This is a genomic window from Streptomyces sp. JLBT605 (assembly GCF_058215555.1).
On the sequence record NZ_CM177087.1, the window covers coordinates 1,868,258 to 1,924,926 of the forward strand.

Consider the following 56,669-nt stretch of genomic DNA (forward strand, 5'->3'; position numbering starts at 1 on the left):
CCGTCCAGGTCCAGCAGCTCCGGATGGGCGGCGCCGACCTCCAGCTGGGTGCGCAGCGAGGCGATGGGGCTGCGCAGTTCGTGCGAGGCGTCGGCGACGAACCGCCGCTGCCGTTCCACGGACGTCTCCAGCGCCGCCAGCGTCTCGTTGGTGGTACGCGCCAGCCGGGCGATCTCGTCCCGCGAGGCGGGCTCCGGCACCCGCCGCGACAGGTCCGTGCTCGCGGTGATGGCCCCCATCTCGCGCCGGATCCCCTCCACCGGCCGCAGCGCGCGCCGGGTCACCAGCCAGGTCACCACCGCCACGACGGCCAGCAGCGCCGGCAGCCCGACCAGCATGGCCTGCCGCACGGTCCGTACCGCGCCGCGCTCGGCGGCCAGCGGGGCACCGGCGTAGACGGTGACCTCCTCGCCGCGCGGGGTGGCGGCAGCGACCGCCGCGAAGGCGTAGTGGTCGGTCTCGTCGTCGATCCGGGCGGTGCCAGTGGTGAAGCGGACCTCGCCGGAGATCCGGCCGGGCCCCGGCTTCTCCTCGTCGTCGCCGTCATCGTCGCCGTCATCGCCCCGGTCGCCCTCGTCGGCGTCATCGGGGTCGTCGTCGGCGGCGTCGTCAGGGTCGTCGGGTTCGTCGGGGCGGCCGTCGGGGTCGTCGGGGTCGTCGGGGTCGTCGGCGGCGGGCCGGTCTTCGCCGTGGCCGTCGTCGCCGACCGGCTTCGGCACGGCGACCCTGGTGACGTGGACCGAGCCGCTCGGGGTGCCGCTCAGCGCTTGGAGATCCTCGCTGACCGCCCGCACCCGCCCGGCCGCGTCCACCACCTGCACCGGAGGGTCGTCGTCCAGGTCGAGCCGGTCGAAGCCGGTGCCGGTGGCCAGCCGGGAGGCGACCTCGCGCGCGGCGACCTCGGCCTGGAGCTCGGCCTGGTCACGCAGATGGTGCTGGAGCACCTGGAGCACCCCGATACCGGCGGCCACCAGCGCGACGGCGACCACCAGGGTCGCGCCCAGCGCCGCCCGGGAACGCACCGAGCCGAACGCCCGGCGGCCGAGAGTTCTGAGACCGGACGTCCTAGCCACGCGCCACCAGCCGGTATCCGGCGCCGCGCAGGGTCTCGATGAGCCCGGGGCCCAACTTCCTGCGCAGCGTGCTGACATACACCTCGACGATGTTGGGGTCGCCCTCGTAGGCGAAGTCCCAGACGTGCTCCAGGATCTCGGTCTTGGAGACGACGTCCCCGGGGCGCAGCGCCAGCTGCTCCAGCACAGCGAACTCCTTGGCGGTCAGCGCGACCGCCTCGCCGTCCCGCTCCACCCGCCGCGCGCCCCGGTCGACGGTGAGCGCGCCGACCCGCAGCACCGGTGAGGCCCCTTGGCCGCGCCGCCGCAGCAGGGCGCGCACCCGGGCCAGCAGCACCACGTACGAGAACGGCTTGGTCAGGTAGTCGTCGGCGCCGGTGTCCAGCCCCTCGGCCTCGTCGTACTCGCCGTCCTTGGCGGTGAGCATCAGGATCGGGACGTCGTTCCCGGCGGCCCGGAGGGTCGAGCAGACCCGGTAGCCGTTCATCCCCGGCAGCATGATGTCGAGGACGATCAGGTCGTACGGGCCCTCGCCGGCCCGGTGCAGCCCCTCCAGCCCGTCGTGCGCCACATCGACGGCGAAGCCCTCGGCCGTCAGCCCCTTGGCCAGCGACAGGGCGAGCCGCTTCTCGTCCTCCACGATCAGCACACGCATACGGCACACGATCTCAGAGCGAGCCTGAAGAGCCCTTCAGGTGACTTCAGGCTGGCTTCAGCATCGACTGGCCATGGTGGATTCCGTCAAGCCGACAAGGACCGACAACGACTCGGAGGAACCCCCATGAAGCGCAACCTCGTCATCGCCACCATCGCCGCTGTGGCCCTGATCGGCGGCGGCACCGCCACGGCCTTCGCGGTCGCGGACGACGACGCCCCCAAGGCGGCGGCCAAGACGGTGAACGTCACGGACCGCGACGACGACGGTCGGGACGACGACGCGGACGATGCCGACGACGCGCGGGAGGACGCCGCCGATGCCCGCGCGGTCCGCGAAGCGCTGAAGGGTGCGACCGTGGACGCCGCCGAGGCCGCGCGGGCCGCCGCCTCGCACGGGACGGTCACCTCCGTCGACCTGGACGACGACGGCACGGTGAAGGGCTGGGAGGTCGAGGTGCTGGGCAAGGACGGCAAGGAGCGGGAGCTCGTGGTCGACCTGAAGACCGGCAAGGTGACCCCGGCTCCGGCGGACCACGACGAGGACTGACCGGCCTGCGGGCTGGGGCGTGCGCCTGGCAAGTGGCCGGGGTCGGGTGCGCACCGGGACATCTCCTCGTGCGGCGCAGCCCCCAGCTCGTACGCGAAGTGGACGGACGATTGCTGCGCCTTCTGCGGGGAGTGCCCCGGTACGCCCCCTCCGGCCGTCGAGCGGCTGTCCCCCGTGGCCTGCCGAGGCCACGGACGCCCGGCCGGGAGGACGCCTTCCGGAGAGCCGGAGGACGCGAGGGCGGCCGCCCCCTCAGCTGCCAGCTGGGGAACGGCAAGCCCCGGACCGCAGCCGCGAGGGCAGCGGCCCGGAGAGCCACATCCGGGAGGACAGCAGGCGCCACGGCGCCGCGCCGCGAGGACGACGGAAGGGGACACCGGGGCGCTCCCCGCAGGGCGGTGAAGCGATCGAAGCCGCACCCAGCGATCGAGCAGGTGGCTTCACCGTCCGTGGGGGCACCGCCCAGCGGTAGCTGGGGGAGAGACGCCCCGGTGGCACCGATCAACGACGGACCCCGCACGCCGCCACCGAAGAGGCTCAGGCCCCGTTCGTGAGGCCCGCCACCAGCTCGTCCGCCGCCGCGTACGGGTCCAGCTCGCCGCCGACGATGCGCTCGGCCAGCGCGTCCAGCCGCCGGTCGCCGTGCAGGTCGCCGATCCGCTCACGCAGCGCGGTGACCGCGATCGTCTCGACCTCGCCGGCCGCCCGGCGGCGGCGGCGCTCCGCGAGGACGCCCCGCTCCTCCATCCAGGCCCGGTGCTTCTCCAGCGCCTCGACGACCTGCTCGACGCCCTCGGCCCGCGCCGCCACCGTCTTCACGATCGGGGGGCGCCAGTCGCCCGGCGCGCGTGACTCGCCGAGGCCCAGCATGTGGTTGAGCTCGCGGGCGGTCGCGTCGGCGCCGTCCCGGTCCGCCTTGTTCACCACGTACACGTCACCGATCTCCAGGATCCCGGCCTTGGCGGCCTGGATCCCATCGCCCATGCCGGGGGCGAGCAGCACCACGGAGGTGTCGGCCTGGGCGGCGATCTCCACCTCGGACTGGCCCACGCCCACGGTCTCCACCAGCACCACATCGCAGCCGGCGGCGTCCAGCACCCGGATGGCCTGCGGCGCGGCCCAGGCCAGGCCGCCGAGGTGGCCGCGGGTGGCCATGGAGCGGATGTAGACGCCGGGGTCGGAGGCGTGCTCCGACATCCGGACGCGGTCGCCGAGCAGCGCGCCGCCGGAGAAGGGGGACGACGGGTCGACGGCGAGCACCCCGACCCGCTTGCCCGCCTTCCGGTAGGCCGTGACCAGAGCCGAGGTGGAGGTCGACTTGCCCACGCCCGGCGAGCCGGTGAGCCCGACGACGTAGGCGTTGCCGGTGAGCGGGGCGAGGGCGGCCATCACCTCGCGCAGGTGCGGCGACGCCCCCTCGACCAGGGAGATGAGCCGGGCCACGGCCCTGGGCCGCCCCTGCCGTGCCTGCTCCACCAGCTGGGGGACGTCAACCATCTTCTGAACTCCGCTCCCTCGTTCCGTATGGCCTGCCCGGTGCGCGCGGGGCTACTTGTTGTTCGCCGGGACGCGGATGATCAGCGCGTCGCCCTGACCGCCGCCGCCACACAGCGCCGCCGCGCCCACGCCGCCGCCGCGCCGCTTCAGCTCCAGCGCCAGGTGCAGCACGATGCGCGCGCCGGACATCCCGATGGGGTGGCCCAGCGCGATGGCGCCACCGTTGACGTTCACCTTTTCGGAGGACACGCCGAGGTCCTTCATGGACTGGACGGCAACCGCGGCGAACGCCTCGTTGATCTCGATCAGGTCCAGGTCCTCGACGCCCAGGCCCTCCTTGGCCAGCGCGTGGGTGATCGCGTTCGACGGCTGGGACTGGAGGGAGTTGTCGGGGCCGGCGACATTGCCGTGCGCGCCGATCTCGGCGATCCACTCAAGGCCCAGCTCCTCGGCCTTCGCCTTGCTCATCACGACGACGGCCGCGGCGCCGTCGGAGATCTGCGAGGAGGTGCCGGCGGTGATGGTGCCGTCCTTGGCGAACGCCGGGCGGAGCTTGCCGAGCGACTCGACCGTGGTCTCCGGGCGGATGCCCTCGTCCTTGGCGAAGATCACCGGCTCGCCCTTGCGCTGCGGGATCTCCACCGGGGTGATCTCCGCCTCGAACAGGCCGTTCTTCTGGGCGGCGGCGGCGCGCTGGTGGGACAGGGCCGCGATCTCGTCCTGCTCCGGGCGCGCGATGCCCAGGCGGGTGTTGTGCTTCTCGGTGGACTCGCCCATGGCGATGCCCTCGAAGGAGTCGGTCAGGCCGTCGTGGGCCATCGCGTCCAGCATCTCGATCGCGCCGTACTTGAAGCCCTCGCGGGACTTCGGCAGCAGGTGCGGGGCGTTGGTCATGGACTCCTGGCCGCCGGCGACGATCACGTCGAACTCGCCGGCGCGGATCAGCTGGTCGGCGAGCGCGATGGCGTCGAGCCCGGACAGGCACACCTTGTTGATGGTGAGCGCGGGGACGCTCATCGGGATGCCGGCCTTGACGGCTGCCTGGCGGGCCGGGATCTGCCCGGCGCCGGCCTGGAGCACCTGGCCCATGATCACGTACTGCACCTGGTCGCCGCCGATGCCGGCCCGGTCCAGCGCGGCCTTGATGGCCGCACCGCCGAGGTCGGCACCGGAGAAGGTGCGGAGGCTGCCGAGCAGCCGTCCCATGGGCGTACGCGCGCCCGCGACGATCACTGAGGTGGAGCCGGCGGTACGGGTCATGGTGCTACCCCTTCGGGAGAAGGAAGGAAGTTAACGAGGGTTACCTGCAATGTACTGACGCGTACCCGGCCCGGTCACCGGCCGGTAGGTGTGATCGCGCGCACGTTGCGTAACCGCGGACGCGGGCGGTGCACTGAAGACATGCTGACAAGAATCGACCACATCGGGATCGCCTGTTTCGACCTCGACAAGACCGTCGAGTTCTACCGTGCCACCTACGGCTTCGAGGTGTTCCACAGCGAGGTGAACGAGGAACAGGGTGTCCGCGAGGCGATGCTGAAGATCAACGCCACGGACGACGGCGGAGCCTCGTACATCCAGCTCCTGGAGCCGACCCGGGAGGACTCCGCGGTCGGCAAGTGGCTGGCCAAGAACGGCGAGGGCGTGCACCACATCGCCTTCGGAACCGCCGACGTGGACGGCGACTCCGAGGCCATCCGGGAGAAGGGTGTGCGGGTGCTCTACGACGCCCCGCGGCGCGGCTCGATGGACTCCCGGATCACCTTCCTCCATCCCAAGGACTGCCACGGAGTGCTCACCGAACTCGTGACCGCGGCGGCATCCGGCACCACGCACCACTGACCTTCACCTTCCCCGGCCGGTAGAGTGCAGGCTCGGCCGGGGTACGGGAACGCAGGATCGGGGCCCGGCCCAAGCTTTCGCCGATGATCTGACACCATTTCTTCGGAAGGGCCAGCCCCGGTACGACCACGCAGGACGGGGCCGGCTGCCAACGCGATCAGGGGACGGATGGGACCGCGCAGTGCGGGGCTACGACCGCTACGAGCCTGACGACCACCTCGCGAAGTTCGAGGCCGAGATGGAGCGGCTGAAGACCGAGCGGGAGAAGGCCGTCCAGCACGCCGACGATCTCGGCTACCAGGTTGAGGTGCTGCGCGCCAAGCTGCACGAGGCGCGGCGCACGATCGCCAGCCGTCCCGCCTACGACAGCGCCGACATCGGCTACCAGGCCGAACAGCTGTTGCGCAATGCCCAGATCCAGGCCGACCAGCTGCGCGCCGACGCCGAGCGGGAGCTGCGTGAGGCGCGGGCCCAGACCCAGCGGCTGCTCCAGGAGCAGGCCGAGCGGCAGGCGCGGCTGGAGTCCGAGCTGCACGCCGAGGCGGTGGCCCGCCGCCAGCGCCTGGACGAGGAGCTGGCCGAGCGCCGCGCCACCGTCGAGTCGCACGTCAACGAGAACGTCGCCTGGGCCGAGCAGCTGCGGGCCCGCACCGAGTCCCAGGCCCGGCGGCTCATGGACGAGTCGCGGGCCGAGGCCGAGCAGGCGCTGGGCGCCGCCCGCGCCGAGGCGCAGCGGCTGGCCGAGCAGACCCGGCAGCGCGTCAGCGCCGAGGTGCAGGCCGCGCGGGCCGAGGCGGAGGCACTGCTGCGCCGGGCCCGTACCGACGCCGAGCGGCTGCTGAACGCGGCGTCCACCCAGGCCCAGGAGGCCACCGACCACGCCGAGGCGCTGCGCACCTCCACGGTCACCGAGACCGATCAGGCGCGCCGCCAGGCCACCGAGCTGACCCGCACCGCCGAGACGCGGATCCAGGAGGCCGAGGAGGCGCTGCGGCAGGCGCGTGCCGAGGCCGAGAAGCTGATCGCGGAGGCCAAGGACGCGGCGGCCAAGCGGCTTTCGGCCGCGGAGGCGGACAACGAGCAGCGCGGCCGCACCGCGAAGGCGGAGGTCGCCCGGCTGGTGGCCGAGGCCACCAAGGAGGCCGAGGCGCTGCGGGCCGAGGCCGAGCAGTTGCGGGACGACGCGCGTGCCGAGGCCGAGCGGCACATCGCCGAGGCCCAGGAGACCGCGCGTGCCAAGGCGGTTGAGGACTCCGCGGCGCAGCTGGCCAAGGCGGCCCGCAGCGCCGAGGAGGTGCTCTCCAAGGCGTCCGAGGAGGCGCAGGCCACCACCAAGGCGGCCGCCGAGGAGGCCGAGCGGATCCGGCGGGAGGCGGAGGCCGAGGCCGACCGGCTGCGGGCCGAGGCGCACGACACCGCCGAGCAGCTCAAGGGCGCGGCGCAGGACGACACCAAGGAATACCGCGCCAAGACGGTCGAGTTGCAGGAGGAGGCGCGGCGGCTGCGCGGCGAGGCCGAGCAGTTGCGCGCCGAGGCGGTCTCCGAGGGCGAGCGGATCCGCGGCGAGGCCCGCAAGGAGGCCGTCCAGCAGATCGAGGAGGCGGCCAAGACCGCCGAGGAGCTGCTGACCAAGGCCAAGGCGGACGCGGAGGAGACGCGTTCGGGCGCCACCGCGGACAGCGAGCGGGTGCGCACCGAGGCCATCGAGCGGGCCGGCGGCTTGCGCAAGCAGGCCGAGGAGGCGCTGGAGCGGGCGCGCGGCGAGGCCGAGGAGCTGGTCTCCTCCGCCGAGGAGCAGGCCCAGGCGGTCAAGTCGGAGGCGGCCGAGGCCGCCGAGCGGCTGCGTGAGGAGACCGAGCAGGCGCTGGCCGCGCGCCGGGCCGAGGCCGAGGCGGAGCTGACCCGGCGGCACGAGGAGGCCGAGGCGCGGGTCACGGCCGCCGAGGAGGCGCTGGGCGAGGCGCGCGCGGAGGCCGAGCGGCTGCGCCGCGAGGCGGCCGAGGAGAGCGAGCGGCAGCGCGCCGAGGCCGCGGAGCGGCTGCGGTCGCTCCAGGAGCAGGCCGAGGCGGAGGCGGAGCGGCTGCGCACCGAGGCCGCCGCGGACGCGGCCGGTGCCCGTGCCGAGGGCGAGGCGACCGCGGCCCGGCTGCGCGCCGAGGCGGCCGCGGAGGCCGAGCGGCTGCGCACCGAGGCGCAGGAGACCGCCGACCGGATGCGCGCGGAGGCGAGCGCCGCGGCCGAGCGGCTGGGCACCGAGGCCGCCGAGGCGCTGAGCGCCGCCCAGGAGGAGGCGGCCCGGCGGCGCCGCGAGGCCGAGCAGCTGCTGGGCGACGCGCGGAGCGAGGCGCAGCAGGAGCGGGAGCGGGCGCACGAGCAGAGCGAGGAGCTGCTGGCGTCGGCCCGTAAGCGGGTCGGTGAGGCGCAGGCCGAGGCGCAGCGGCTGGTCGAGGAGGCCGAGCAGCGGACGACCGAGCTGGTCGCGGCGGCCGAGCAGACCGCCCAGCAGGTGCGGGACTCGGTGTCCGGTCTGCAGGAGCAGGCCGAGGCGGAGATCGCCGGGCTGCGGTCGGCCGCCGAGCACGCCGCGGAGCGCACCCTGACCTCGGCGCAGGAGGAGGCGGACCGGGTCCGCGCCGACGCGTACGCCGAGCGGGAGCGGGCTTCGGCCGACGCGACCCGGGTGCGCGGCGAGGCGCAGGAGGAGGCCGAGACCGCCAGGGCGCTGGCCGAGCACACGGTGGCGGAGGCCACCGCGGAGGCGGACCGGCTCACCTCCGAGGCGCGCAAGGAGGCCAACAAGCGCCGCACGGAGGCCGCCGAGCAGGCCGACCGGCTGGTCTCCGAGGCGAGCGCGGAGGCCGAGCGGCTGCACACCGAGACCGTGGCGGAGACGGACCGGCTGCGCACCGAGGCGCGCGAGGAGGCCAACAAGCGCCGCACGGACGCGGCCGAGCAGGCCGACCGGCTGGTCGCCGAGGCCACCGCGGAGGCCGAGCGGCTGCACGCGGAGAGCACCGCGGAGGCCGAGCGGCTGGTCTCGGAGGCGACCACGGAGGCCGAGCGGCTGCGTACCGAGGCCGCGGAGGAGTCCGGGCGGCTCACCGCCGAGGCGGAGCGGCTGGTCGCCGACGCGAGCGCGCGGGCCCAGGCGCTGCGTACCGAGGCGACCGACGCGCGGGCGGCGGCCGAGCAGGACGCGGCCCGGACCCGGGCCGAGGCGCGCGGGGACGCGAACAACATCCGCTCCGAGGCGGCGGCACAGGCCGACCGGCTGGTCACCGAGGCCACCGCGGAGGCCGAGCGGCTCACCGCCGAAGCGCGCGAGGAGGCCAGCAAGCGCCGCGCGGAGGCCGCCGAGCAGGCCGCCCGGCTGGTCTCGGAGGCGACCACGGAGGCCGAGCGGCTGCGCACCGAGGCCGCCGAGACGGTCAACTCCGCGCAGCAGCACGCCGCGCGTACCCGCACCGAGACCGAGCGGGCCGCGGCCGCCGCGGCCGCGGAGGCGGAGCGGGTCCGCGCCGAGGCGCGTGCCGAGGCGGAGGCGATCGTCGACAAGGCGCGCCAGGACGCCAACAAGCGCCGCGCGGAGGCGGCGGCGCAGGCCGACCGGCTGGTCAGCAAGGCCAGCAGCGAGGCGGACAAGGTCGCCAAGGAGGCTCAGGAGGCCGCGCTGCGGACCGCCACCGCCGCCGAGGAGCAGGCCGACGCGATGGTCGGTGCCGCCCGCAAGGAGGCCGAGCGGCTCGTCACCGAGGCGAGTGCGGAGGCCACCGGCCTGGTGGAGAAGGCCCGTACGGATTCGGACACCATGCTGGGCGAGGCGCGCGGCGACGCCACCGCCATCCGGGAGCGTGCCGAGGAGTTGCGCGCCCGGGTGGAGTCCGAGGTCGAGGAGTTGCACGAGCGGGCCCGCCGGGAGTCCACCGAGCAGATGAAGGCGGCCGGCGAGCGGGTCGACAAGCTGGTGGCGGCGGCCACCGCGCAGTCGCTGGAGGCCGAGGAGAAGGCCAAGAAGGTGCTCTCGGACGCCGACAGCGAGGCGGCCAAGGTGCGGATCGCGGCGGTGAAGAAGGCCGAGGGGCTGCTCAAGGAGGCGGAGCAGAAGAAGGCCGACGCCACCCGGGACGCGGAGCGGATGCGTTCCGAGGCCCGCGAGGAGGCCCGCCGCGTCGTCGAGGAGGGCAAGCGCGAACTGGAGCTGCTGGCCCGCCGCAAGGAGGACATCAACGCGGAGATCTCGCGGGTCCAGGACGTGCTTGAGGCGCTGGGTTCGCTGGGCGCCCCGGGCGGGGGCTCCGGCGGGGACGGCAAGGACGGCGGGGTCAAGGCAGCGGCCGGCGCGGGCGCTTCCCGCTCCGGCGGCAAGGGGTCGGGCTCCTAGGAGAGAGCGGGAAGAGCTGGGGGAACGTCCGGGCACGCGCCCGGACGGGCCTTCGGGGGCGGGACCGGGCGCGCTTCACCGAGCGTCGAACGTGCCCCGGTGAGGCCGGGAAAGGGCGGTCGATGTCCGTATCACCCGGTTCCCTCCAACGAGTGACAAGTGGTCCGTGCATTGTCCACTCAAAAGGCTGGACATTCTCCAGATCAAACGGGCATTGACTCGATGACACGCCGTCGCGCCCCCTAGGATTCCCTCTATCACCTCACCGGTCTCTTTCGACAGGAACCCCATGAGCGACACTTCCTCCCCCTTCGGCTTCGAGCTCGTGCGGCGTGGATACGACCGCGGTCAGGTGGACGACCGCATTACCAAACTCGTCGCCGACCGTGACAGTGCTCTGGCCCGCATCACCTCACTGGAAAAGCGCATCGAGGAGCTGCACCTCGAAACGCAGAACGCCCAGGCCCAGGTCAATGACGCCGAGCCCTCGTACGCGGGGCTCGGCGCGCGCGTCGAGAAGATCCTCCGGCTCGCGGAGGAGGAGGCCAAGGACCTGCGTGAGGAGGCCCGTCGAGCCGCCGAGCAGCACCGTGAGCTGGCCGAGTCCGCCGCCCAGCAGGTGCGCAACGACGCGGAGTCGTTCGCGGCCGAGCGCAAGGCGAAGGCCGAGGACGAGGGCGTCCGGATCGTCGAGAAGGCGAAGGGCGAGGCGTCCACGCTGCGGTCCGAGGCGCAGAAGGACGCGCAGTCCAAGCGTGAGGAAGCGGACGCGCTGTTCGAGGAGACCCGCGCCAAGGCCGCCCAGGCCGCCGCGGACTTCGAGACCAACCTGGCCAAGCGGCGGGAGCAGTCCGAGCGTGACCTGGCCTCGCGTCAGGCCAAGGCCGAGAAGCGGCTCGCGGAGATCGAGCACCGCGCCGAGCAGCTGCGCCTGGAGGCCGAGAAGCTGCGCACGGACGCGGAGCGCCGGGCCCGTCAGACGGTCGAGACCGCGCAGCGCCAGGCCGAGGACATCGTGGCCGACGCCAACGCCAAGGCGGACCGGGTGCGCAGCGAGTCCGAGCGTGAGCTGGCGGCGCTCACCAACCGCCGCGACAGCATCAACGCCCAGCTGACCAACGTCCGCGAGATGCTGGCGACGCTGACCGGCGCGGCCGTGGCCGCCGCCGGCGCGCCCGAGGACGACTCGGCCACCCGCGGCGTGCCGGCCCAGCAGACCCGCTGACACCGGCCCGGCACCCCGGGGCCGGTCGGACGCGGCCTTCGAGCGGCACGCGCGAGTACGCGGCTCAGCCCCCCGTCACCCTTGTGGCGGGGGGTTTCGCGTTGGCGGCGCGGGACGAGCGGGCCCCGCGCCGCCGCACTGCCCTGCGGCCTTGGGGGTGGCCGGTGGATCGCCACCGGCGCGACGCCGCGGAGACCCGCCGGCCGCCCCCTAACCTGGTGCGGTGACCGACCGCAGCCTGGAGGCCCTGGGCTTCACCGCCGTCCCGCTCGACCACCCGCTCAGCTACCCCGGCCGTCCGGTGACCGGGCCCGCGCTCCTGGTGGAGGGCGAGCTGTGGCCGCTGGCGGCGGAGCCCGGTTCGGCGCTCGGCGGCTGGCCGGTCGACTCGCCCGGCTGCGCCGCCCAGCCGCTGGACGACCTGCTCACCCGGCTCGGCCAAGCCCCCGTGGCGGACCGCCGCGCGGTGATCGCCGTCGGCTCCAACGCCTCCCCCGCGCAACTGCGCGCCAAGTTCGCCCGGCGCGGCCTCCCGGCGGCGGTGCCCATGGTGCCGGTGCGGGTACGCGGCATCGGGGTCGGGATCTCGGCCCACATCGGGCGGGCCGGCTATGTCGCGGGCGCGCCGTACGCGGATCCGCGCGCCGAGACCGAGCTGGTGGTCAGCTGGTTCGACGCGGACCAGCTGAGGGCCGTGGACGCCACCGAGCACAACTACCACCGGATCGCGCTGCCCGGCGAGGACTTCCCGATGACGCTGCCGTCCGGTGATCCACTCGGCCGCGCGTTCCTCTATGTCAGCGCCCACGGCGTGCTGGCGGGCCCGGACGGCGCGCCCCGGCCAGGTGGCGGCGACCAGGGCACCCTGCTGGCCGGGCTGCTGGCGGCCTCCGCGGCGCTGCGGCAGCTGCTCGGCCCGGATCCGGCCACCTGGGTGGCCCGGGCGCGGGCGGACGAGGCGGTGCGGACCGCGGGGACCCGGATTTTCCGCGAGGAGGGCTGGTCACTGCCGCAGGAGGCGTTCCGCCGGTACGCGGAGCCGGCGAGCTGGAATCACTGGAATCAAGCGGGGCGTATTCCGCCGCGGCCGTCCGCCGCGGAATGACCCTGATGCCCGATCCGCCCTTGAGGGTTTCCGTTTCACATCACGAACTGCTCACTTTCCGCCGTGACCGGAACCGCACTCTCATGGTTATCCTCCTTACCCTCACAGGGGCACGCGCCCTGGCCACCACGTGAAGGGCGGAGAATGATCGAGGCAGTCGGCCTGACGAAGCGCTACGGCGCCAAGACGGCCGTGTACAACCTGTCGTTCCAGGTGCGACCCGGCGCGGTCACCGGCTTCCTGGGCCCCAACGGCTCCGGCAAGTCGACGACCATGCGCATGATCCTCGGCCTCGACCAACCGACTTCCGGCCAGGTCACGGTGGGTGGCTATCCGTACCGGAAGCTGCCCAACGCCCCTCGGCAGGTCGGTGCGCTGCTCGACGCGAAGGCGGTGCACGGCGGCCGCAGCGCGCGCCAGCACCTGCTGTGCCTGGCGCAGCTGTCCGGCATCCCGGCCCGCCGCGTCGACGAGGTGCTGGGCGTCGTCGGCCTGCAGAACGTGGCCAAGAAGCGGTCCAAGGGCTTCTCGCTCGGTATGGGGCAGCGGCTCGGCATCGCCGCCGCGCTCCTGGGCGACCCGCAGGTGCTGCTCTTCGACGAGCCGGTCAACGGCCTGGACCCGGAGGGCATCCTGTGGGTCCGCAACCTCATGAAGCAGCTGGCGTCCGAGGGCCGCACGGTCTTCGTCTCCAGCCACCTGATGAGCGAGATGGCCCTCACCGCCGACCATCTGATCGTGATCGGCCGCGGCCAGCTGCTCGCCGACATGAGCGTGCGGGACTTCATCTCCTACAACTCCGCCGACTTCGCGCGGGTCCGGGTGCCGGACAGCGAGCCGGAGCAGCGGGAGAAGCTGACCACCGCGCTGAGCGCGGCGGGCGGCCAGGTGCTGCCGGAGTCGGACGGCGCGCTGCGCGTCACCGGCCTGGCGCTGCCGCGCATCAGCGACCTCGCGCACGAGGCGTCGGTCCGGCTGTGGGAGCTCTCGCCGCACCAGGCTTCGCTGGAAGAGGCGTACATGCGGATGACCTCGGGCGCGGTGGACTACCGCTCCACGGCCGACCAGCGGGCCGGTCTCCAGCAGATGGCGGCTCCCTACGGTGCGCAGGGCGTGCTGCCGGGCGGTCCGGGCGCGCCGGGCGGGATGCCGGGGCAGCCCGGGATGCTGCCGCCGGGCGCCCTGCCGGGCTTCACCCCGCCGCCCCCGCCGCAGGCCGGCAGCTACCCGCCGGTGCCGGGTGCTCCGGGGATGCCCATGCCGGGTGCGCCGACCGGTCCCGTGCCGGGGGCGCCGGCCGGTCCGGTGCCGGGGGCACCGGGGCAGGCGGCCAACCCGTACGCGGCGCCGGCCCAGGCCCCGCAGCCGCCGGCCGCCGCGCCGCAGCCCGCGCCCCCGGTGGCGCAGCCGCCCGCGCCCCCGGCCCCGCCCGCCGCCGCCCCCGCCGATCTGAACCAGCACGCCAGCGAGGACGCCCGATGACCTCCCCGTTCGACAAGCAGCAGGCCCCCGCGGCACCGCAGACGCCCCCGCCGGGACAGCCGGCCCCCGCCCCCCTCGGCGCGCCCGGCGCCGGACCGGTGGGCGGTCCCGCCCCGGCGCCGGTCGGGGCGCCCATGCCCGGCCCGGTCGGGGCGCCCATGCCCGGCCCGGTCGGGGCGCCCGCCCCGGTGTCCGGCGTCGCCCCGTACTCCTCGCCGATTCCGATCCGCCCGACCCACCTCGGGCACGCCCTCGCCTCCGAGTGGACCAAGATCAAGTCGGTCCGCTCGACGATGTGGACGCTCGGCGTGCTGATCCTGCTGGTGGTCGGCATCGGATTCGCCACCGCCGCCGGGCTCTCCGGGAGCAACACCGACCTGGAAGGCGAACCGCCGCTGACCTTCGGCTTCTTCGGCGTCCTGCTGGGCATCCTGTGCGTCATCACCCTCGGCGTGCTGGTCGTCTCCTCGGAGTACGGCACCGGCATGATCCGCACCACGCTGACCGCCTGCCCCAGCCGTGGCCGGGTGCTCACCGCCAAGGCGCTGGTCTTCTTCCTGGTGGCGTTCGGCGTCCTGCTGGCCACCACCACGCTGGTCGCGCTGATGGACGACAGCATGCTCAGCGGCAACCCGGGCGCCGGGGAGGTGGGCGGTGACGACTGGTTCAAGGTCACCGTCGGCGTCAGCTCCTATGTCGCGCTGCTCGGGCTGCTCTCGCTCGCCGTCGGCTCGCTGATCCGCCACTCCGCGGGCGCCATCACCATCATGGTCGGCGTGGTGCTGCTGCCGCTGGTGATGGCGATCTTCATGCAGGGCTCGGCCCTGGAGGACCTCCGGACGGCGCTGCTGGAGTACTCCATCCCCAACCAGCTCGGGGTGATGTACAGCAACACCGTCGCCGACTCCGGGCCTTCGGGCTGGGAGCCGCTGGGCATCCTCGCCGGGGTCGACGCGGTGGCGATGCTCGGCGCCTACTGGGCGCTGGACCAGCGCGACGTCTGAAGTCCGCGGCGCCCAAGGGCGCTGCCCCGGGTCAGTACCTCGGTGCGTTACGAGACCGCTGGAGCCGCGCGCTCCGGCGGTCTCTCGCGTTCCAGCAGGCCCGGTGCCAGTGCCGCCGGTCGTCCGCCCCGCCGTGCTGCTGCCAGGCGACGATGTGCGGCACGCCCGGCGGGATCTCCTGATCGCACCCCGGGCAGCGGTAGTGCTTGGCCGCCGCACCGCCGCCGATCTGCCGCACCACCCACTCCTCGCCCTGCCAACTCTCCGTGCGCTCCAGGCCGTAGCGGTCCTCGGGGCCGGTGTCGCGGCCGGCGGGCGTGCCACCGCCGCGCGGGCGGTTTCGGCGTGGGGACATGGGCACCTCGAAGAGCTGCGGAGCAGGGGTCACCCCCGGACGTGGTCTGGGGGATGCCACCAGCGTACGCGGCGACGTCCGGGCTCCGGCAGCCGCGCGGAAACCCCCACTCTGTGATCATCATGAAAACTTCATGCCAGGCCGTGCCTTTGGCACGTGTCAGGCGTTGTTGCCTTCGAGGGGGAGCGCTTGGGGGGCGCCGAGCCGACAGAGGAAGGCAGTAAGCGACATGCGCGTTGGGGCTTTTGTGCTGGCCGCCCAATTCCCAGGCCAGGGGCATGGAGAGGCGCTGCACCGGGCGGTGCGGACGGCCGAGGTGGCCGAGGAGTCAGGGCTGGATGCGGTCTGGCTCGCCGAGCACCACTTCGTCCCCTACGGAGTCTGCCCGTCGGCGATCACGCTCGCCGGGCTGTTGCTGGGGCGCACCCGGCGCATTGGAGTGGGGACGGCGGTGAGCGTGCTGCCGAGCGCCCACCCGGTCGCGCTGGGTGAGCAGACGGCGCTGCTGCACCTGACCTCCGGCGGCCGCTTCATCCTGGGTGTGGGGCGCGGCGGGCCCTGGGTCGACCTGGAGGTCTTCGGCAGCGGCCTCGCCGCCTACGAGCACGGCTTCCCCGAGTCGCTGGATCTGCTGCTGCGCTGGCTGCGTGAGCCGCGCGTGGGCGCGGACGGCGAGCGGTTCTCCTTCCGGGAGGTCCCGGTGGTGCCCCGCGCGGACGAGCTGCTCACCGGCTCCGCCACGGGCAGCATGGAATCGGGCGGTCCGGAGGCGGAGGGGCCGCCGGTGATCGTGGCCTGCACCTCGCCGGGGAGTGTGCGGCTGGCCGCCGAGCGCGGTCTGCCGATGCTGCTCGGGATGCACAGCGAGGACGCGGAGAAAGCCGAGATGGTGGCTCTGTGGCGCAGCTGCGCGCGGGAGGCGGGGCATCCGCCCGAGGTGGTCGACGCGGCGGAGCATGTCTCCGCCGGGGTCGCGCAGATCGCCGACAGCCTGCCCGATGCCGCCGAGACCTTGATCAAGGCCATGCCCGGCTGGCTGCGCGAGGGTCTCGCGGCGCATGTCACGGTCGACGGCAGGCACCGGCGGATGCGGGATCCCGAGGCGTACACCGAGATGCTGTGCGGGATCCACCCGGTGGGCCCGCCCCGGCTGTGCGCGGACCGGCTCGCGGCCACCGCCGAGCGCACCGGCATCCGGCGCTTCGCGCTGCTGACGGAGGGGTCTGGTGAGCTGGCCGCGACGGAGGAGAACGTCCGGCGGCTCGGTGAAGAGGTTCTGCCGCTGCTTCGCTGAACTCGCGTGCTGCCGCTCCGGTTGCGATGCACCTCCCCCCGTGGAGCGGCAGCCAAAACGGTTCAGCAGTCGCGCAGTTCGGGAGACTGGTTGAGCAGCTGGCCGCGGATGGACGTGAACCGGGCCAGGCGCTCGTCGACCGAGGCGTCCAGGGGGAACACCGCCACCCGGTGGCAGTTCTGGAACGCCAGCCGCACCCCGAAGTGCCGCTGCAATGCGCCGCGAATCGCGTCACTCGCCAGCGCCCGCAGCAGCTGACCACGCGCCTGCTCGTCCGGCGGCGGCGTCTGGTTGTCGGCGAACTCGCCACCCTCAACCTTGAGCTGCGCCACCAGCGAGCTGATCATCTCCCACGCATAGGGCAGGGAGGTCCGGACGCAGTCGACGAAGGCGGCTTCGTCGACCTCGCCTCGCTCGGCCTGTTCTAGGAGGGCCGGTGAGACGTCCAGCGACATGGGTTCTCCTCTCGCGACCCCAGGGACAGGGGTCTCAGGGATGGAAGGACGCTCGACGACGCAGCGTGCATGTACGACGACCGCCCGCTTCAACGGTAATTCGGTCACTGCGCCGACACCAGGAGAACGCACACACAACCAGCCACCGCCCGATTCGGTGGAGCGGCCCCGGTCGAGTAGCGTTGCCGACCATGCGTCTCGTCATCGCCCGATGCTCCGTGGACTACGCGGGCCGGCTCACCGCCCACCTGCCGTCGGCTCCCCGCCTGATCCTTGTCAAGGCCGACGGCAGTGTGTCGATCCACGCCGACGACCGGGCCTACAAACCCCTCAACTGGATGTCCCCGCCGTGCACCCTCAAGGAGGGCGAGGGCGATGTGTGGACGGTAGTGAACAAGGCAGGCGAGAAGCTCATCATCACCATGGAGGAAGTCCTCCATGACTCCTCGCACGAGCTGGGCGTCGACCCGGGCCTGATCAAGGACGGCGTGGAAGCGCACCTTCAGGAACTGCTGGCGGACCGCATCGAGACGCTGGGCGAGGGCTGGACCCTCATTCGACGCGAATACCCCACCGCCATCGGGCCGGTGGACATCCTCTGCCGGGATGCCGACGGGACGACGGTGGCCGTCGAGATCAAGCGGCGCGGTGAGATCGACGGCGTCGAGCAGCTCACCCGGTATCTGGAGCTGCTCAACCGCGACCCGCACCTCGCCCCGGTGAAGGGGATCTTCGCCGCGCAGGAGATCAAGCCGCAGGCGCGGGTGCTGGCCACCGACCGGGGAATCGGCTGCGTGGTGCTGGACTACGACGCGCTGCGCGGCATCGAGGACGACAAGCTGCGACTGTTCTGACCCAGGGGGTGTCGGACACCCCCTGGCCGCGCCCGGGCCGCCGGACTTTCGTCGGCTCGCGCGAAGACGCCCGTCGCCCCCGTTCCGGCTGATGCCGGAGCGGGGGCGACGGGCGTTCCGGGCCCGGGACAGGCCGGGTCAGGCAGGGGTGCCGCTGGGCTCGATGGGAGCGACCGACGTGGTGGCCGGGCCGCTGGCGGTGTTCGAACTGTCGTCGGTGGGGGTCGGCGTCGTCGGCGTCGGCGTCGGCTCGGTGGTCGGCGGCGTCGTCGGCGGCTTGGTGGTCGGCGGCTTCGTCGTCGGCGGCTTGGTGGTCGTCGGCGGCCTGCTCGTCGGGGACGACGGCCGGGAGGTGGTGGACGGCGACTCGCTCCCGCCCGGCGACGAGGGATCGTCTCCGGTGGACGGGGAACCGGTGTCCCCCGGGGTGCTGGGTTCGCGGCCGGTCTCCTCCGGAAGGGGGGACACCGGGGAGCCGGTCTCGCCCCGCCGCGGGTTGCCGGTGTGGCCGGGGGTCGGCTCGTCGGTCGTGGTGTTGTCGTCCCCGGCGTAGGGGTTGTCCGACTGCGAGTTCGACTCGCCGGGCCGCACCGTGGTCGCGGGCTCCTCGTCCTCCCCGGAGGTCAGGCCGAGGGTGACGACGGTGCCCAGGACGGCGAGCAGCAGGGCGCCCGCACCGGCCGCGGCGACGTTGCGGCGGGTGCCGGTGAGCGCGAGCCGGGGCAGCACGCGGCGGCGTCCGCCGGCGGCCGCACCGGCCGCTCCTGCCGTACCGGCCGCCGGAGGCGCCGCGGGCGGGGCGGGAGGCGTGGTGGGGAAGAGTTCGGCACCGGCGGGCAGGGCGGTGGTCGCGTCGGTGGCCACCGGTGTGCTCGCCGCGCCCGTGCCACCGCCGATCACGCCGATCCGCTCGGTGACGGCGGTGTCGCCCGGGACGCCAGGGACCGACGGTACGGGGGGTAGCGGGGCCGTCGGCGTGCCGGGCCCGGAGGCGGGCCGGTCGGCCCGCGCAGCCGCCCCGGGGACAGCCTCCTTGCCCATCGCCGGGCCGCCGGCCGGGGCCGACGCCGCGGCCCTGGCGCGGTCGGTGACCAGGGCCAGCGCCCGGCGGCCGGCGACCGCGCCGTGCCGGTCGGCGAGGACGCCACGCAGCCCGATCGACGCCTCCAGCGCCGCGCGGGCCCGGTCGAGGCTGCCGGTGCACAGCGCCAGCACACCGAGCTCGTGGTGGAAGTACGCGTCCTCGGCGACCTCCCCGGCGAGCCGGGCGGCCTCCTGGCCGTGCCGCAGGGTGCGCTCCCAGGCGTTCCAGGCGAGCGCGGCGGCGAACGCCGGCGCGGCGGTGCGGGCCAGCAGCACCGCGGCGCTGGAGTGCGCGGGCCGGCGGCCGGAGACCAGGGCGGCCAGGGCGGCGAGGATCGCGTCCGACTCCTGGGCGACGCGCTCGGGGGCGACGGAGGGGTGCCCGGTCCACCAGGCGTAGTGCCGGGCGGCGGTGTGGGCGTGCCCGGTGGCGTCGTCGGCGTATCCGGCGGCGGCGAGCTGGGCGGCCACCCCGGCCGCCAGCCGGTGGTGTGATCCGGCCTGGGTGACCAGGCCGGCCGCGTGCAGCTCGCCGAGGGCCGCCTCGCCGTGCGTGTCGCCGGTCAGCGCCGCCAGCTGGGAGGCGTGCGGGCACTCGCCGCCGAGGGCGACGGCGAAGCGCAGGGTCTTCTTCGCCGCCTCGCTGAGACCGCCGGCGATCAGCGCGGCCGGGGCGGCGCCCTCGGCGAGCGTGGGCAGCGCCCGGCCGGACTGCCGCAGCAGCGCGCCGGCCTGGACGAACCGCAGCGGCAGCCCCTCGGAGGCGAACCACAGGTCGGCCGCCCAGTCCGCCTCGGCCTCGGTCAGCGGCCGCTGCACGGCGCGCTCCAGCAGCTCCAGGGATCCGGTGCGGCCCAGTCCGCCGAGGAAGACCTCTTCCAGGTGGGAGCCGGCCGAGGGCGCGGCGACGTCGGGGGTGGCGGAGATCAGGAACGCGCACTCGGGGGTGGCGTCGAGGAACTCGTCGAGTGCCGTGCCGCCGAACTCTGCGTCGTCCAGCACCACCACGGCGCCGATGTCGTGGACCGCTGCCAGCAGCTCCGTCCGGTCCGGGCGGTAGCGCGCGTCACCCGAGCCGAACACCACCGCGTACAGCTCGTACAGCAGGTCGGTGGGGGTGCGGTGGCGGCCGTTGAGGCGGACCACGCCGTCCGGTGCCAGGTCTTCGCAGGCGTCCGCGACGGCGGCCAGCAGCGTGCTGCGGCCCGCGCCGGACGGCCCGGTGAGCCGCACCGAGCGGCCCCGGGACAGCAGCCGGGTCAGTCGCTCGCGCTCCTCGGCCCGCTCCAGCATCGGCGGCTCGTCCAGGGCGCCGGCGGCCCCGGCGGGCGGCGTGACGGCCATCGCCCGGTTCAGCTCGGCGCGCTCCTGCGGGCCGCGTCGGGTCGGTCTGGGCAGCTGCTCGCCGGGCGGACAAGGCTCTATTTCGCTGCCGTCGATGGGGTTGATGGTCAGCAGGTCGCCGCCGGCGTGGACCCGCACGGCGCGCGCCGGGGCGGGCGTGGACGGGTCGCCGAGCGACGGCGGCGCGGTGCCGTCGTCGCCCGCCGGGCGCGACGGATCTGCCCCGGAGTCTTCTCCGGGCTCCGGTCGGGGGGACCCCCAGAGCCCGTGCTCGTCCGGTCCCATGTTTGTCGGGTCCATGCTGAAAGCCCCCAGTGGCGTGGCGTGCTGTCCGCCTCTTTCGGCCCTTCGGCACCCGCCGGTCGCGGAGGGTGACCACCCTGCCGTCGCGTCCGGCCCGGTGCCCACCGAGGGCCGTGGAGTATGAGGCGCAGAGCCGAACCCTAGACGTTCCGGCACCGTCCAGCGACTCCGGGGGGTCGCGCCGCGCCGGGCACGTTCAGACCCGGGGCAGGGATTCCGCTTCCAGTCCGCCCTCGATCGCGAGGATGCGGTGCAGCCTGGTGGCCACCAGCAGGCGCTGCATCTGGGGCGGCACCCCGCGCAGCACGAGCCTGCGGCCGACGCGGCCGGCCCGGCGGTGCGCTTCCATGATGACGCCGAGCCCGGTGGCGTCCCAGGAGGCGAGATCGGTCAGGTCGAGCACCAGGTCGCCGCGGCCGGAGTCGACGGCGGTGTGCAGGACCGTGCGGGCGTCCGCCGCGCTGCGGACGTCGAGGCGGCCCCCGACGACCAGCTCGGCGTGGTCGCCCCTGATGTGCATATGCGCTCCCCTGGTGTGCTGCGGCGGATGTGCTGCGACGCTGTCGTGGTGCGCCTATGTCCGTGCGGTGTCTGTACGCCTATGCGCCTATGTCTACAGAACTGACTGTCTTTCACACGGCAAAGTTGCCGCCTGTAAGCGAACCGATACCGAAATCACCCGCGAGGGTGAGCCCGTCCGGGCCTGATGTCGGGTCAGGCCGGACGGGCTGGAGTGCCTACCCGGTCAGTAACGGTAGAAACCCTGGCCGCTCTTGCGGCCGATGTCGCCGGCGTCGACCATGCGGCGCATGACCTCCGGCGGGGCGAACTTCTCGTCCTGGGTCTCGGTGTAGATGTTGTTGGTGGCGTGCAGCAGGATGTCCACGCCGGTCAGGTCGGTGGTGGCCAGCGGGCCCATGGCGTGGCCGAAGCCCAGCTTGCAGGCGATGTCGATGTCCTCGGCCGAGGCGACGCCGGACTCGTAGAGCTTGGCGGCCTCGACGACGAGCGCGGTGATCAGCCGGGTGGTGACGAAGCCCGCCACGTCGCGGTTGACGACGATGCAGGTCTTGCCGATCTCCTCGGCGAAGGTGCGGGCAGCGGCGAGGGTTTCGTCGCTGGTCTTGTAGCCGCGCACCAGCTCACACAGCTGCATCATCGGCACCGGCGAGAAGAAGTGGGTGCCGACGACCCGCTCCGGGCGCTGGGTGGCCGCCGCGATCTTGGTGATCGGGATGGCGGAGGTGTTGGACGCCAGGATGGTGTCGTCCTTGACCAGGTCGTCGAGGGTGCGGAAGATCTCCTGCTTGACCTCGATCTTCTCGAAGACGGCCTCGACCACGATGTCCGCGTCGGCCGCGGCGTCGAGGTCGGTGGTGGTGGTGATCCGGGCCAGCGCCTGCTCGGCGGCGTCGGCCGTCAGCTTGCCCTTGGAGACGAACTTCTCGTAGGACGCCTGGATGCCGCTCTTCCCGCGGGCGAGAGCCTCGTCCGTGACGTCGCGCAGCACCACGTCGTACCCTGCCTGGGCCGATACCTGCGCGATGCCGGACCCCATGAGTCCGGCTCCGATGACGGCGAGCTTCTTCGCCACGACACACACCTCTCCATCGACGCTTTTGGCCGGACACTAACGTCCGTTCACCCCTTGGTGCACCAGTAAGTAAGGCGCGTCACGGTGTGTTCTTCACCGCATAGTTGAGGGTGCGCTCACCGAGCATCGACTCGACGATGTCCAGCCTGGCCAGGACCGCGCGCGCCACCTCGTCCGGGGCGTGCCCCTCGCCCATCAGCCGCAGCATGCCGTTGAGGGTGACGCTGGCGACCCAGGAGAGCTGGCTGGCGACGAGGATGGGCAGCGGGTCGTCCGGGTCGGCGCCGGTCTCCTCGCGCAGGGTGCGGCAGACCGAGTGGCAGATCTCCTCGTGCATCGCCATCAGGCGGGCGGTCAGCGCGGCCGACTCGTTGATGACCTTGGTGAAGCGCGCGAAGTCCGGGTCGAGCGCCTCGGCGGACCCGGTGGCCAGCCCGGCACGCAGGTCGCGCAGCACGGCGTGGGCGGCGGACTCGCCGGGCGCGCGCCCCTCGATGCTGCGGGAGAGCCGGCCCACCATCTCCGCCTGGCGGTCGAAGAAGAGGTCCTCCTTCGCCGGGAAGTAGTTGTAGACGGTGTTGGCGGACACCTGCGCCGCCTCGGCGATCTCGGCGATCGTCACCGCGTCGAAGCCCCGCTCCAGGAAGAGGCCGGTGGCCACGTCCGAGATGAGCTGCCTGGTCTGCCGCTTCTTCCGCTCTCGCAGTCCCTCTGCCCGCGCTGTCCCGTCCATTCCCCCATCCTAGCTTCGCTGCATCCACTGAAAACTTGGGGTCATTGCAAACTTTCAGTGGCTGTGCTTTTCTGGCTCCATGCCGAACCCCTCCAGCACCGCTGCCGCGCCCGAGCCCGCCACCGCCCCCGAACCGCCCATCGCCGACCCCGTCCTGACCGCCACCGGACTCACCCGCACCTTCACCACCAAGCGCGGCCCGGTCGACGCCGTCCGGGGCATCGATCTGACTGTCCGGCGCGGCGAGATCCTCGGCTTCCTCGGCCCCAACGGAGCCGGCAAGACGACCACCCTGCGGATGCTCACCACCCTGCTCACCCCGACCGGCGGCACCGCGACCGTCGCCGGCCACGACCTCGTCCAGGACCCGTCCGGGGTCCGGATGAAGATCGGTTACGTGGCCCAGTCCGGCGGGGTCGATCCGGCCGTTCCGGTCCGCGAGGAGCTGATCACCCAGGCGCGGATGTACCGGCTGCCGCGCGCCCAGGCCGCCGCCCGCGCCGAGGAACTCGCCGCCGACCTCGGCCTGACCGAGCTGCTGGACCGCAAGTGCGGTGCCCTCTCCGGCGGTCAGCGCCGCCGTCTGGACATCGCCATGGGCCTCACCCACCGGCCCGAGGTGCTGTTCCTGGACGAGCCGACGACCGGCCTGGACCCCGGCAGCCGCGCCGAGTTGTGGCAGCTGATCCGCCGGCTCCGCACCGAGCAGCGGATGACCGTCTTCCTGACCACCCACTACCTCGACGAGGCCGACGCGCTGGCCGACCGGCTGGTCATCGTCGACGGCGGGCGGGTCGTCGCCGAGGGCACCTCGCGGCAGCTCAAGACGCGCTTCGGCGGCTCACCCGAGGCCGGCCTCCAGGACACGTTCATCGCGATCACCGGGCGTGGCGCCGCGTCCCGGGACGCCGTACCCGTCGCGGTCTGACCGCGAGTCCCCAAGCCCCGCGAACCCCCAGCCCCGCAAGCCCCGCGCCCCGTAAGCCCCGGACCTCCCGGGTCCCATGCACCCCACACGCCCCATGAGCAGAGAGAAACCCATGCCGCACGTCATCTCCGACACCGGTCTGATCTTCGGCCGCTATCTCCGCCAGACCGTCAACTCCAAGCTCGGCCTGGTGTTCGGACTGCTCCAGCCGCTGCTCTTCCTGGTCTTCTTCGGGCCGCTGCTGCGCGACCTGCCGCTGGGCGAAAGCGGCAATTCCTGGCAGACGCTGGTACCCGGGCTGATGATCCAACTCGGCTTGTTCTCGGCGGCCTTCGCCGGGTTCGGCATCCTCATCGAGAAGCAGCACGGCATCATCGAACGGATGCGGGTGACTCCGGTCAGCCGGCTCGCCCTGCTGCTGGGCCGGGTCCTCAGGGACGTCGTCGTGCTCTTCACCCAGTCCCTGCTGCTGGTGCTGGTCGCCGTCGCGATGGGGCTGCGGGCCCCGCTGCCGGGGGTGCTGCTCGGCTTCGGTTTCGTGGGCGCGCTGACCATCGCGCTGGCCTCCCTGTCGTACGCGCTGGCCATGGTGGTCGCCTCGCCGCAGGGATTCGCGCCCGTCGTCAACGCCGTCAACCTGCCCGCGATGCTGCTCTCCGGGCTGCTGCTGCCGATGGCCCTCGCCCCGGACTGGCTGGACACCATCTCGCGCCTGGTGCCGTTCCGGTATCTGGTGGACGGGGTACGGGCCGCCTTCGTCGGCGACTACGCCGACTCCGACGTCGGGGTGGGCGCCCTGGTCGCGGTCAGCTTGGCCCTGGCGTCCGTGACGATCGGCACACGGCTCTTCCGGAAGACCGGGGCCTAGAAGAGCGGGTGGACGACCAGGGGCCGCGTACGCTCGGCCTCATGGTCAATCTCACCCGTATCTATACGCGTACCGGGGACAAGGGCACCACCGCCCTCGGTGACATGAGCCGCACCGCCAAGACCGACCTGCGGATCTCCGCGTACGCCGACGCGAACGAGGCGAACGCCGCGATCGGGGTGGCCATCGCGCTGGGGCAGCTGCCCGCGGAGGTCGTCAAGGTCCTGGTCCGTGTGCAGAACGACTTGTTCGACGTCGGTGCGGACCTGTCCACTCCGGTGGTGGAGGACCCCAAGTACCCGCCGCTGCGCGTCGAGCAGAGCTATATCGACAAGCTGGAGGCGGACTGCGACCGCTTCCTGGCGGATCTCGACAAGCTCCGCAGCTTCATCCTTCCGGGTGGCACCCCCGGCGCCGCGCTGCTGCACCAGGCATGCACCATCGTCCGCCGCGCCGAGCGCTCGACGTGGGCCGCGATGGAGCAGCACGGCGAGACCATGAACGCGCTGACCGCGACCTACCTCAACCGGCTCTCGGACCTGTTGTTCATCCTGGCGAGGACGGCCAACAAGGAACTGGGCGACATCCTCTGGGTCCCCGGCGAGAACCGCTGACTCGGCGCTTGCCTCGGCGCTTCCCTCAGCGCTTGCCTGAGTGCCTGGCTCAGCGCTTGGCCAGGTTCCGGGACCGCTCCCCCGGGTCGGTCCCGGAACCCGTCTCCGCCACGCCCCCGGGCCCCTTCTTCGGCCAGAGCGTGTAGCTCAGCGCGATGACCAGGTTGACGCCGATGACCCACACCATCTTCGTCTGCCACGCCCGCAGCGACCCGATGTCCCCGTCGTCGCCCACGTACCAGATCGCCGCCTGCAGCAGTCCCATGGCGATGGCCGCCGCCAGGATCCACCGGCCCGCTTCCTTCCACTCGTGCACCGTGCGTGCCACGCCGTACTTCGGCTTCTTCACCGGCGGCGGGCCACCGGCGAAACGGTGCGCCACACGCGCGTCGAACCAGCTGATCGTGCGGTGGCCCATCGCCACCGTGAAGCCGATGTAGACCGCGGCGAGCCCGTGCTTCCAGTCGGGCTCGGCGCCGTTCTTCAGGTCGACGGCGGTCACCACCAGCAGCACCAACTCCAGCAGCGGCTCGCACAGCAGCACGGCTCCGCTGGTCCTGGGCATCTTCGCCAGATACCGCAGCGCCAGCCCACCGGCCAGCAGCACCCAGAAGCCGACCTCGCAGATGACGATCAGCGTGACGATCACGGCTCTGCCCTCCTCCTTCACGCGGTTCCCGCAGGGCTCGTCGCGCGGCCCCTCGCACGGCCCTCCACACGGCCCTTCGTCCGTCCCGCTCTCACCGTCCCGCGCGATCGGTGCCATCTCGTCGTCTGCGCAGATGAATCCGGACTGCATCCTTCGATGTACCGCCGCGGCCCCGCGCTCGGCCCTGAGAGGACGCCCGCACCGGCTGCGACGTGCTGTGATGGAGCCATGCCCGCCCTCGCCGTCCGCGCCCTGCTCCCGCCGCGCCCGCACCGTGACGATGTGCTGATCGCCGCCGCCGGGCTGGCCGGCGGTCTGCTGCTGTGGGTCCTCGGGCTGGCCGGCGGCCCCACCGTCTTCGGACAGCCGAAGTGGCTGATGCTGGTCGCCCTTGCCGTGTTCGTCGGCTGCGAACTGCTGCGCCGCACCGCACCGCTCACGGCCCTCGCCATCGGGACCGCGGCAGGCCTCCTCGACCTGCTCAGCGGCACCCTGATCGCGAACGTCGTGATGTTCACCGATCTGGTGTACGCCGCCGTGCTGTACGGTCCCGCGGCCGCGGCCCGCCTGCTCCCGCGGCTGTGCGAGCTGCTCACCGTGCTCGCCATGATCATCCCGCTGGCGCTCATCCGCGAGCCCGACGCGCTGCTCATCGGGGTCGGCGCGGGGGTGATCACCGCCGGCCCCGCCTGGACCGGCGCGATCATCCGCAACCACCGCGACGCCGCCGAGACCGCCCGGCTGCGCGCCGAACAGACGGCGCTGCTGGCCGAGATGGACCGCGCCCAGGCGGTGACCGCCGAGCGCGCCCGGATGGCCCGCGAGCTGCACGACATGGTCGCCAATCACCTCTCCGCGATCGCCATCCACTCCACCGCCGCGCTGTCCATCAAGGACCCGGCCGCCGGCGAGCAGGCCCTCCGGGTGATCCGGGAGAACAGCGTCCAGGGGCTGGCGGAGATGCGCCGGCTGATCGGACTGCTGCGCGACGCGGGTGCCGCCACCGAACCGGCCGCCGCACCCACCCTGGACGGCCTCGACGCGCTGCTGCGCCAGGCCCGCACCACCGCGGCGGCCGCCCGCAGCGTCTCCGGGGAGGGCGGGCTGGAGTTCCGGCTGCGCGACGAGCGGCCGCGGGGCGATGGTCAGCTGCCCGCGCCGGTGGAGTTGGCCGCGTACCGCATCGTCCAGGAGTCGCTGACCAACGCGCTCAAGCACGCCGCGCCCGGCGAGGTGCTGGTGGAGCTGGCCCGGGCCCCGGACGGCGGGCGTGGCGACGGGGGCGTCCCGTTGCGGGTGCGGGTGGTGAGCCCGTACGACGGCCGTACCGGACCGCGCGCGCCCGGTTCGGGGGCCGGGCTGATCGGGATGGAGGAGCGGGTAGCGCTGCTGGGCGGCGAGTTCGCCTCCGGCCCGGTGGACGGGCCGGACGGCAGCACCTGGCAGGTGCGGGCAGTGCTGCCCGTCGAGGAGGCCGAAGCTGTGAAGGACTGAGAGAAGGACCAAGAGAAGGACAGGGACAGAGCCGGCGCCGGAGACAGCGCCGGCGCCGGGGGCAAGGACAGGGAGAAGGGGAGAGCAGCGCATGACGATCCGGGTACTGGTCGCCGAGGATCAGCAGGCGGTCCGCACCGGGCTGGTGCTCATCCTGGGGTCGGCGGACGGCATCGAGGTGGTGGGCGAGGCCGCCGACGGTGAGGAGGCGGTGCGGCTGGCCCGCGAGCTGCGCCCGGACGTCGTCCTGATGGATGTGCAGATGCCGCGGCTGGACGGCGTGGCCGCCACCCGTCAGGTGGTCGGGGAAGGGCTGGCGGATGTCCTGGTGCTGACCACCTTCGACCTGGACGAGTACGTCTTCGGCGCGCTGCGCGCCGGGGCCGCGGGCTTTCTGCTCAAGGACAGCGACGCGGCGCAGCTGGTGGCGGCGGTGCGGACGGTGGCGCGTGGCGAGGGTCTGATCGCCCCCGCGGTGACCCGCAGGCTGATCGCGGAGTTCGCGCGTCCGCAGGCCGGGCGCTCCGCAACCGCGCCCGATCCGGCGGTACTGGACCCGCTGACCCGCCGGGAGCGCGAGGTGCTCGGCTGCGTGGGTCAGGGGCTGTCCAACGCGGAGATCGGGCAGCGGCTGTCGATGGCGGAGGCGACGGTGAAGACCCACGTCAGCCGGGTGCTCGGCAAGCTGGGGCTGCGCAGCCGGGTGCAAGCGGCGGTGCTGGCACAGGAGTTGGGCCAGGAGTTGGGCCAGAGTTGAACCAAGGGTTGAGTCGGGAGGTGAGCCGGGAGCCGGGCACCTGACGGGCCCGGCGGGCATGAACACCTCCCATGGTCCAGACCTCTTGACGAATGGTCTGGACCTTTCTACGCTCCCCTCACTGCGGTGAGCGCCCCCACACCAACGCGCTCACCGGGCGGCGCAGGTTCCATCCCGTACTCCCCCCGTACTTCCCGACCCTGTTCGAGGAGCACCCGTGAGATCAGGAACCTCCAGACGCACCACCCCGGCACGACACAGAGCCTTCGCGGCTCTGACCGCGCTGGTCCTCCCGCTCGCCGCTCTCGTCGGCCTGGCATCGGCGAACACCGCCCACGCCGCCGAGTCCGCGACCGCGACCTACACCAAGACCTCCGACTGGGGCACCGGCTTCGAGGGCAAGTGGACGGTGAAGAACACCGGCACCACCACCCTCAGCAGCTGGACCGTGGAGTGGGACTTCCCCTCCGGCACCTCCGTCACCTCCTCCTGGGACGCCGACGTCACCGGCTCCGGCACCCACTGGACCGCCAAGAACAAGAGCTGGAACGGGACGCTCGCCCCCGGCGCCTCCGTCAGCTTCGGCTTCAACGGCACCGGCGGCGGCAGCCCCACCGGCTGCAAGCTCAACGGCGGCGGCTGCGACGGCGGTTCCCTGCCCGGCGACAACCCGCCCTCCGCGCCCGGCACCCCGACCGCCTCCGACATCACCGACACCTCGGTCAAGCTCAGCTGGAGCGCGGCCACCGATGACAAGGGCGTCAAGAACTACGACGTGCTCCGCGACGGCGCCAAGGTCGCCACGGTCACCGGCACCTCGTACACCGACAGCGGACTGACCGCCGGCACCGACTACTCCTACACCGTCAAGGCCCGCGACACCGCCGACCAGACCGGCCCGGCCAGCGGCGCCCGCGCGGTGCGGACCACCGGCGGCGGCACCGACCCCGGCCCGGGCCCGGGTGCGAAGGTCAAGCTCGGCTACTTCACCGAGTGGGGCGTCTACGACCGGAACTACCACGTCAAGAACCTGGTCACCTCCGGCACCGCCGCCAAGATCACGCACATCAACTACGCGTTCGGGAACGTGCAGGGCGGCAAGTGCACCATCGGCGACTCCTACGCGGCGTACGACAAGGCCTACACCGCGGACCAGAGCGTCGACGGGGTGGCCGACAACTGGGACCAGCCGCTGCGGGGCAACTTCAACCAGCTCAAGAAGTTGAAGGCGAAGTACCCCGGCATCAAGATCCTCTGGTCCTTCGGCGGCTGGACCTGGTCCGGTGGCTTCGGGCAGGCGGCGCAGAACCCGACCGCCTTCGCCCAGTCCTGCTACGACCTGGTCAATGACCCGCGCTGGGCCGGTCTCTTCGACGGGATCGACCTGGACTGGGAGTACCCCAACGCCTGCGGGCTGACCTGCGACACCAGCGGGGCGGCGGCCTTCCGGAACCTGACGCAGGCGATGCGGGCCAAGTTCGGCGGCAAGCTGGTGACCGCCGCGATCACCGCCGACGCCTCCTCCGGCGGCAAGATCGACGCCGCCGACTACGCCGGAGCGGCCCAGTACGTCGATTTCTACAACGTCATGACCTACGACTTCTTCGGCGCCTGGGAGGCGAAGGGCCCCACCGCCCCGCACTCCCCGCTCACCTCCTACGCAGGCATCCCGCAGCAGGGCTTCAACTCCGACGCCGCCATCAGCAAGCTCAAGGCCAAGGGCGTTCCCGCCGCCAAGCTCAACCTGGGCATCGGCTTCTACGGCCGCGGCTGGACCGGGGTGACGCAGAAGGAGCCGGGCGGCACGGCGACGGGACCGGCAGCAGGCAAGTACGAGCAGGGCATCGAGGACTACAAGATCCTCAAGACCAGCTGTCCGGCCAACGGCACGATCGCCGGCACGGCCTACGCGCACTGCGGCAACCAGTGGTGGAGCTATGACACGCCCGCCACGGTCGCCTCGAAGATGAGCTACGTGAAGAGCCAGGGCCTGGGCGGCGCGTTCTTCTGGGAGTTCAGCGGCGACACCGGAAATGGGGAACTGGCGTCCGCCATTGACAGCGGGCTGCGGTAGCCCGGCCACAAGCAAGGCCGGGTAAGCGGTGTCGCCCCCGCCTACCCGGCCTTCAACCTTGTCCTCAATCTCCCCCAGCTACCGCTGGGAGGTGCCCCAGGACGGGCTGGATTTTCCAGCCCGTCCGGCGATTGAGGACCGGGGGTCTGGGGGCGGAGCCCCCAGCATCAAGCCACATTGACCCGTTGCCCAGGCGGCGCCGCCTCCAGCCACGCGAGAAAGCCCGTCAGCGCATCCTCACTCATCGCCAGCTCCAGCCGCGTCCCACTGTGCAGACACGCCAGCACCACCGCGTCGGAGAGCAGGGCCAGCTCCTCCTCGCCCTTGGGGGTGCGGCGCTCCAGCACCTCGATGGAGGCGCGCTCCAGGATGCGGCGCGGCCGAGGCGCGTACGAGAAGACGCGGAACCACTCGACCCGGTCGCCGCTGTACCGCGCGACGCCATACACCCACGCCTTGCCGCTGGGCTCGGCCCCGGGCTCCGGCGCGTTCCAGCGCAGACTGCAATCGAACGTCCCGCCGGACCGCTGGATCAGCCGCCGACGCAGACCGAAGACGAAGAGTCCTACCAGAACCAGCGCGACGACCACGCCGCCAACGAGCAGAGCGAGGACCATCTTCACCGACCTCCTCGCGTCATCCGGAAAAACCGCACCTGCATTGCCTCAGCCGCGGACCGCTCTGGATAATTCCAGCGCGATCCGCGGCTGAGGATCTGTACTCTCCGTGCCGGGCTCAGTGCACGCCCGTCACCGCACGGAGCCGGACCTCGGCGCGCCGCTCGGCGGCGGCGTCCGCCTCCGTCTTGGCACGCTCCAAAGCCCGCTCCGCGCGCTCGACATCGATCTCGTCGGACAGCTCCGCGATCTCGGCGAGCAGCGAGAGCTTGTCGTCCGAGAACGAGATGAATCCTCCGTGCACCGCGGCGACGACCGTTCCGCCGTCGCTCGTACGGATGGTCACCGGGCCGGACTCCAGCACACCGAGCAGCGGCTGGTGGCCGGGCATGACGCCGATGTCACCCGATGTGGTGCGCGCGATGACCAAGGTGGCCTCGCCGGACCAGACACTCCGGTCCGCCGCGACCAGCTCGACGTGCAGCTCAGCAGCCAACGTGGCTCCTCGGGTCTCCACCTGCCGGGCACGGCAGGTGTTCTGTCAAAGAATAACGGGCGTACGGAGAGGGGCGGCGCCGGGCTCCACCGGCTTCGGTGGCCGCACCGGAGGGGTGCCGCCCCTCTCCATGAGCTAGGAAGCTCAGGAGACGCCCAGCTCCTTGGCGTTCTTCTTGAGGTCCTCGAGACCACCGCACATGAAGAAGGCCTGCTCCGGGAAGTGGTCGAACTCACCGTCGCAGATCGAGTTGAACGCGGCGATGGACTCGTCCAGCGGGACGTCCGAACCGTCGACGCCGGTGAACTGCTTCGCCGCGTGGGTGTTCTGCGACAGGAAGCGCTCCACACGACGGGCGCGGTGCACGACCAGCTTGTCCTCTTCGCCGAGCTCGTCGATACCGAGGATGGCGATGATGTCCTGGAGGTCCTTGTACTTCTGCAGGATCCCCTTGACGCGGGAGGCGCACTCGTAGTGGTCCTGCGAGATGTAGCGCGGGTCCAGGATGCGGGACGTCGAGTCCAGCGGGTCCACCGCCGGGTAGATGCCCTTCTCCGAGATCGGACGGGAGAGAACCGTCGTCGCGTCGAGGTGCGCGAAGGTCGTCGCCGGCGCCGGGTCGGTCAGGTCGTCCGCGGGCACGTAGATCGCCTGCATCGAGGTGATCGAGTGACCACGGGTCGAGGTGATGCGCTCCTGGAGGAGACCCATCTCGTCGGCCAGGTTCGGCTGGTAACCCACCGCGGACGGCATGCGGCCGAGCAGGGTGGAGACCTCGGAACCGGCCTGGGTGAAGCGGAAGATGTTGTCGATGAAGAACAGCACGTCCTGCTTCTGCACATCGCGGAAGTACTCCGCCATGGTCAGACCGGCCAGGGCGACGCGCAGACGGGTGCCCGGGGGCTCGTCCATCTGGCCGAAGACCAGCGCGGTCTTGTCGAGGACGCCGGACTCCTCCATCTCCTGGATGAGGTCGTTGCCCTCACGGGTGCGCTCACCGACACCGGCGAACACGGAAACGCCCTCGTGCAGCTTGGCCACACGCATGATCATTTCCTGGATCAGAACGGTCTTGCCGACACCGGCACCACCGAACAGACCGATCTTTCCACCCTTGACGTACGGGGTGAGGAGGTCGACGACCTTCAGGCCGGTCTCGAACATCTCGGTCTTGGACTCGAGGTCCTCGAACTTCGGGGCCTTGCGGTGGATCGCCCAGCGCTCGGTCTCGTTGCCGTTCTCCTCGGGGACGTTCAGCACCTCACCGAGGGTGTTGAACACCTTGCCCTTGGTGAAGTCACCGACCGGGACGGTGATGCCGTCGCCGGTGTCGGTCACCGCGGCCTGGCGGACCAGACCGTCGGTGGGCTGCATCGAGATCGCGCGGACCAGGCCCTCACCGAGGTGCTGGGCGACCTCGAGGGTCAGCGTCTTGGTCTTGCCCTCTTCGGTCGGGTCGATGACCTCGACGGTCAGGGCGTTGTAGATCTCCGGCATCGCGTCGACGGGGAACTCCACGTCGACGACCGGGCCGATGACCCGGGCGACGCGGCCCGTGGCGACGGCCGTCTCAACAGTGGTGGTCATAGCTCTCAGTCACTCCCCGCGGTCGCGTCGGCCAGGGCGCTCGCGCCACCGACGATCTCGCTGATTTCCTGGGTGATGTCGGCCTGGCGGGCCGCGTTGGCAAGCCGCGTGAGCGACTTGATGAGTTCCTCGGCGTTGTCGGTCGCCGACTTCATCGCACGGCGGCGGGCGGCGTGCTCGGAGGCAGCCGACTGCAGCAGCGCGTTGTAGATCCGGCTCTCGACGTACCGGGGCAGCAGGGCGTCGAGGACGTCCTCGGCCGACGGCTCGAAGTCGTACAGCGGGAGGATCTTGTCCTTCTCGACCTTCTCCGCACCCTCGTCCGCCGCGAGGCTGAGCGGCAGCAGCCGCCCGTCGACCGGCGTCTGCGTCATCATCGACACGAATTCCGTGAAGACGATGTGCAGCTCGTCGACGCCGCCCTCGGCGGTCTCCGTGGTGACGGCCTCGATGAGCGGGGCCGCGACCTTCTTGGCGTCCGCGTACGACGGGTTGTCCGTGAAGCCCGTCCACGACTGGACGACCGGGCGGTCACGGAAGCCGTAGTACGCCACACCCTTGCGGCCGACCACGTAGGTGACGACCTCCTTGCCCTCGGCGGTCAGCCGCTGCGTGAGCCGGTCGGCCGCCTTGATGGCGTTGGAGGAGTAGCCGCCGGCCAGACCGCGGTCGCTCGTGATGAGCAGGACCGCGGCCCGCACCGGAGCCTCGACCTCGGTGGTCAGCGGGTGCTTGGTGGTCGACCCGGCCGCCACCGCGGTCACCGCGCGGGTCAGCTCGCTCGCGTACGGCGTCGAGGCGGCGACCTTGCGCTGTGCCTTGACGATCCGCGACGCGGCGATCATCTCCATCGCCTTGGTGATCTTCTTGGTGGCGGAGATGGTCTTGATGCGGCGCTTGTAGACCCGAAGCTGGGCGCCCATGCTCAGCCCTCACCCAGCAGCTTGCCGTCCGAGGTCTCGAACTGCTGCTTGAAGGAGGCGATGGCCTCGGCGACCGCCTGCAGGGTGTCGTCCGACATCTTGCCGCCCTCGCGGATCGACGTCAGCAGACCCTTGTGCTCGCGGCGCAGGTAGTCCAGCAGCTCACGCTCGAAGCGGCGGATGTCCTCGACCGGAACGTCGTCCATCTTGCCGGTGGTGCCGGCCCAGATGGAGACGACCTGGTCCTCGGTGGCGAACGGCGCGTACTGGCCCTGCTTGAGCAGCTCGACCATGCGCTTGCCCCGCTCCAGCGCCGCCTTGGAGGCCGCGTCGAGGTCGGAACCGAAGGCGGCGAACGCCTCCAGCTCGCGGTACTGGGCGAGGTCCACGCGGAGTCGGCCGGAGACCTGGCGCATGGCCTTGTGCTGGGCGGAGCCACCGACACGGGAGACCGAGATACCGACGTTCAGCGCCGGGCGCTGGCCCGCGTTGAACAGGTCGGACTCCAGGAAGCACTGGCCGTCGGTGATGGAGATGACGTTGGTCGGGATGAACGCCGAGACGTCGTTCGCCTTGGTCTCCACGATCGGCAGACCCGTCATCGAGCCCTTGCCCATCTCGTCGGAGAGCTTGGCGCAGCGCTCCAGGAGGCGGGAGTGCAGGTAGAAGACGTCACCCGGGTAGGCCTCACGGCCCGGCGGGCGGCGCAGCAGCAGCGACACGGCGCGGTAGGCGTCGGCCTGCTTGGAGAGGTCGTCGAAGACGATCAGCACGTGCTTGCCCTGGTACATCCAGTGCTGGCCGATGGCCGAGCCGGTGTAGGGGGCGAGGTACTTGAAGCCGGCCGGGTCGGACGCCGGGGCGGCGACGATCGTCGTGTACTCCAGGGCGCCGGCCTCCTCCAGCGCGCCGCGCACGGACGCGATGGTGGAGCCCTTCTGGCCGATGGCGACGTAGATGCAGCGGACCTGCTTCTCCGGGTCGCCGGTGCGCCAGTTGTCACGCTGGTTGATGATCGTGTCGACGGCCAGGGCGGTCTTGCCGGTCTGGCGGTCGCCGATGATCAGCTGACGCTGGCCACGGCCGATCGGGGTCATCGCGTCGACGGCCTTGAGGCCGGTCTCCATCGGCTCGTGCACCGACTTACGGGCCATGACGCCCGGGGCCTGCAGCTCAAGGGCGCGGCGGCCCTCGGTCGCGATCTCGCCGAGACCGTCGATCGGGTTACCGAGCGGGTCGACGACGCGACCCAGGTAGCCCTCGCCGACGGCGACGGAGAGGACCTCGCCGGTGCGCTGCACCGACTGACCCTCCTCGATGCCGCTGAACTCACCGAGGACGATCGCACCGATCTCGCGCTCCTCGAGGTTGAGGGCGAGACCGAGCGTGCCGTCTTCGAACTTCAGCAGTTCGTTCGCCATGGCCGAGGGCAGTCCCTCGACCTTCGCGATGCCGTCGCCGGCAACGCTGACCGTACCGACCTCCTCGCGCGAGGCCGCGTCCGGCTCGTACGACTGGACAAAGTTCTCCAGCGCGTCCCGGATCTCCTCCGGCCGGATCGTGAGCTCCGCCATCTGGGTTCCCTGCTCTCCTTGTTGGGCCCGAAGTGTTTCTGGGGGGTCTGGGGACTCTCCCCGCGGCTTTCCCGCCGCGGGCCCCCAGGTGACTCAGTCGGCCCAACTCGGGCCGCTTGCATGCTTGTTGAGTTGGTGGCTTGCTCAGCCGGCCATCCGTCGGCTCGCCTCGTCGAGGCGGTCCGAGATGGCGCCGTTGATGACCTCGTCGCCGATGCGCACCACGACTCCGCCGAGGACCGCCGGGTCCACGTCGAGGTTCAGGTGCACCTGCCGGCCGTACAGCTTGGCCAGAGCGGCGCCCAGGCGCTGCTTCTGCCCGTCGCTGAGCGGCACCGCCGAGGTGACGACCGCGACCATACGGTCCCGGCGATCCGCGGCGAGCTTGGACAGGGCGGTGAGGCCCGCTTCCAGGCTACGTCCACGGGGCTGGGTGACGAGCCGGACGACCAGCCGCTCGGTGACCGGGTTGGCCCGGCCGCCCAGCAGGCGGTTCAGCAGCTCGACCTTGGCGGCGTCGGAGGCCACCCGGTCGGTCAGCGCGGAGCGCAGCCCGGTCGAAGAGGAGACGATCCGGGAGAACCGGAACAGCTCGTCCTCGACGTCGTCGAGCGCGTCGGTCCGCTGGGCCGCGACGAGGTCGGCACTGGCGGCCAGCTCCTCGAGCGCGTCCACCAGATCGCGGGAGCGCGACCAGCGGGACCGGACCATGCCGGAGACCAGATCGACGGTGTCGCCGCCCACCTGGCTGCCCAGCAGGCGCCCGGCCAGCTCGGCCTTGGCCTCGCCGGCCTGCGCCGGGTCGGTGAGGACCCGACGCAGCGACACCTCACGGTCGAGCAGCGCGGTGACGGCGGCCAGCTCCTCGGCGAGCTTCACCGCGTCGACGGACGGCTGGTCCGTCAGCGCGTCGAAGCGCTCGCGTGCGGAGGCCAGTGCCTCGCGGCTCGCTCCATTCATCGGACGGCCTCGGCCTTCTCCTCAAGCTCGTCGAGGAAACGGTCGATGGTCCGGCTCTGACGGGAGGAGTCCTCCAGGGACTCGCCGACGAGCTTGCCGGCCAGGTCGGTGGCGAGCTTGCCCACGTCCTGGCGCAGCGTGGCGGCGGCCTGCTTGCGGTCGGCCTCGATCTGGGCGTGACCGGCGGCGATGATCTCCTCGCGCTGCCGCTGACCCTCCGCACGCATCTCGGCGATGAGCGCGGCACCCTGCTCCTGCGCCTCCTGGCGCAGGCGCGCGGCCTCGTGCCGGGCGTCGGCGAGCTGGGCGCGGTAGTCCTCGAGAACCTGCTGAGCCTCGGCCTGCGCGGCCTCGGCCTTCTCCATGCCGCCCTCGATCGCCTCACGGCGCTCGTCCAGAACCTTGTTGATGTTCGGGAGGAGCTTCTTGGCGAGGAAGAACAGGACGATGGCGAAGGCGATCAGGCCGATGACCAGCTCTGGGATCGGCGGGAGGAGGGGGTTCTCGGCCTCCCCCTCGGACGCCAGCTGTACCAGGGCGTTCACATCAGTGCCTTTCGTCGAATACGACTAGTGGTGCTCGGCGATCAGACCGGGTAGACGAACGGCATGACCAGACCGATCAGGGCGAGCGCCTCACAGAACACGAAGCCCAGGATCTGGTTGGCACGGATCAGGCCGGCGGCCTCGGGCTGACGGGCCATGGCCTGGGTGCCGTTACCGAAGATGATGCCGACGCCGACGCCGGGGCCGATGGCCGCGAGGCCGTAACCGATCGAACCGAGGTTGCCCTTGAGCTCGACCGCGGCGAGGGACGTCTGGAGAGCAGCAGACATGCTCGTTCTTCCTTCTCTTTCACGGACCGGTGGGGGTTGGCCACCGGACGTCTGTTGGACTGGGGGTCAGGGGGCTCAGTGGTGCTCGGCGAGAGCGCCCTGGATGTAGACGCAGGACAGGAGCACGAAGACGTACGCCTGCAGCGCCTGGATGAAGAGCTCGAAGGCGGTCAGCAGGATGACCATCACGAACGACACGCCCGCGTAGGCGATGCCGACGCCGTTCAGCAGGTACCAGCTGGCGATGGTGAAGATCAGCAGCAGCACGTGGCCGGCGAACATGTTGGCGAAGAGTCGCACCGCGTGGGTGAACGGCCGCACGAACACGTTGGAGAAGAACTCCAGCAGCATGACCAGCGGCAGGACGCCGCCGAGCGACTTGTCGTAGCCGGTGATGTTCTTCAGGCCACCGATGAAGCCGTGCTTCTTGAACGTCAGGCTCATCCAGAGCACGTACACGATCAGGGCGAGCGCGACCGGGAAGGCGATGATCGACGACGCGGGGAACTGGGCGACCGGGACGACCGACCACAGGTTCAGGATCCACACGAAGAAGAACAGCGAGACCATGAGGGGGACGTACTTGTCGCCCTCCTTCTTGCCGAGCGCCTCGTACACGATGCCGCGGCGCACGAAGTCGTAGCCGGCCTCACCGACGAGCTGCAGCTTTCCGGGGACCACCTTGGCCTTGCCGAAGGCCGCCCAGAAGAACCCCACGATGATCACGGTGCCCAGCAGCGCGAGCAGCATCGGCTTGTTGAAGTCGAAGCCGCCGATGCTGAACATCGGCTCGAAGGTGAACGAGTGAAGCCCCGGGGCCGGGAAGCCGCACCCGTCGAAGATGTGGCAATCGGTCTCGAAGGCGAGCGTCTGGTCAGAACTCACCGCGAGCTCCTTCAGCGTGGCGCATGGGTACGGCAACCTCGTTGTGTCGGCGCGGCACACAGCCGCGGAACGGCACTGGACTGGTCTTACGGGTGTGGATGCGGCTGGTCAGCACGGGGCCGGGTCGCGATTCGGGCATCAGCTGCATGGGCTGCCGTCTGCGTCCCGCGGATTTCGGGAGTCCGGCTACCTGCGCCCGCTGTGCCTCAGATGGCACCGGACGATAGCAGGTGAGCGCAGACCGCCTTATACCGGCCCTACAGATCACGACCGGGACCCGGCGGGTGCGGCCTTCTCGGCGCCCGCCGGCTTCCGTTCGTGCTCCGCTTCCGGCTGCACATAGAAGATCTTGGCCTTCATATGGGAGCGCGTCTGCGCGGCGATCCACACCAGCGTCGCGGCCAGCAGTGAGAAGGCGAACGCCCTGGTGTTGAACAGGGTGGTGTCCTTGAAGACGGCGAGTACGACCGCGATCAGCAGGAACTGCAGCACGAAAAGCACCAGGCCCATCATCTGGAACAGCGTGGGGTAGCGCTTGGCGGTGGTCTCCAGCACCTTCAGGTCGACGGCCATGACCGCGGACACCAGAATCACGCCGAAAGCGGCCCCCAACGCGCCCTTGCCGCCGGCGAGCAGAGAACTCAGGGCAACAGCGATGACACCGACCGCAGCGGTCGGCACTGCGCAGTGCAGAAGCGTTCGCGTCTCGTTGGACTGCATGAAGGGTTCTCCGGCTGAGAGTCGGAAGCAGCGGTTCGTCAGGGACGAGCGTATCCCCGGTGGCGAATGGGACGTCACGAGCGGAGGGCCGTCGCACTACGGTCCTTCGGCTCTAGCACCGGGTTCGTGAACGGTATCACAAACTATTTGATGAGGTCTTTACCTTGTCGGCATGACACCCGTCACACTTACGAGCGACCCCGCGCACACATGAGGTTTACCGCGGACCCGCCGTCCACTTTCTTCCACTCTCGACCGTTATGCCGCAAATGCAGCGAACTGGCGGCCGGAGAATTACCCGGTCGAGGTCTCCGCATCGCTTTGTCGATGTAACTCGGACATCCTCGCGGAAGAAATCCCGAGGCGCAATCAGAATTGGCCAGAAAGGCGATCCTCATTTCCGCCGGCGGCATGGAACGGCCGGATTTCGCGCGGGCCCAGGCCCGCGCCACGACGGCCTCCCGGCCCGGTACCCGGTCCTCCGGGCCCGTCCGTGAGCCCGGCACGGCGGGTCTGAGCGGGCGCGAGACGGAGTGACCGCCGGGGAAGGAAAAGCCGGTGCCCACAGCCGCGGTCCCCGTCGGCGAGCACCCGCGGCAGACCGATACGGCCATCACACCATTCGCATCAGCGCATTATCGGCGGAGTCGCCGGGATTTCCGGGCGGTGCGCCGATTTCCGTCCGGGAATTCCCGGTCAGCCGACCGGGAATCCGCTCAGGGGCGGAGTTTTCCGGCCTTCGGATGCTCGGAGAAACGCGAGCGGTTGCCGATCGCGGTGGCACCCGCCGGCACCGGCCGGCTCCCACCGACCTCCGCCGGCGACTGGGGCGCCCCGGCCGCGGAGCCCACCACGACCGCGCCCGCGGACACCGGCTCGCCGACCGCCTCGGCCTCCACCTCCGCGACCTGTGCGGCGCCACGGCCCGGCTTGCGGTAGCGCGGCGGGACGAACCGGTCGGCCCAGTCCGGGGTCTTGGGGGTGAAGCGCGGCAGCAGCAGCAGGACCAGGCCGACCGCGCTGAGCGCGGAGATGGCCAGCACGATCCACATGCTGGTGGAGTTGACCGAGAAGGCGACGGCGCCGAAGGCGATCAGCGCCGACCAGAAGTACATGATCCACACGGCCCGGCTGTGCGAGTGGCCGATCTCCAGCAGCCGGTGGTGCAGGTGGCCGCGGTCGGCGGCGAACGGCGACTGGCCGCGCCAGGTGCGCCGCACGATAGCCAGGATCAGGTCGGCGATGGGCACCGCGATCACGGTCAGCGGCAGCAGCAGCGGAATGTAGACCGGGACCGTGGCGTGCACGGTCGCCCGCTCCGAACCGGTGAACAGCGACATCGCGTCCGGGTCCAGCTGACCGGTGATGGAGATCGCGCCCGCGGCCAGCACCAGGCCGATGAGCATCGAGCCCGAGTCGCCCATGAAGATCCGCGCCGGGTGCATGTTGTGCGGCAGGAAGCCCAGGCACATGCCCATCAGGATGGCGGCGAACAGGGTCGCCGGAGCGGCCGCCTCCAGGCCGTACCCGAACCAGATCCGGTAGGCGTACATGAAGAACGCGGCCGCGGCGATGCACACCATGCCGGAGGCCAGCCCGTCCAGCCCGTCGACGAAGTTGACCGCGTTGATGGTGATGACGACCAGCGCGACGGTCAGCAGGGTGCCCTGCATCGGGGTCAGCGAGACGGTGCCGATACCGGGCACCGGGATCCACAGGATCGTCAGGCCCTGGAGCACCATCACACCGGCGGCGATCATCTGCCCGCCCAGCTTGATCAGCGCGTCCACGCCCCACTTGTCGTCCAGCACGCCCAGCAGCCAGATCAGGCCCGCCCCGGACAGCAGCGCGCGCGGCTCGTTGGACAGCTCGAAGACGTCCTTGAGGTTGGTCAGGTGCGAGGCGACCAGCAGCCCCGCGCACAACCCGCCGAACATGGCGATCCCGCCGAGCCGCGGAGTCGGCTCGCGGTGCACGTCACGGGCGCGGATCTCCGGCATCGCGCCGGCCAGGATGGCGAACTTCCGCACCGGCCCGGTCAGCAGATAGGTGACCGCGGCCGTGACGCACAGAGTCAGCAGGTATTCACGCACAGGCTGCCCCAGGGGTATCGCTGGCCATCACAGCCCCTCACCATATCCTCGGCGGTCAGGGACGCCCGCCCGCAGGTCATCGTCCTCAACCGAGCAAGACACGAAACGGTCCGCGTCCGGTTGCGCGAACGGGAGCCGGGGACCGGTGGTGCGACTCTAGCCCGACGCGGCGCCCGGGGCGGGACGCGGCCGGACCGCTCAGCCCGGATACGGCCGGAATCCACCGGTCAGCGCGGCCACCTCGGCACGTACCCGGCCGTCCTCGCGCAGCGCCGCCGCCAGCAGCACCCCGATCCGCGCCATCTCCGCCTCCGTCATGCCCTGGGTGGTGACCGCCGCGGTGCCCAGCCGGATTCCCTTCACGCACCCGCCGGGCCGGTCGGCCGCCGGCACCGCGCAGCTGTCCAGGACGATGCCGGCCGCGGCGCAGCGGGCCCGGGCGGCCAGGCCGTCCAGCCCCAGCGGAGCGGGGTCGGCGGTGATCAGGTGGGTGTCGGTGCCGCCGGTGGTGACGATCAGGCCCTCCTCGGCCAGGACCTGGCCGAGCAGCCGTGCGTTGGCCACGACCTGGTGGGCGTAGGCCGCGAAGGCCGGGGTGGCGGCCTCCCCGAAGGCGACCGCCTTGGCCGCCACGGTGTGCATCTGCGCGCCGCCCTGGGTGAAGGGGAAGACCGCGCGGTCGATGCGCTCGGCCAGGCCGGCGCCGCACAGGATCAGCCCGCCGCGCGGCCCGCGCAGCACCTTGTGGGTGGTGGCGCACACCACGTCGGCATACGGCACGGGGCTGGGCGCCGCTCCGCCCGCGACCAGTCCGATGGGGTGCGCGGCGTCCGCGATCAGATAGGCGTCGACGGTGTCGGCGATCTCCTTGAACAGGGCGTAGTCGGGGTGGCGGGGGTGGGAGATCGAGCCGCACACGATCGCCTTGGGGCGGTGCTCGATCGCCAGGTCCCGGACCTCGTCGTAGTCGATCAGCCCGGTCGCCGGGTCGACGCCGTAGCCGACGAAGTCGAACCAGCGACCGGAGAAGTTGGCCGGCGAACCATGGGTGAGATGGCCGCCCTGGGGCAGCCCCATGGCCAGCACGGTGTCTCCCGGGCGCAGCAGCGCGGCGTAGGCGGCGAGCATCGCGGAGGAGCCCGAGTGCGGCTGCACATTGGCGTGTTCGGCGCCGAACAGGCCCTTGGCCCGGTCGACGGCGAGCCGCTCGGCGGCGTCCACCAGCTCGCAGCCGCCGTGGTGCCGGGCTCCGGGGTAGCCCTCGGCGTATTTGTTGGTCAGCGGCGAGCCGAGTGCGGTGAGCACCGCGGGTGAGGTGAAGTTCTCCGCGGCGATCAGCTGGAGGTCGCTCTGCTGCCGGTGCAGCTCGCCCAGGAGCACGTCCGCGAGCTGCGGATCCTGGCGGCGCAGGGTATCGAGATCAACCCCCCAGGGGGCACGGCCGGCGGGCTCAGGGGCGGGCTCCGCTCTCCCCCCGTCTGGGGGTTCCTCCCTGGGGGTCCTCCCGGACGGAGTCTGGGGGAGGTAGCTGGGGGAAGGTGCGTGCGGGAGCGCCATCGCTGCTCACAGCCTTGGGAGGATTCACCTGGCGACACACCCAATGTAGGCCCCCTGCCGCCGCTGTGCGCGATGACCGGCCATCCGGTGCGTGAACCGGGGAGCCGAGCAGGCTCGGCGAAGTCTGGTGCGGTGCGGCAGCGCCCCGAAGGGGCGCTGGGGTCCCCCCGGACGGGGTCTGGGGGTGGGGGCACCTCCCGGACGAAGTCCGGGGGAGGACTGCTCGGCCGGCCCCGACGGCGCCGCAGCGAACCGACTGCACATCGCGGCACTTCCGGCGGAGCGCTCAGGTCTGGGCGGGCACTCCGGTCAGCGCGGTGACCACCGGGTCGAGGGCCTGCTGGATCTCGTCGCCGATGCTGCGGAAGTAGGTGATCGGGGCGCCGTAGGGGTCGTGCACCTCGTCGGCCTCGTCGCTGGGCGCCAGCAGCCAGCCGCGCAGCGCGGCCGCCGCCCGCACCAGCGCGCGCGCCCGCTCCACGACACCGCCGGCCTCCTCCGGGTCGGGCAGCGTCGCCGGGTCTATGGCGCGCACCAGCCGGGTGAACTCCTTCAGCGTGAAGGTGCGCAGGCCGGCCGAGTGGCCCATGGAGATGACCTGGGCGCGGTGGTCACGGGTGGCGGTGAGGACCAGGTCGGCGCGGATGACGTGCTCGTCCAGCAGCTCGCGGCCGATGAAGCCGGCCGGGTCGGCGCCGAAGTCGGCGAGCACGGTGGCCGCGTGCGCCTCCATGGGGGCGCCCTCGTGCCCCCAGGTGCCCGCGCTCTCCACGATCAGACCGCTGGTCCGGGTGGAGCCGAGGCGGTGGCTCAGGGCGTGCCTGGTCAGCCGCTCGGTGATCGGCGAGCGGCAGACGTTGCCGGTGCTGACGTGGAGGATGCGGAAGGTGGTGTCGCCCGTGTCGCTGTCGTGCCGTCCCGCTATGCCACGCCCCTGCGGGGCGGTCAATTGGCCACCTCAAGGTCGGGTACGACCTCGCGCAGCTGCTCGGCGCTGAGCGCCCCGGCGCGCAGCAGCACCGGCACCTTCCCGGTGACGTCGACGATGGAGGAGGGCACGTCGGCGGGGGTCGGGCCGCCGTCGAGGTAGACGGAGACGGAGTCGCCGAGCATGCCCTGGGCGGCGTCGCAGTCCTGCGGGGCCGGATGGCCCGTCAGGTTGGCGCTGGAGACGGCCATCGGCCCGACGTCGGTGAGCAGTTCGATGGCGACCGGGTGCAGCGGCATGCGCACCGCGACGGTGCCGTGCGTCTCGCCGAGGTCCCAGGTGAGCGAGGGCTGGTGCTTGGCGACCAGGGTGAGGGCGCCGGGCCAGAAGGCGTCGACCAGCTCCCACGCCTGCTCGGAGAAGTCGGTGACCAGCCCGTGCAGGGTGTTCGGCGAGCCGACCAGGACCGGGGAGGGCATGCCGCGGCCGCGGCCCTTGGCCTCCAGCAGGTCGCCGACGGCCTCGGCGTTGAAAGCGTCCGCGCCGATGCCGTAGACGGTGTCGGTGGGCAGCACGACCAGCTCGCCCCGGCGGACGGCGGACGCGGCCTCGCGCAGACCGGTCTTGCGGTCGGTCGCGTCACCGCAGTCGTATCGCCGTGCCATCAGCGGTCCTCCTCGTTGGGGGTCATGGTCATGGGGAGTTGTGGGGACCGTGTCGTGACGCTCACGGCATGGCCTTGCGTGCGGTGGCGAAGCGGGGCCGGTTGTTCAGGTCCGGATGGTCGGCCGCGTCCGCCCAGCCCTGCTCCTCGGCGAAGATCCACGGCACCTGGCCGCCCTGGGTGTCGGCGTGCTCGATGACGACGACACCGCCGGGGCGCAGCAGCCGGTGGGCGGTCCGCTCCAGGCCGCGGATCGTGTCCAGGCCGTCCTCCCCGGAGAACAACGCGAGTTCGGGGTCGTGGTCGCGGGCCTCCGGGGCGACATACTCCCACTCGGTCAGCGGGATGTACGGCGGGTTGCTGATGACCAGGTCGACCTGGCCGTCCAGCTCCGGCAGCGCGGTCAGCGCGTCGCCGTGGTGCAGAACGACGCGAGACCCCTCGACGTTCTTCCGGGCCCACTGGAGGGCGTTGTCGTCCAGCTCGACGGCGTGCACCCGGGACCGGGGCACCTCCTGGGCGAGTGCGAGGGCGATGGCACCGGAGCCGGTGCACAGGTCGACGATGAGCGGCTCGACGACGTCCATCGCGCGCACCGCGTCTATCGCCCAGCCGACGACCGATTCGGTCTCCGGGCGGGGCACGAACACCCCTGGCCCGACCTGGAGTTCCAGGTAGCGGAAGAAGGCACGGCCGGTGATGTGCTGGAGGGGCTCGCGGGCCTCGCGGCGCGCGATGGCCTCCCAGTAGCGGGCGTCGAAGTCGGCATCGGCGACCGCGTGCAGTTCACCCCGCTTGACGCCGTGCACAAAGGCGGCCAGCTCCTCCGCGTCGAAGCGCGGAGAGGGCACGCCGGCGTCGGCCAGCCGCTGGGTGGCTTGCGCCACCTCGGCGAGCAGCAGGTTCACGATGATCCTCTCGCGTCGTCGTCACGGCCGTCCCGTGGTCCCCAGGCGTGGCCCGGGGTTCCGTCCGGGCGGAGCGGGCGGCAGCCCGTCTTAACGATTCTCTCAGCCCCGCGGCTCCGCGCCGGTCAGCTTCCGTCGCCGGCGGCGGCCAGCTTGGCGGCGGAGTCGGCGTCCACGCACGCCTGGATCACCGCGTCCAGCTCGCCGTCGAGCACCTGGTCCAAGTTGTACGCCTTGAAGCCCACCCGGTGGTCCGAGATCCGGTTTTCCGGGAAGTTATAGGTGCGGATCTTCTCCGAGCGGTCGACGGTGCGGACCTGGCTGCGCCGGGCGTCCGCGGCCTCCTGCTCGGCCGCCTCCTGCGCGGCGGCGAGCAGCCTGGAGCGCAGGATACGCATGGCCTGCTCCTTGTTCTGGAGCTGGCTCTTCTCGTTCTGGCAGGAGGCGACCACACCGGTGGGCAGGTGGGTGATGCGCACCGCGGAGTCGGTGGTGTTCACCGACTGACCGCCGGGGCCGGAGGAGCGGTAGACGTCGATCCGCAGGTCGTTGGCGTTGATCTCGACGTCGATCTCCTCGGCCTCCGGGGTGACGAGGACACCGGCGGCGGAGGTGTGGATGCGGCCCTGGGACTCGGTGGCGGGCACCCGCTGCACGCGGTGCACACCGCCCTCGTACTTCAGCCGCGCCCAGACACCCTGGCCGGGCTCGAGCGCGCCGTTGCCGCCCTTGGTCTTCACCGCGACCTGGACGTCCTTGTAGCCGCCCAGCTCGGAGTCGGTGGAGTCGATGATCTCGGTCTTCCAGCCGACGCGCTCGGCGTACCGCAGGTACATCCGCAGCAGGTCACCGGCGAAGAGCGCGGACTCGTCGCCGCCGGCGCCGGCCTTGATCTCCAGGATGACGTCCTTGTCGTCGCTGGGGTCGCGCGGGACCAGCAGCAGCCGCATCCGCTCGGTGAGCTCCTCGCGCTGCTTCTCCAGCTCCTTGACCTCGGCGGCGAAGTCCGGATCATCGGCGGCGAGCTCGCGCGCGGCCTCGATGTCGTCCCCGGTCCGCTTCCAGGAGCGGTAGGTGCCGATGATCGGGGTCAGCTCGGCATAGCGCTTGTTGAGCCTGCGGGCTTCTGCCTGGTCCCCGTGGACGGCGGGGTCGGCGAGCCGCTTCTCGAGGTCGGCGTGCTCACCGACCAGCTCTTCGACTGCCTCGAACATCTGCTTTTCCTAGCGGGAGTGTGTGCGGTGACGGGCCTGCTGGACGACCTGCTGGATGGCCGGCGGATGACCGGCTGGACGACAAAGCGCCGGTCCGGTCGCCCAGCCGGAACTGGGTGACCGATGACCGGCGCGATGTGGGTCGCTACTTCTTGGCGGACCCGGCGTGCTTGCCGAAGCGGGCCTCGAACCGCGCCACACGGCCACCGGTGTCGAGGATCTTCTGCTTGCCCGTGTAGAACGGGTGGCACTCGGAGCAGACGTCGGCACGGATGGTGCCGTCGGCGACGGTGCTACGAGTGGTGAACGAGGCGCCGCAGGTGCAGCTGACCTGCGTCTCGACGTACTCCGGGTGGATGTCGCGCTTCAAGGGTTTCTCCTATGACTCGGGAGGGCGCCGGGTCGACAGGCCGATTGCCTGACGTGAACCGGGGCCGACGTACCAGTCTGCCAGGACTGGCCGTATCCCCCAAAACCGGGGGTGGTGCGGAGTTATTCCCGGCCCGCGCGGACGACCCTCCCGGCGTCGACCTCCTCCGCCGCCGAGCCCCGGGTGGCGGACTTCGGGATCGGCCGGTCGGCGCGGAGCGCCCGCCAGATCCGCTTCGCCTTGGAGTCGATCGGCCGCACCCGGTTGGGGTCGGTCCGGTCGTAGGCCACCGGCAGCGTGACCATGCGCATGTCGTTCGACTCGATGCCCTTGAGCCCCTTGGCGAAGTCGAGCAGCTTGTCCACCGAGGCCAGCTCGGAGTCGGTGGTGAGGGCCTTGGTGGAGGCGTCGGCCAGGCCGAAGAGCTTCGTCGGGCTGCTGAAGAGTCCGACGCCCTTGATCTGGTCGATCAGCGCCTTGATGAACGCCTGCTGGAGCTTGATCCGGCCCAGGTCGCTGCCGTCGCCCACGCCGTGCCGGGTCCGCACCAGCCCGAGGGCCTGCTCGCCGTTGAGGGTGTGCTCGCCGGCGGGCAGATACAGGTGGCTCTTGCGGTCGTGTATCGGCTTGGTGGTCGTCATGTCCACGCCGCCGAGCTCGTCGACCAGGTTCCGGAAGCCGGCGAAGTCGACCTCCAGGTAGTGGTCCATCCGGATGCCGGTCATCGATTCGACGGTCTTGACCGCGCAGGCCGGGCCGCCCGTCTCGTAGGCGCTGTTGAACATCGCCCGGCGGGCCGCGGGGACGGTCTCGCCGCGCTCGCCCGCCTTGCCGGTCTTGGCGCACTCCGGCCGCTTGACCAGCGTGTCGCGCGGGATGGAGACGATCCCGGCTCGCTGACGCCCCTTGTAGACGTGCACGACCATCGCGGTGTCGGAACGGGCGGTGCCCTCGTCCTCGCCGTACTTGCGGTTCTTGCCGGCGCGCGAGTCGGATCCGAGGACGAGGATGTCCATCGAGCCGTTGTCGACGTCCTTGGGGCGGTCACGGCCCAGGGCCGAGTTGATGTCGACGCTGGAGAGGTTCCCGTTGAAGCGGAAGTAGAGGTAGCCCAGACCTCCGGCGCCCAGGATCAGCAGGCCCGCCAGCGTCCACACGGTCACCCGGAGGGCCCTGCGCCCTCTGCTGTTGCTCTCGTCGGCCATGTGCTCCTCTGTTCTCGACGCCCAGGCTCCCTGCCCTCACGGTCAGGCGTGATGTCGCTTTGTCGGTTTCGCCGACTGATGAGACGGCGAGGTGAGCGCCGGGGTTGCGCGCGGCCCGGATTCCGCGGTGTCGCCAAGAGGTGTCGCAGCGGTGTGGCAGATCTCAGTGATCGTACGGCCGAGGGCCCCGCTGTCGGTGACAGCGGGGCCCTCGGGCGGAAACATCAGCAGGTCAGTCGCCGTTCCCCGGGGTCGGGGTGGTCTTGGCGATCTGCATCAGGAACTCCGCGTTGGACTTCGTCTGCTTCATCTTGTCCAGCAGCAGCTCGATGGCCTGCTGGGAGTCGAGCGCGTGCAGCACCCGGCGGAGCTTCCAGACGATGCTCAGCTCCTCCGGCGCGAGGAGGATCTCCTCCTTGCGGGTGCCGGACGGGTCGACGTCCACGGCCGGGAAGATGCGCTTGTCGGCGAGCTTCCGGTCGAGCTTGAGCTCCATGTTGCCGGTGCCCTTGAACTCCTCGAAGATCACCTCGTCCATGCGCGAGCCGGTCTCGACCAGCGCGGTGGCCAGGATGGTCAGCGAGCCGCCGTCCTCGATGTTCCGCGCGGCACCGAAGAACTTCTTCGGCGGGTAGAGCGCGGTGGAGTCGACACCACCGGACAGGATGCGGCCCGAGGCCGGGGCGGCGAGGTTGTACGCACGGCCCAGACGGGTGATCGAGTCCAGCAGGACGACCACGTCGTGACCCAGCTCGACGAGACGCTTGGCGCGCTCGATGGCCAGCTCGGCGACGGTGGTGTGGTCCTCGGCCGGGCGGTCGAAGGTCGAGGAGATGACCTCGCCCTTGACCGACCGCTGCATGTCGGTGACCTCTTCCGGACGCTCGTCCACCAGGACGACCATCAGGTGGCACTCGGGGTTGTTGCGGGTGATCGCGTTGGCGATCGCCTGCATGATCATGGTCTTACCGGTCTTCGGCGGGGCCACGATCAGACCACGCTGGCCCTTGCCAATCGGCGAGACCAGGTCGATGATCCGGGTGGTCAGCGCGCCCGGGTCGCTCTCCAGGCGCAGCCGCTCCTGCGGGTACAGCGGGGTGAGCTTGCCGAACTCCGGTCGCCCGCGGCCGGTTTCGGGCGCCATGCCGTTGACCGAGTCGAGGCGGACCAGCGCGTTGAACTTCTCGCGCCGCTCGCCCTCGCGGGGCTGGCGGACCGCGCCGGTGACGTGGTCACCCTTGCGCAGGCCGTTCTTGCGGACCTGGGCGAGGGAGACGTACACGTCGTTCGGGCCGGGCAGGTAGCCGGAGGTGCGGATGAAGGCGTAGTTGTCGAGGATGTCCAGGATGCCCGCGACGGGGATCAGGACGTCGTCCTCGGCCACCTGCGGCTCGCCGGCGCCGAACTCGTCGCGGCCGCGGCGGCCACGCCGGTCGCGGTAGCGGCCGCGGCGGCCACGGCGGCCACCCTCGAAGTCGTCGTCCTCCTCGGCACGCGGCTGGCCCTGGGCGCGGCCGTCACGCTGCTGGCGGCCGCCCTGCTGGCCGTCCTCGCCCTTGCCGCCCCGGCGGTCGCCACGCTCACCGCGCTCACCACGCTCACCGCGCTCGCCACGCTCACGCTGACCGCGCTCACGGCGCTCGCCCTTCTGGCCGCGCTCGCCGCGCTCACCGCGCTCGCCCTTGGCGGCCTTGCCCTCGGCGGTGTCGACCGCGGCCTCGGCCTTGGTCTCCGGCCGGGCCTCGACCTTCACGTCGGTCGCGGCTTCCGCCCGGGCCTCGGTGGCCTCGGGGCTGCCGGTGGGCGCGGTGGCCCGACGGCGGCGGCGCTCGCCGGCCGGCTGCTCCTCGCCGGTCTCGGCCGACACCTTGGACGGCTGGCCCGGGATGTCGATCTGCTGCTGGCCGGTGGCCTTCTCGGCGGCCTTCTCCGGCTTCGCGGCCTTCTCCGGCGCCGCCTTGCCGGCCGCGTCCTCACCCGTACGGGTCCTGGAGGTGGTCCGGCGCTTCGGCTTGGTCGCGGCCTCGGCGGCGGCCGCCCCCGCGGTGGCGTCGGCGGGCTTGGCGGTGCCGGCGCCCCCGGCCTGCTTTTCCTTGATGACCTCGATCAACTGGCTCTTACGCATCCGCGCGGTGCCCTTGATGCCGAGGCCGGAGGCAACCTGCTGGAGCTCGGCCAGGACCATGGCGTCAAGGCCGGTGCCCGAGCGGCGCCGCTTGGGCGCAGCACCGGTGGCAGGCGCGGCGGGAGCGTCCGTGGCGGGCGCGGCGGCATTGCCGACGGAACTGTCGGCGGTCACGCCCATCAGATCGGTGGTGTCGCTCACGAAGGGTCCTTCCCTGGAGCGGGCGTCGGCCTGTCTGGCTCGGCGACCGGTTGTGCTGTCCGGCTGAGGTCTGTGTCGTGCGGACCGGGCCGGGGCGGTGGTCCGCCGGGGTGCGGCGGAAAGATCAATTCATGGTTCCGGCGGGACGGCAAGACTTTCATGGAGGTCCGTCACGCCATTTCCGGAGCGTGCTCGAAACTGCTCAGGCAGGCTGCTCAGGCAGTCGGGGAGGCTCCCGGAAGAAGGGTGGTCCCGGAGGGGGACACTGATGCACTTCGCCTGCGAGGCCATTCACCATCGGCATCGCGAGGCTTCATGTGCAGACTTGAGGTTAACACTACCGGATCCAACAAACATTCCCCCTCTCAAAGACCGGCTGTCGCGTTCCGCGCCGGGACGGGCCCGCCCCGGCGCCGCGGTGTCAGGCCAGCGGCAGGACGCTCGCCCCCTGGGCGTCGAGAGTCAGCCGGTTGGCCGCCCACCCCTCGCCCGCCAGCAGCGCGACCTTCTCGGCCGCACCGTCCTCGACCAGCGCGAGGACCGTGGGCCCGGCGCCGGAGATGACCGCGGGGACCCCGTCCGCGCGCAGTCGGTTGACCAGGGCCAGGCTCTCCGGCATCGCCGGAGCGCGGTACTCCTGGTGGAGCCGGTCCTCGGTGGCCGCCAGCAGCAGCTCGGGACGCCTGGTCAGGGCCTCCACGAGCAGGGCGGCGCGGCCGGCGTTCGCCGCCGCGTCGACGTGCGGTACGGACCGCGGGAGCAGCCCGCGCGCGGTCTGGGTCAGCACCGGCTTCCCGGGCACGAAGACCACCGGAATGATGGAATCCACCGGATCCATCCGGACGGCCCGAGCGGCGCCGGCGTCCGTCCAGGCGAGGGTGAAGCCACCGAGCAGGCAGGCGGCGACGTTGTCCGGGTGGCCCTCGATCTCGGTGGCCAGCTCCAGCAGCGCCTGGTCGTCGAGCCGCTCGGCGCCGCCTATCGTCACGGCGCGGGCGGCGACGATGCCGGCGCAGATGGCGGCGGAGGAGGAGCCGAGGCCGCGGCCGTGCGGGATGCGGTTGGCGCACACCACTTCCAGACCGCGCGGCTGCCCGCCGAGCAGGTCGAAGGCGGTGCGCAGGGACCGTACGAGCAGGTGGCTCTCGTCCCGCGGGAGGGTGTCCGCCCCCTCACCCGCGATGTCGATGTGCAGGCCGGAGTCGGCGACCCGGACCACGACGTCGTCGTAGAGCCCCAGGGCCAGGCCGAAGGCGTCGAAGCCGGGGCCGAGGTTGGCGCTGGAGGCGGGAACGCGCACCCGGACGGCGGCGGCGCGGAACGCTGGACCGGCCATCGCTCGATGACTCTCCTTGGTGTGACAGCGGTTTTTTTCGAATCCGAAGAGGTACGGAACACCGCCGAGGGCCGTGAACCGAGATACGGCGACGCGCGCAGACATGACACCGGCCGGGTCTCTGCGTCGGGGCGGATTCAGTACAGCCTATCGAAGGTGGGTTCTGCCGCGACACAGGGCGCACGGGAGGCGCACGATGCGTGTCGCACGCCTCCCGTGCTTCTGTCCGAAAGTCGACGCTGTTGACCCGGCGTGTCGCCGCGCTTGGCGGCCTTCGAGGCGGCCGGGCGGCCGGTGCGGGGCGGCGGCCCCGCACCGGCCGCGCCGGTCAGGCCAGGCCCAGGCGGGCGGCGGCCGCGGCGGCGTCCACCGGGACCGGGACGGCCTGCGGGGCGCCCGCGACGGCCCAGTCCGGGTCCTTGAGGCCGTTGCCGGTCACGGTGCAGACGATCCGCTGCCCCGGGTCGACCTTGCCCTGCTCGGCGGCCTTGAGCAGGCCGGCCACGCTGGCCGCGGAGGCGGGCTCCACGAAGACGCCCTCCTGCGCGGCGAGCAGCCGGTACGCGGCGAGGATCTGACGGTCGGTCACCTCGTCGATGAGGCCGCCGGATTCGTCGCGGGCCTGCTCGGCGAAGGACCAGGAGGCCGGGTTGCCGATCCGGATGGCGGTCGCGATGGTGTGCGGGTCCTTGACCGGCTCGCCGCGCACGATGGGTGCCGAGCCGGAGGCCTGGAAGCCCCACATCCGGGGCGTACGGGAGGCCAGGCCGTCGGCGGCGTACTCCTTGTAGCCCTTCCAGTAGGCGGTGATGTTGCCCGCGTTGCCCACCGGCAGCACATGGATGTCCGGCGCGTCGCCGAGCATGTCGACGATCTCGAAGGAGGCCGTCTTCTGCCCCTCGATCCGGGCCGGGTTCACCGAATTGACCAGCGCCACCGGGTAGTTCTCGGACAGCTCGCGGGCCAGCGTCAGGCAGTCGTCGAAGTTGCCGTCGACCTGGAGGATGCTGGCGCCGTGCACCAGCGCCTGGCCGAGCTTGCCGAGCGCGATCTTGCCCTGCGGGACGAGCACGGCACACACCATCTGGGCGCGCACCGCGTAGGCGGCGGCGGAGGCGGAGGTGTTGCCGGTGGAGGCGCAGATGACCGCCTGGGCACCCGCCTCCTTGGCCTTGGTGATGGCCATGGTCATGCCGCGGTCCTTGAAGGACCCGGTGGGGTTGGCGCCCTCGACCTTCAGGTGCACCTCGCAGCCGGTGCGCTCGGAGAGCACCTGCGCCGGCACCAGCGGGGTGCCACCCTCACGCAGCGTGACGACCGGGGTGGACTCGCTGACCGGGAGGCGGTCCCGGTACTCCTCGATGATGCCCCGCCAGCCGTGCCAACGGGAGCCGGTCATTCGGGCGGAATCTGCAATAGCGTTCATGTTTCCTCTGGCTCCTGATCCCCGGACGCGCCTTATTCGCCTTCGACGCGCATGATGCTGGCGACGTCGCGGACGGTGTCCAGGCTGCGCAGCGCCTGGACCGTCGCCGAGAGCGCGGCGTCGGCCGCGCGGTGGGTGACGACCACCAGCGACGCCTCGCCGTCCTTGCCCTGCTGCCGCACCGTGTCGATGGACACCCCGTGCTCGGCGAAGACCGTGGCGACCTGCGCCAGCACACCGGGCTTGTCGGCGACGTCGAGGCTGATGTGGTAGCGGGTGACCACCTCGCCCATCGGGCTCACCGGCAGCCGGGTGTACGCGGACTCCCCGGGCCCGGTGGCCTCGGCCAGCTTGTTGCGGCAGACGGCGACGAGGTCGCCCAGGACGGCGGAGGCGGTCGGCGAGCCGCCCGCCCCGGGTCCGTAGAACATCAGCTGACCGGCGGCCTCGGCCTCGACGAAGACCGCGTTGTACGCCTCGCGGACGGAGGCCAGCGGGTGGCTGAGCGGGATCATCGCGGGGTGCACACGGGCGGTGACGGACCGGCCGTCGGCGGCGCGCTCGCAGATGGCGAGCAGCTTGATGGTGCAGCCCATCTGCTTCGCGGAGGCGAAGTCGGCGGCGGTGACCTCGGTCATGCCCTCCCGGTACACGTCGTCGAGGCGCACGCGGGTGTGGAAGGCGATTCCGGCCAGGATCGCGGCCTTGGCCGCGGCGTCGAAGCCCTCGACGTCGGCGGTGGGGTCGGCCTCGGCGTAACCCAGCGCGGTGGCCTCGTCCAGCGCCTCGGAGTATCCGGCGCCGGAGGTGTCCATCTTGTCGAGGATGAAGTTGGTGGTGCCGTTGACGATGCCCAGGACCCGGTTGACCTTGTCACCGGCGAGCGACTCGCGCAGCGGCCGCACGAGCGGAATGGCTCCGGCCACCGCCGCCTCGTAGTAGAGGTCGGCGCCGTGCTCGGTGGCGGCGGCGTGCAGCGCCGCCCCGTCCTCGGCCAGCAGCGCCTTGTTGGCGGAGACCACGCTCGCGCCGTGCTCGAAGGCGGTCCGGATGAGGCCGCGGGCGGGCTCGATGCCGCCGATGACCTCGATGACCACGTCGATGTCGCCGCGTTTGACCAGCGCGGTGGCATCGGTGGTGATCAGCTCCGCGGGCACGCCCTCGCGCACCCGCCCGGGACGCCGGACCGCGATCCCGGCCAGTTCGACCGGGGCGCCGATCCGGGCCGTGAGGTCGTCCGCGTGCGTCGTCATGATGCGCGCTACCTCGGAGCCGACCACTCCACAGCCCAGCAGCGCCACTTTCAGCGGACGCGTACGCATCATCCGACCTCGTTTCTCATCCATCAGGTGGTTCACCAGTCTCACTCACCGGACTGGGCTTTCCGTGCCCTGGTCCAGTATTCGAGATTTCTTGCTACCCGACGTCGAGACGGAGGAGGTCTTCCTCGGTCTCGCGCCGGACGATCACTCGCGCCTCGCCGTCCTTCACCGCGACAACCGGCGGGCGCAGCGCGTGGTTGTAGTTGCTCGCCATGGAGCGGCAGTAGGCGCCGGTGGCCGGCACCGCGAGCAGGTCGCCGGGTGCCAGGTCGGCGGGGAGGAAGGCGTTCCGCACGACGATGTCGCCGGACTCGCAGTGCTTGCCGACGACCCGGGCGAGCATCGGCTCGGCGGCGGAGGTCCGGGAGGCCAGCGCGACGGAGTACTCGGCGTCGTAGAGCGCGGTGCGGATGTTGTCCGACATCCCGCCGTCCACGCTGACGTACGTGCGCAGCCCCGGCAGCTCCTTGACGGTGCCGACCTCGTAGAGGGTGAAGGCGGTGGGTCCGGCGATGGCCCGGCCGGGCTCGACGGAGAGCCGGGGCACCGCGAGGCCGGCCCCCTGGCACTCGCGGGTGACGATGTCCCGCAGCCCCTTGGCGATCTCGTGCGGCTCGCGGGGGTCGTCCTCGGAGGTGTACGCGATGCCGAGGCCGCCGCCCAGGTCGATCTCCGGCAGCTCGACGCCGTGCTCGTCCCGGATCTCCTTGAGCAGGCCGACGACCCGGTGCGCGGCCACCTCGAAGCCGGAGGTGTCGAAGATCTGCGAGCCGATGTGGGAGTGGATCCCGACCAGCTCCAGCCCGTCCAGGGTCAGCGCCCGGCGCACCGCCTCGGCGGCCTGGCCGTCGGCCAGGGCGATGCCGAACTTCTGGTCCTCGTGGGCCGTGGCGATGAACTCGTGGGTGTGCGCCTCGACGCCGACGGTGACCCGGATCTGCACCCGCTGGCGAGTGCCGAGCCGCTGGGCGATGTGCGCCACCCGCACGATCTCCTGGAAGGAGTCGAGCACGATCCGGCCGACCCCGGCCTCGATCGCCCGCTCGATCTCCGCGGCCGACTTGTTGTTGCCGTGCAGGGCGATGCGCTCGGGCGGCATCCCGGCCGCCAGCGCGCAGGTCAGCTCACCCGGGGAGCAGACGTCGAGGTTGAGCCCTTCCTCGTGCAGCCAGCGGACCACGGCCCGGGACAGGAAGGCCTTGCCGGCGTAGAACACGTCGGCCTCGTCGCCGAACGCCTCCCGCCAGGCCCGGCAGCGGCTGCGGAAGTCGTCCTCGTCGAGGAAGTAGGCGGGCGTGCCGAACTCCTCGGCCAGGGCCCGGACATCCAGTCCGCCGACGGTGACGGCGCCCTCCGCGCCGCGGGTGACGGTCTTGGCCCACACCTTGGGGTCGAGCTCGTTGAGGTCGGCGGGCGGGGCGGTGTAGTGGCCGTCGGGCAGCACATCGGCGTGGCGGGGTCCGGCGGGGTGGGCGGAACGGCTCATCTCGTAACTCTGCTCTCTCGGATCTCTCAGAGAAATTCGGGTGCGCTGATGCCGAGCAGGGACAGGCCACCGGCGAGCACCGTCCCGGCGGCGTCGGCGAGAGCCAGCCGGGAGCGGTGGGCGGCCGAGGGTTTCTCGTCACCGCGCGGCAGCGGCGGGCAGGCGTCGTGACAGCGGAAGAAGGCGTCGGCGAGGGCTTCGAGGTGGCGCGCGAGCCGGTCGGGCGCACGGTGCCGGGCGGCGGCCTGGAGGACGCGCGGATACTCGCCGAGCAGCCCGATGAGCTCGGCCGCGGCGGGCTCGGCGTAGGCGCCGCCGTCCGTCGTCGCGCCGCTGCCGGTCTCGACGCCGGTATCGATGGGGATCTCGACGGTGGTCTCGATGCCCAGATCGCGGGCGTTGCGCAGCAGTGCCCGGGTGCGGGCGTGCGCGTACCGGATACGGAAGAGCGGGTTGGCCTCGCGCTGTGCCAGCAGCCGGGCCGGGTCGAGCACCGGGGCGTCCGGCGCGGCGGGCCGCAGCAGCGCCCAGCGCGCCGCGTCCTCACCGAGCAGCCCGAACACCTCCCCCGCGTCGCGGGCCATCGCCCGCACGCGCACCCGCTCGCCGCCGGCGCGCAGTGCTTGGTCCGGGGCGCTCGGTGCGTGGTCCGGCAGGGCTCCGGCGACCGCTCCCTGCGCGAGCAGCAGCCTGACGACGGTCTCGGTCACGACCTGGGCGCGCAGCTCATCGGCGGGCGCGAACCACACCTCCTGACCCGCGAGACCGGTCCCGTACCCGAAGCGGGGGCCCTGGCTCCGGATGGCCCGCACCAGCTCGGCGCGGTCCGCCCCGGCCACCGTGAAGTTGAGGAAGCCCGGCCCGGTGATCTCGACGCGGCCGATGCCGGGGAGCCCGGCCACCCGGGACCGCAGGATCTCCGCGACCTCCCGGGACGGCAGCCCGGCGGGCCCGGCCAACTTCAGCGCGATGCTGCTCGCGTAATCCCCGCAGCCACCCGGCCGCGCCCGCTCCACCTGCGCCTT

At 71.9% G+C, this 56,669-nt stretch carries 50 protein-coding genes (2 of these 50 running past the window's edge); 15 read left to right on the plus strand and 35 right to left on the minus strand.

What is annotated here, in order from left to right; genetic code table 11:
- Together AC4BDD_RS08365 and AC4BDD_RS08370 are read right to left on the minus strand one after the other, a co-directional pair.
- Positions 1 to 1,022, minus strand: the 5' portion of a protein-coding gene (locus AC4BDD_RS08365; protein WP_490691708.1) for a sensor histidine kinase. It extends 526 nt beyond the left edge of the window; 1,022 of the gene's 1,548 nt are visible here — the first part of the coding sequence; it begins with the start codon at positions 1,020 to 1,022; its stop codon lies beyond the left edge, outside the window.
- Positions 1,023 to 1,065: 43 nt separating this feature from the next.
- A complete protein-coding gene (locus AC4BDD_RS08370; protein ID WP_490690341.1) occupies positions 1,066 to 1,728 on the minus strand; it encodes a response regulator transcription factor in 663 nt (220 codons plus the stop codon).
- Positions 1,729 to 1,854: 126 nt separating this feature from the next.
- Here AC4BDD_RS08370 and AC4BDD_RS08375 point away from each other — a divergent pair, with 126 nt between their 5' ends.
- Positions 1,855 to 2,277 carry a PepSY domain-containing protein gene (locus tag AC4BDD_RS08375; protein ID WP_490690342.1) on the plus strand — a complete coding sequence of 141 codons (423 nt, stop codon included), beginning with the start codon at positions 1,855 to 1,857 and terminating at the stop codon, positions 2,275 to 2,277.
- A gap of 537 nt (positions 2,278 to 2,814) precedes the next feature.
- Here AC4BDD_RS08375 and meaB read toward each other — a convergent pair.
- Together meaB and AC4BDD_RS08385 are read right to left on the minus strand one after the other, a co-directional pair.
- Complete coding sequence (gene meaB / locus AC4BDD_RS08380) at positions 2,815 to 3,774, minus strand: methylmalonyl Co-A mutase-associated GTPase MeaB (protein WP_490690343.1); 960 nt, start codon at positions 3,772 to 3,774, stop codon at positions 2,815 to 2,817.
- A 51-nt stretch (positions 3,775 to 3,825) separates the two neighbouring features.
- A complete protein-coding gene (locus tag AC4BDD_RS08385; protein WP_490690344.1) occupies positions 3,826 to 5,034 on the minus strand; it encodes an acetyl-CoA C-acetyltransferase in 1,209 nt (402 codons plus the stop codon).
- A 141-nt stretch (positions 5,035 to 5,175) separates the two neighbouring features.
- Here AC4BDD_RS08385 and mce point away from each other — a divergent pair, with 141 nt between their 5' ends.
- The 6 genes from mce to AC4BDD_RS08415 all read left to right on the plus strand — a co-directional run bounded on the left by mce (position 5,176) and on the right by AC4BDD_RS08415 (position 14,813).
- The gene (mce, locus tag AC4BDD_RS08390) at positions 5,176 to 5,616 is read left to right on the plus strand and encodes a methylmalonyl-CoA epimerase (protein WP_490690345.1); all 441 of its coding nucleotides are present in this window, start codon (positions 5,176 to 5,178) and stop codon (positions 5,614 to 5,616) included.
- A 181-nt stretch (positions 5,617 to 5,797) separates the two neighbouring features.
- Positions 5,798 to 9,997, plus strand: a complete 4,200-nt coding sequence (gene scy / locus AC4BDD_RS08395) for a polarized growth protein Scy (protein WP_490690346.1) — start codon at positions 5,798 to 5,800, stop codon at positions 9,995 to 9,997.
- A 289-nt stretch (positions 9,998 to 10,286) separates the two neighbouring features.
- Complete coding sequence (locus AC4BDD_RS08400) at positions 10,287 to 11,222, plus strand: cellulose-binding protein (protein ID WP_490690347.1); 936 nt, start codon at positions 10,287 to 10,289, stop codon at positions 11,220 to 11,222.
- A gap of 223 nt (positions 11,223 to 11,445) precedes the next feature.
- Complete coding sequence (locus AC4BDD_RS08405; RefSeq protein WP_490690348.1) at positions 11,446 to 12,327, plus strand: hypothetical protein; 882 nt, start codon at positions 11,446 to 11,448, stop codon at positions 12,325 to 12,327.
- Positions 12,328 to 12,471: 144 nt separating this feature from the next.
- Positions 12,472 to 13,809, plus strand: a complete 1,338-nt coding sequence (locus AC4BDD_RS08410; RefSeq protein ID WP_490690349.1) for an ABC transporter ATP-binding protein — start codon at positions 12,472 to 12,474, stop codon at positions 13,807 to 13,809.
- On the plus strand, positions 13,806 to 14,813 hold the full coding sequence (locus tag AC4BDD_RS08415; RefSeq protein ID WP_490690350.1) for an ABC transporter permease: 1,008 nt from the start codon (positions 13,806 to 13,808) through the stop codon (positions 14,811 to 14,813). The genes AC4BDD_RS08410 and AC4BDD_RS08415 overlap by 4 nt, the downstream gene beginning before the upstream one ends.
- A 31-nt stretch (positions 14,814 to 14,844) precedes the next feature.
- Here AC4BDD_RS08415 and AC4BDD_RS08420 read toward each other — a convergent pair whose 3' ends face one another.
- Positions 14,845 to 15,168, minus strand: a complete 324-nt coding sequence (locus AC4BDD_RS08420) for an Rv1322 family protein (protein WP_490690351.1) — start codon at positions 15,166 to 15,168, stop codon at positions 14,845 to 14,847.
- Between the two features lie 229 nt (positions 15,169 to 15,397).
- Between AC4BDD_RS08420 and AC4BDD_RS08425 the strand changes: the two genes are divergently transcribed.
- Positions 15,398 to 16,462: an LLM class flavin-dependent oxidoreductase gene (locus tag AC4BDD_RS08425; RefSeq protein WP_490690352.1), complete on the plus strand. Its 1,065-nt coding sequence runs from the start codon at positions 15,398 to 15,400 to the stop codon at positions 16,460 to 16,462.
- Positions 16,463 to 16,524: 62 nt separating this feature from the next.
- On the opposite strand, the gene AC4BDD_RS08430 is transcribed toward AC4BDD_RS08425, so the two are convergent.
- Positions 16,525 to 16,917: an SCO5389 family protein gene (locus AC4BDD_RS08430; protein ID WP_490690353.1), complete on the minus strand. Its 393-nt coding sequence runs from the start codon at positions 16,915 to 16,917 to the stop codon at positions 16,525 to 16,527.
- A 191-nt stretch (positions 16,918 to 17,108) separates the two neighbouring features.
- Here AC4BDD_RS08430 and nucS point away from each other — a divergent pair, with 191 nt between their 5' ends.
- Positions 17,109 to 17,771: an endonuclease NucS gene (gene nucS, locus AC4BDD_RS08435; protein ID WP_490690354.1), complete on the plus strand. Its 663-nt coding sequence runs from the start codon at positions 17,109 to 17,111 to the stop codon at positions 17,769 to 17,771.
- Positions 17,772 to 17,909: 138 nt separating this feature from the next.
- Here the strand turns inward: nucS and AC4BDD_RS08440 are convergent, their stop codons facing one another.
- The 4 genes from AC4BDD_RS08440 to AC4BDD_RS08455 form a co-directional block, all read right to left on the minus strand.
- Positions 17,910 to 20,498: an ATP-binding protein gene (locus tag AC4BDD_RS08440; RefSeq protein ID WP_490690355.1), complete on the minus strand. Its 2,589-nt coding sequence runs from the start codon at positions 20,496 to 20,498 to the stop codon at positions 17,910 to 17,912.
- Between the two features lie 199 nt (positions 20,499 to 20,697).
- Positions 20,698 to 21,021 (minus strand): STAS domain-containing protein, encoded by a 324-nt coding sequence (locus AC4BDD_RS08445; RefSeq protein ID WP_490690356.1) that lies wholly within the window; start codon positions 21,019 to 21,021, stop codon positions 20,698 to 20,700.
- Between the two features lie 225 nt (positions 21,022 to 21,246).
- Positions 21,247 to 22,095: a 3-hydroxyacyl-CoA dehydrogenase family protein gene (locus tag AC4BDD_RS08450; RefSeq protein ID WP_490690357.1), complete on the minus strand. Its 849-nt coding sequence runs from the start codon at positions 22,093 to 22,095 to the stop codon at positions 21,247 to 21,249.
- Between the two features lie 79 nt (positions 22,096 to 22,174).
- Entirely contained in the window at positions 22,175 to 22,828 is a 654-nt protein-coding gene (locus AC4BDD_RS08455) for a TetR/AcrR family transcriptional regulator (protein ID WP_490690358.1), read from the minus strand.
- Between the two features lie 79 nt (positions 22,829 to 22,907).
- Between AC4BDD_RS08455 and AC4BDD_RS08460 the strand changes: the two genes are divergently transcribed.
- The 3 genes from AC4BDD_RS08460 (at position 22,908) to AC4BDD_RS08470 (ending at position 25,238) form a co-directional block, all read left to right on the plus strand.
- Positions 22,908 to 23,756: an ABC transporter ATP-binding protein gene (locus AC4BDD_RS08460; RefSeq protein ID WP_490690359.1), complete on the plus strand. Its 849-nt coding sequence runs from the start codon at positions 22,908 to 22,910 to the stop codon at positions 23,754 to 23,756.
- 112 nt (positions 23,757 to 23,868) lie between these two features.
- Positions 23,869 to 24,624, plus strand: coding sequence for an ABC transporter permease (locus AC4BDD_RS08465; protein ID WP_490690360.1), 756 nt, complete (start codon positions 23,869 to 23,871; stop codon positions 24,622 to 24,624).
- Between the two features lie 41 nt (positions 24,625 to 24,665).
- Positions 24,666 to 25,238, plus strand: coding sequence for a cob(I)yrinic acid a,c-diamide adenosyltransferase (locus tag AC4BDD_RS08470; protein WP_490690361.1), 573 nt, complete (start codon positions 24,666 to 24,668; stop codon positions 25,236 to 25,238).
- 49 nt (positions 25,239 to 25,287) lie between these two features.
- Here AC4BDD_RS08470 and AC4BDD_RS08475 read toward each other — a convergent pair whose 3' ends face one another.
- Positions 25,288 to 25,887 carry a hypothetical protein gene (locus AC4BDD_RS08475; protein WP_490690362.1) on the minus strand — a complete coding sequence of 200 codons (600 nt, stop codon included), beginning with the start codon at positions 25,885 to 25,887 and terminating at the stop codon, positions 25,288 to 25,290.
- A gap of 228 nt (positions 25,888 to 26,115) precedes the next feature.
- Here AC4BDD_RS08475 and AC4BDD_RS08480 point away from each other — a divergent pair, with 228 nt between their 5' ends.
- The 3 genes from AC4BDD_RS08480 to AC4BDD_RS08490 all read left to right on the plus strand — a co-directional run bounded on the left by AC4BDD_RS08480 (position 26,116) and on the right by AC4BDD_RS08490 (position 30,212).
- Positions 26,116 to 27,381 (plus strand): sensor histidine kinase, encoded by a 1,266-nt coding sequence (locus AC4BDD_RS08480; RefSeq protein WP_490690363.1) that lies wholly within the window; start codon positions 26,116 to 26,118, stop codon positions 27,379 to 27,381.
- A 91-nt stretch (positions 27,382 to 27,472) separates the two neighbouring features.
- Entirely contained in the window at positions 27,473 to 28,138 is a 666-nt protein-coding gene (locus AC4BDD_RS08485; RefSeq protein WP_490690364.1) for a response regulator, read from the plus strand.
- A 217-nt stretch (positions 28,139 to 28,355) separates the two neighbouring features.
- Entirely contained in the window at positions 28,356 to 30,212 is a 1,857-nt protein-coding gene (locus tag AC4BDD_RS08490; RefSeq protein WP_490690365.1) for a glycoside hydrolase family 18 chitinase, read from the plus strand.
- Positions 30,213 to 30,379: 167 nt separating this feature from the next.
- Here AC4BDD_RS08490 and AC4BDD_RS08495 read toward each other — a convergent pair whose 3' ends face one another.
- From AC4BDD_RS08495 to nrtL, 24 genes are all read right to left on the minus strand, one after another.
- The gene (locus tag AC4BDD_RS08495) at positions 30,380 to 30,829 is read right to left on the minus strand and encodes a DUF2550 domain-containing protein (protein WP_490690366.1); all 450 of its coding nucleotides are present in this window, start codon (positions 30,827 to 30,829) and stop codon (positions 30,380 to 30,382) included.
- A gap of 118 nt (positions 30,830 to 30,947) precedes the next feature.
- Complete coding sequence (locus AC4BDD_RS08500; RefSeq protein WP_490690367.1) at positions 30,948 to 31,325, minus strand: F0F1 ATP synthase subunit epsilon; 378 nt, start codon at positions 31,323 to 31,325, stop codon at positions 30,948 to 30,950.
- Between the two features lie 144 nt (positions 31,326 to 31,469).
- Complete coding sequence (gene atpD / locus AC4BDD_RS08505; protein ID WP_490690368.1) at positions 31,470 to 32,912, minus strand: F0F1 ATP synthase subunit beta; 1,443 nt, start codon at positions 32,910 to 32,912, stop codon at positions 31,470 to 31,472.
- Between the two features lie 5 nt (positions 32,913 to 32,917).
- The gene (locus AC4BDD_RS08510; protein ID WP_490690369.1) at positions 32,918 to 33,835 is read right to left on the minus strand and encodes a F0F1 ATP synthase subunit gamma; all 918 of its coding nucleotides are present in this window, start codon (positions 33,833 to 33,835) and stop codon (positions 32,918 to 32,920) included.
- A gap of 2 nt (positions 33,836 to 33,837) precedes the next feature.
- A complete protein-coding gene (atpA, locus tag AC4BDD_RS08515; RefSeq protein ID WP_490690370.1) occupies positions 33,838 to 35,409 on the minus strand; it encodes a F0F1 ATP synthase subunit alpha in 1,572 nt (523 codons plus the stop codon).
- Positions 35,410 to 35,553: 144 nt separating this feature from the next.
- Positions 35,554 to 36,369: a F0F1 ATP synthase subunit delta gene (locus tag AC4BDD_RS08520; RefSeq protein WP_490690371.1), complete on the minus strand. Its 816-nt coding sequence runs from the start codon at positions 36,367 to 36,369 to the stop codon at positions 35,554 to 35,556.
- Positions 36,366 to 36,914, minus strand: coding sequence for a F0F1 ATP synthase subunit B (locus tag AC4BDD_RS08525; RefSeq protein WP_490690372.1), 549 nt, complete (start codon positions 36,912 to 36,914; stop codon positions 36,366 to 36,368). Before AC4BDD_RS08525 ends, AC4BDD_RS08520 begins: the two co-directional genes overlap by 4 nt.
- 41 nt (positions 36,915 to 36,955) lie before the next feature.
- Positions 36,956 to 37,204, minus strand: coding sequence for an ATP synthase subunit c family protein (locus tag AC4BDD_RS08530; RefSeq protein WP_490690373.1), 249 nt, complete (start codon positions 37,202 to 37,204; stop codon positions 36,956 to 36,958).
- A 75-nt stretch (positions 37,205 to 37,279) separates the two neighbouring features.
- Positions 37,280 to 38,089 (minus strand): F0F1 ATP synthase subunit A, encoded by an 810-nt coding sequence (atpB, locus tag AC4BDD_RS08535; protein ID WP_490690374.1) that lies wholly within the window; start codon positions 38,087 to 38,089, stop codon positions 37,280 to 37,282.
- 264 nt (positions 38,090 to 38,353) lie between these two features.
- Entirely contained in the window at positions 38,354 to 38,809 is a 456-nt protein-coding gene (locus AC4BDD_RS08540; protein ID WP_490690375.1) for a Cg1360 family ATP-synthase-associated protein, read from the minus strand.
- Positions 38,810 to 39,525: 716 nt separating this feature from the next.
- A complete protein-coding gene (locus AC4BDD_RS08545; protein WP_490691709.1) occupies positions 39,526 to 40,914 on the minus strand; it encodes an MraY family glycosyltransferase in 1,389 nt (462 codons plus the stop codon).
- Positions 40,915 to 41,100: 186 nt separating this feature from the next.
- The gene (gene glyA / locus AC4BDD_RS08550) at positions 41,101 to 42,459 is read right to left on the minus strand and encodes a serine hydroxymethyltransferase (protein ID WP_490690376.1); all 1,359 of its coding nucleotides are present in this window, start codon (positions 42,457 to 42,459) and stop codon (positions 41,101 to 41,103) included.
- A gap of 286 nt (positions 42,460 to 42,745) precedes the next feature.
- Positions 42,746 to 43,408 (minus strand): arsenate reductase/protein-tyrosine-phosphatase family protein, encoded by a 663-nt coding sequence (locus tag AC4BDD_RS08555; RefSeq protein ID WP_490690377.1) that lies wholly within the window; start codon positions 43,406 to 43,408, stop codon positions 42,746 to 42,748.
- A complete protein-coding gene (locus tag AC4BDD_RS08560) occupies positions 43,405 to 44,052 on the minus strand; it encodes an L-threonylcarbamoyladenylate synthase (protein ID WP_490690378.1) in 648 nt (215 codons plus the stop codon). The genes AC4BDD_RS08555 and AC4BDD_RS08560 overlap by 4 nt, the downstream gene beginning before the upstream one ends.
- 61 nt (positions 44,053 to 44,113) lie before the next feature.
- Entirely contained in the window at positions 44,114 to 44,959 is an 846-nt protein-coding gene (prmC, locus tag AC4BDD_RS08565) for a peptide chain release factor N(5)-glutamine methyltransferase (protein ID WP_490690379.1), read from the minus strand.
- Between the two features lie 125 nt (positions 44,960 to 45,084).
- Positions 45,085 to 46,173: a peptide chain release factor 1 gene (gene prfA / locus AC4BDD_RS08570; protein ID WP_490690380.1), complete on the minus strand. Its 1,089-nt coding sequence runs from the start codon at positions 46,171 to 46,173 to the stop codon at positions 45,085 to 45,087.
- A 145-nt stretch (positions 46,174 to 46,318) separates the two neighbouring features.
- On the minus strand, positions 46,319 to 46,543 hold the full coding sequence (gene rpmE, locus AC4BDD_RS08575; RefSeq protein WP_135339212.1) for a 50S ribosomal protein L31: 225 nt from the start codon (positions 46,541 to 46,543) through the stop codon (positions 46,319 to 46,321).
- Between the two features lie 122 nt (positions 46,544 to 46,665).
- Positions 46,666 to 47,748 carry an LCP family protein gene (locus AC4BDD_RS08580; protein WP_490690381.1) on the minus strand — a complete coding sequence of 361 codons (1,083 nt, stop codon included), beginning with the start codon at positions 47,746 to 47,748 and terminating at the stop codon, positions 46,666 to 46,668.
- 232 nt (positions 47,749 to 47,980) lie between these two features.
- Positions 47,981 to 50,074, minus strand: coding sequence for a transcription termination factor Rho (rho, locus tag AC4BDD_RS08585; protein ID WP_490690382.1), 2,094 nt, complete (start codon positions 50,072 to 50,074; stop codon positions 47,981 to 47,983).
- A gap of 421 nt (positions 50,075 to 50,495) precedes the next feature.
- A complete protein-coding gene (thrB, locus tag AC4BDD_RS08590) occupies positions 50,496 to 51,410 on the minus strand; it encodes a homoserine kinase (RefSeq protein WP_490690383.1) in 915 nt (304 codons plus the stop codon).
- 328 nt (positions 51,411 to 51,738) lie between these two features.
- Positions 51,739 to 52,809, minus strand: a complete 1,071-nt coding sequence (thrC, locus tag AC4BDD_RS08595) for a threonine synthase (protein ID WP_490690384.1) — start codon at positions 52,807 to 52,809, stop codon at positions 51,739 to 51,741.
- A 59-nt stretch (positions 52,810 to 52,868) separates the two neighbouring features.
- Positions 52,869 to 54,161 (minus strand): homoserine dehydrogenase, encoded by a 1,293-nt coding sequence (locus AC4BDD_RS08600; RefSeq protein ID WP_490690385.1) that lies wholly within the window; start codon positions 54,159 to 54,161, stop codon positions 52,869 to 52,871.
- A 91-nt stretch (positions 54,162 to 54,252) separates the two neighbouring features.
- The gene (lysA, locus tag AC4BDD_RS08605; protein WP_490690386.1) at positions 54,253 to 55,644 is read right to left on the minus strand and encodes a diaminopimelate decarboxylase; all 1,392 of its coding nucleotides are present in this window, start codon (positions 55,642 to 55,644) and stop codon (positions 54,253 to 54,255) included.
- 26 nt (positions 55,645 to 55,670) lie between these two features.
- Positions 55,671 to 56,669 carry the 3' portion of an ArgS-related anticodon-binding protein NrtL gene (gene nrtL, locus AC4BDD_RS08610; protein ID WP_490690387.1) on the minus strand. Its footprint extends 87 nt past the window's final position, so the window shows 999 of its 1,086 coding nt (coding positions 88-1,086); its start codon lies beyond the right edge, outside the window; it ends in the stop codon at positions 55,671 to 55,673.

Excerpts from the sequence above, each read along its gene's own strand:
- prfA (WP_490690380.1), bottom strand. The coding sequence starts at position 46,173 with ATGTTCGAGGCAGTCGAAGAGCTGGTCGGTGAGCACGCCGACCTCGAG.
- AC4BDD_RS08425 (WP_490690352.1), top strand. The coding sequence starts at position 15,398 with ATGCGCGTTGGGGCTTTTGTGCTGGCCGCCCAATTCCCAGGCCAGGGG.
- AC4BDD_RS08385 (WP_490690344.1), bottom strand. The coding sequence starts at position 5,034 with ATGACCCGTACCGCCGGCTCCACCTCAGTGATCGTCGCGGGCGCGCGT.
- AC4BDD_RS08440 (WP_490690355.1), bottom strand. The coding sequence starts at position 20,498 with ATGGACCCGACAAACATGGGACCGGACGAGCACGGGCTCTGGGGGTCC.
- AC4BDD_RS08530 (WP_490690373.1), bottom strand. The coding sequence starts at position 37,204 with ATGTCTGCTGCTCTCCAGACGTCCCTCGCCGCGGTCGAGCTCAAGGGC.
- AC4BDD_RS08420 (WP_490690351.1), bottom strand. The coding sequence starts at position 15,168 with ATGTCCCCACGCCGAAACCGCCCGCGCGGCGGTGGCACGCCCGCCGGC.
- AC4BDD_RS08465 (WP_490690360.1), top strand. The coding sequence starts at position 23,869 with ATGCCGCACGTCATCTCCGACACCGGTCTGATCTTCGGCCGCTATCTC.
- AC4BDD_RS08460 (WP_490690359.1), top strand. The coding sequence starts at position 22,908 with ATGCCGAACCCCTCCAGCACCGCTGCCGCGCCCGAGCCCGCCACCGCC.
- AC4BDD_RS08520 (WP_490690371.1), bottom strand. The coding sequence starts at position 36,369 with ATGAATGGAGCGAGCCGCGAGGCACTGGCCTCCGCACGCGAGCGCTTC.
- AC4BDD_RS08445 (WP_490690356.1), bottom strand. The coding sequence starts at position 21,021 with ATGCACATCAGGGGCGACCACGCCGAGCTGGTCGTCGGGGGCCGCCTC.
- atpD (WP_490690368.1), bottom strand. The coding sequence starts at position 32,912 with ATGACCACCACTGTTGAGACGGCCGTCGCCACGGGCCGCGTCGCCCGG.
- meaB (WP_490690343.1), bottom strand. The coding sequence starts at position 3,774 with ATGGTTGACGTCCCCCAGCTGGTGGAGCAGGCACGGCAGGGGCGGCCC.
- AC4BDD_RS08470 (WP_490690361.1), top strand. The coding sequence starts at position 24,666 with ATGGTCAATCTCACCCGTATCTATACGCGTACCGGGGACAAGGGCACC.
- AC4BDD_RS08600 (WP_490690385.1), bottom strand. The coding sequence starts at position 54,161 with ATGATGCGTACGCGTCCGCTGAAAGTGGCGCTGCTGGGCTGTGGAGTG.
- AC4BDD_RS08540 (WP_490690375.1), bottom strand. The coding sequence starts at position 38,809 with ATGCAGTCCAACGAGACGCGAACGCTTCTGCACTGCGCAGTGCCGACC.
- atpA (WP_490690370.1), bottom strand. The coding sequence starts at position 35,409 with ATGGCGGAGCTCACGATCCGGCCGGAGGAGATCCGGGACGCGCTGGAG.
- mce (WP_490690345.1), top strand. The coding sequence starts at position 5,176 with ATGCTGACAAGAATCGACCACATCGGGATCGCCTGTTTCGACCTCGAC.
- thrB (WP_490690383.1), bottom strand. The coding sequence starts at position 51,410 with ATGGCCGGTCCAGCGTTCCGCGCCGCCGCCGTCCGGGTGCGCGTTCCC.
- AC4BDD_RS08495 (WP_490690366.1), bottom strand. The coding sequence starts at position 30,829 with ATGGTCCTCGCTCTGCTCGTTGGCGGCGTGGTCGTCGCGCTGGTTCTG.
- AC4BDD_RS08375 (WP_490690342.1), top strand. The coding sequence starts at position 1,855 with ATGAAGCGCAACCTCGTCATCGCCACCATCGCCGCTGTGGCCCTGATC.
- AC4BDD_RS08400 (WP_490690347.1), top strand. The coding sequence starts at position 10,287 with ATGAGCGACACTTCCTCCCCCTTCGGCTTCGAGCTCGTGCGGCGTGGA.
- nucS (WP_490690354.1), top strand. The coding sequence starts at position 17,109 with ATGCGTCTCGTCATCGCCCGATGCTCCGTGGACTACGCGGGCCGGCTC.
- AC4BDD_RS08415 (WP_490690350.1), top strand. The coding sequence starts at position 13,806 with ATGACCTCCCCGTTCGACAAGCAGCAGGCCCCCGCGGCACCGCAGACG.
- AC4BDD_RS08480 (WP_490690363.1), top strand. The coding sequence starts at position 26,116 with ATGCCCGCCCTCGCCGTCCGCGCCCTGCTCCCGCCGCGCCCGCACCGT.
- AC4BDD_RS08580 (WP_490690381.1), bottom strand. The coding sequence starts at position 47,748 with ATGGCCGACGAGAGCAACAGCAGAGGGCGCAGGGCCCTCCGGGTGACC.
- AC4BDD_RS08410 (WP_490690349.1), top strand. The coding sequence starts at position 12,472 with ATGATCGAGGCAGTCGGCCTGACGAAGCGCTACGGCGCCAAGACGGCC.
- AC4BDD_RS08560 (WP_490690378.1), bottom strand. The coding sequence starts at position 44,052 with ATGGCACGGCGATACGACTGCGGTGACGCGACCGACCGCAAGACCGGT.
- AC4BDD_RS08510 (WP_490690369.1), bottom strand. The coding sequence starts at position 33,835 with ATGGGCGCCCAGCTTCGGGTCTACAAGCGCCGCATCAAGACCATCTCC.
- AC4BDD_RS08370 (WP_490690341.1), bottom strand. The coding sequence starts at position 1,728 with ATGCGTGTGCTGATCGTGGAGGACGAGAAGCGGCTCGCCCTGTCGCTG.
- lysA (WP_490690386.1), bottom strand. The coding sequence starts at position 55,644 with ATGAGCCGTTCCGCCCACCCCGCCGGACCCCGCCACGCCGATGTGCTG.
- AC4BDD_RS08485 (WP_490690364.1), top strand. The coding sequence starts at position 27,473 with ATGACGATCCGGGTACTGGTCGCCGAGGATCAGCAGGCGGTCCGCACC.
- thrC (WP_490690384.1), bottom strand. The coding sequence starts at position 52,809 with ATGACCGGCTCCCGTTGGCACGGCTGGCGGGGCATCATCGAGGAGTAC.
- glyA (WP_490690376.1), bottom strand. The coding sequence starts at position 42,459 with ATGGCGCTCCCGCACGCACCTTCCCCCAGCTACCTCCCCCAGACTCCG.
- AC4BDD_RS08430 (WP_490690353.1), bottom strand. The coding sequence starts at position 16,917 with ATGTCGCTGGACGTCTCACCGGCCCTCCTAGAACAGGCCGAGCGAGGC.
- AC4BDD_RS08455 (WP_490690358.1), bottom strand. The coding sequence starts at position 22,828 with ATGGACGGGACAGCGCGGGCAGAGGGACTGCGAGAGCGGAAGAAGCGG.